Raw genomic sequence first — 57,381 nt, forward strand, 5'->3', positions numbered from 1 at the left:
GCGAAGCTGCCGCCCGAGGCGCGCGATCTGCCCGAGGTCAAGGCGGTCCAGAAGATGGTCGATTGCAAGGCGCTGAACGTCGTGCAGCTCATTCATCAACCGCCCGCCTGGCAAACCGGTGCGCGCGATTTCGAATTCTCGCGCTCGACGATGGAGGCCAATTGGGCGCTCGGCCGCGCCGCGGTCGAAGCGGCGATGAAGGACGGGCATCTTCTTGCCGAAAGCATCGCCGAAGGGCGATCGGACAGTTTCGCGGTGCAGGCCGACCTGCTGCGGCCCAAGGCCGGCTGACCGCCATCATTATCTCCCCCCGAAGAAAGGATTATTTATGCGACTGCAAGGCAAGACGGCTCTCGTCACTGGATCGACGTCGGGCATCGGCCTCGGCATTGCCAAGGCGCTCGCCGCCGAGGGCGCGAACATCATCATCAACGGCTTCGGCGAAGCGGCGGCGATCGAAGCCGAACGCGCGGCGCTGCAGGTGCTGAACAGCGGCAAGGCCGCCTATGATGGTGCCGACCTGACCAAGCCCGACGAGATCGAGGCGATGTTCAAGCGCGCCGACAAGGACATGGGCGGCGTCGACATCCTCGTGAACAATGCGGGCATGCAATATGTCGCGCCGGTCGAGGATTTCCCGGTCGAAAAATGGGACATGATCATCGCGCTCAACCTGACCGCGGCTTTCCACACGATCCGCCATGCGGTTCCGGGGATGCGCAAGAAGGGATGGGGGCGGATCATCGGGACCGCATCGGCGCACTCGCTCGTCGCCTCGCCGTTCAAATCGGCCTATGTCACCGCGAAACATGGTCTGGCTGGCCTGACCAAGACGGTTGCGCTGGAAGTTGCCGATGCGGGCATCACGGTCAATTGCATCAGCCCCGGCTATGTCTGGACGCCGCTCGTCGAAAACCAGATCCCCGATACGATGAAGGCGCGGCATATGACGCGCGAGCAGGTCATCAACGACGTGCTGCTCGCTGGTCAGCCGACCAAGCAGTTCGTGACGGTCGAGCAAGTGGCCGCGATCGCCGCCTTCCTGACCCGCGACGAGGCCGCGAACATCACTGGCGCCAATCTGAGCGTCGATGGCGGCTGGACCGCCGCCTGAGGGCGCTTGCGCGCGTCCCGCCCTTGAGCATTCGTCCGTCGCCTCCTAAGGGTTAACCAAAGCCGATCAGGAGAGACGGAGAATGCGGGGTCGCACTACGCTTGTTTCTACCCTGGCGCTGGGGTTGACCCTTGGCGCCTGCCAGACCGTGCCCGCCGTGCCGCCTTCGGCGGCCGACGCCCTTGCGTCCGCAGGAACGTGGCGCGCGACGGCGACCGATCAGGACAAGGAACGCATACGCAGCTGGTACAAGAGCTGGCAGGCGGCGCTGACCGATGCGCGCGCGAAAGGCTACGGCGCCGAAATCGAGCGCGAGGGCGTTTTGCTCGAGCCGATGGCGGCGCTGCCCAATCCGCACATTCCCGCCGGCGATTACCGGTGCCGGACGATCAAGCTCGGTACGCAGGGGCGCAGCACGCTCGCCTATATCGCTTATGACCGGTTCCGGTGCCGCATCGCCGACGAGCAGGGCATCGCGAGCTTCGTCAAGCTGACCGGATCGCAGCGTCCCGTGGGCCTGATCTTTCCCGACAGCCTGAACCGGCAGGTCTTTCTGGGCACGTTGCAGCTTGGCGACGAACGGCTGGCCATCGATTATGGTACCGACCGCATGCGCGATATGGCGGGGCTGCTCGAACGGATTGGCGACAATCGCTGGCGGCTGGTGCTGCCGGCGCCGGCCTATGAATCCTTGCTCGACGTGATCGAGCTGGTTCCCGCAAACTGACGGAAAAATTTGACGGACGAGATTGACGGACAAAGGGGGATTTATGCGGATTTTGTGGACGGGCGTTGCGGCACTGGCGCTGACGATGCCGGCGGCGGCGCAATCGCTGGGCGATCAGGTGCAGCAGCAGATGCCCTCGTTGATGGCGATCTACAAGGATCTGCACGCCAACCCCGAACTCAGCTTCATGGAGGTGCGCTCGGCCGGCATTCTCGCCACCGAAGCGCGCAAGCTCGGCTTCGATGTCACCGAAAAGGTTGGCGGAACCGGCGTCGTCGCCGTGATGAAGAACGGCCCCGGTCCGGTGGTGCTGGTGCGCGCGGACATGGACGGATTGCCGGTGACCGAACAGACGGGCCTGCCCGGTGCGTCAAAGGTTCGCGTGACCACCAAGGAAGGCGTCGAAACCGGCGTGATGCATGCGTGCGGCCACGATACGCACATGACGTCGTGGATCGGCACCGCGCGGCTGATGGCGGCGAACAAGGATAAATGGTCGGGAACGCTGGTGATGATCGGCCAACCCGCCGAGGAGCGCGGCGCGGGCGCGCGGATGATGCTCGAGGATGGGCTCTATACCCGCTTTCCGAAGCCGGAATATGCGCTCGCCTTCCACGACGCAGCGCAGTTTCCGGCCGGAGCGATCGGCTACACGCCGGGCTATGCGCTCGCCAATGTCGATAGCGTCGACATATTGGTAAAGGGCGTCGGCGGTCATGGCGCCTATCCGCAGGCAACCAAGGATCCGATCGTGCTGGCGAGCCGGATCGTCACCGCGCTGCAAACGCTCGTGTCGCGTGAAATCAGCCCGCTCGACAGCGCCGTCGTCACCGTCGGCAGTTTCCATGCCGGCGCGAAGCATAATATCATCCCCGACGAGGCGCGACTGCAGTTGACGGTTCGCAGCTATACCGACGAGGTGCGCAACCATCTGCTCGACGGCATTGCGCGCGTGGCCAAGGGCGAAGCGATCGCCGCAGGCCTCCCCGACGACAAATTGCCGGTGGTCAGCGTCGAAAAGGACGAATTCACGCCCTCGACCTTCAACACCCCCGATTTTACCGAGGATATGGCGGCGTTCCTGACGACGCGCTTTGGCGACAAGCGCGTCATCAAGATGCCGCCGGTCATGGGCGGCGAGGATTTCGGCCGCTTCTCACGCGATGACAAGGACATCAAGAGCCTGATCATCTGGGTCGGCGGCGTGCCGCAGGCCAAACTCGATGCGGCGAAGAAGGAAGGGCGGACCCTGCCCAGCCTTCACTCGCCCTTCTGGGCGCCCGACGCGCCCGCGGTCATCTCGACCGCGACCGAGGCGCTGACGTCGATGGCGATGAAGCTGATGCCGAAGGGGTGATCGGCGGATTGGGGCCGACGCGCTGACCTGATTCGGGCGGCTCGGTCGCAGGCATGATCGGCCTGGCCCTAGCGCCATTTCCCAAATAAATTGGGATGGACCTGTCGGTGGCGCTGTGGTGAGCAAAATCCATGTCTGCGAATGACCCGTTTCCCGGCTTGTCTGCGCGTCTTACCGACCGGGAAGTGGAGGTTTTGCGCCTGTTGGTCGCCGGGCATACCGTCAAGACCATCGCGGCGCGCCTGGGGCGTTCGGAAACCTCGATCAATGAGCGCCTGCGCTCCGCCCGCCGCAAGACGGGGGTCGGCAGCAGCCGCGAATTGGCGCGCCTTCTCGACCTCCAAGAAACTTGTGACGAAAATATCGATCTTCCGAAACCGCCCTCCGATGTGGAGCCGTTGGCGCACACCGCAACCATCGGGGTTCGCGGTTCGAAAGGATTGATCGCCATGCTCTTTGCAATATCCCTGGCCGCCGCCGGGTTGATGTTTGCGGCCGCCCCGTCCGATGACCAGCCGGGTTCATCGAACGCCGCCCATGATACGGCATCGCGTTCCTTGCCGCTGGTCGGAAGATGGTCGCTGGACGCATCGCAGTTGCCCGAAAAAGAACGGCCCCGGCGAGTGACGATCAGCTTCCGGCCGGCGCAGGACGGCAAGTGGACAACGCGCGTCGAAATCGTCGCGCCCGACGGCTCGGTCAAATATTCGGAATCGACCGCCGCGCTCGATGGCGTCGCCGTGCCGATCACCGGCAATATGGGGTTCATCGACACCGTCGCCCTGCGTCAGCCGGCACCGGACACATTGGTCATGACATTGGGAAAGGCAGGCACCCGGGTATCGACGCGGGTCTATACCGTCGCCAAGGATCTGAAATCGATGACCGAAACGATCGTCTGGTCGAGCGACAATAGCCAGAAGCTGGAAACCACGCATTTCAATCGCGTCGAGTGATCGACGCGTAGCGTCCCGTCGCCGGCAGGCGTTCTCCCAAATGTCCCCGGGAGGACTTGCAAGCGGCGGGGCGCTATCCTACATTTGAAAAGTGCGGGCCGGGCCCCTCTGGCGTCGGCGGGATATTTCCCGCCACGTGATGTCGGACCGCATCGGGTGACACCGATGCCTTGGCGGCCCATCCTCCCCCCTACCAAAGGGCCCGGCATCGGCGTCACCTGTTTTGAGCAATCTCAATCAGGAGGCGCCTTATGTCCATGAATACCCACATTTATCGATTGACCGTGCTGCACCGCAAGCTCGACGACGCCGTGCGTCGCGAGCGCGGACGGCGTGGCGGCGATCCGTTTCGCCTGTTGCGGCTGAAGAAGCTGAAGCTGGCGGTCAAGGATCGCCTTGCCATGCTCGCGCGGCGCCCGGCCTTCGGCCGCTAACCATCGATAATCCATGATATGGGCGCGTCGCTTGCGAGCGGCGCGTCCCTTCTTTTGGGACGGACGCATATGGAATTTCTGTTTTCCGACTGGCTCGGCACGCCGGTCTGGTTCTGGGCCGCCTTCATCGTCCTTGTCGTCGCGCTGACCGCATTCGACCTTGGCATCCTGCACAAGGAGAACAAGGAGATGGGGATCGGCGAGAGCCTGAAGCTCTCGGCGCTCTATATCGGCATCGCGCTGGCCTTCGGCGCCTGGATCTGGGCGGAGAAGGGCGGCGAGGCCGGCCTGCAATATTATACGGGCTTCTTCATCGAGAAGGCGCTGTCGATCGACAATATCTTCGTTATCTCGCTGATCTTCGCGACTTTTGCCATCCCCGCGCGCTATCAGTATCGCGCGCTGCTGTGGGGCATCGTCGCGGTGATCGTGCTGCGCGGGATCATGATCGCGGGCGGCGCGGCGCTGGTTACCGAATATGAATGGCTGCTCTATGTCTTCGCCGCCTTTCTGGTCTTCACCGGCGTCAAGATGCTGTTCGCGAGCGACAAGCCGATGGACGTTGCGGGCAATCCGGTCGTCCGCTGGCTGTCACGGCACATTCCGATCACGCCCGACCTGCACGGCGAAAAATTCTTCGTCCGCACGATCGACAAGAAGAGCGGCAAGCTCGCGCTCGCCGCGACGCCGTTGTTCCTGGCGCTGGTGGTCATCAATCTGGCCGACCTCGTTTTCGCGGTCGATAGTGTGCCGGCGATCTTCGCGATCACGACCGACACCTTCATCGTCTATACGTCGAACATCATGGCGATCCTCGGTCTTCGCGCGCTCTATTTCGCGCTCGCCGCGATGGTGCACCGTTTCCACTATCTGAAATATGCGCTGGCGCTGGTGCTCGTCTTCATCGGGTCGAAGATCTTCGTCGCCGACTTCCTGCTCGGCGGGGCCAAATTCCCGCCGCTGATCAGCCTGGGCGTCACGGTCGCGTTGATCGCCGGCGGCGTGCTCTGGTCGCTCGTTAAGACGAAGGACGGCGACGCATCGGCATCCACATAGGAAGCGTGCGGGCCGTCTTTACCTCCCGACAGGGTGGAGGCGGCCCGAACTGCAGCCTGCATGGGAACTCCAGCAGAAAATGCCGGAGCGGCCAGCGGACCGGATTAGATCGACAGGACGAGCGTGTCTTCGTCCTTCGGCGCCACGGGCTCAAAGGCCGGGAGCGGGTCGAAGCCTTCGTCGACCAGCTCGGTCTGCGCCAGTCCATCGAGCTTGAAATGGCCGAGCCGGCGCTCGTCGTCGGAACGCCAATTCTTGTCGAGGTTGAGCGCGCTGACGAACAGCGCGCCGTGGCGTTCGAACATCAGATGCGGCGCGAGGCGCATCACATTGCCATTGTAGCGCGCGGTCACGGTTCGCTTGCGCGCGATGGCTTCCATCAGTTTCAGTCGGGTATCGTTCATGGGGAGATGCCGTTTGTGGGGAGAGGGATTTTTCTATTTCCCCCATAATGCACGCAAATCGGCGGGCTACAAGGCCAATGGGGTAAGTCACCGTATCCAGACAAAAATGCCCGCCGGACATCGATCGACGTCCGGCGGGCAGGCTTTCCTCCCCAGGAAAGCTCGGAAGGCGCGGGGGGCAACGAAAACCCCCGCGCCAAACTGGGTCAGGCGGCGAACTGGTTCATCGTATTGTCCTTGCCCGCGGCCTTCAGAGCCGCTTCGCCGGCGAAATATTCCTTGTGGTCGTCGCCGATGTCGCTGCCCGACATGTTCTGATGCTTCACGCAGGCGATGCCCTGGCGGATTTCCTTGCGCTGGACGCCCTTGACGTAGCCGAGCATCGCTTCGTCGCCGAAATATTCCTTGGCGAGATTGTCGGTGCTGAGCGCCGCAGTGTGATAGGTCGGCAGCGTGATGAGGTGGTGGAAGATGCCCGCCCGCTTCGCCGCGTCGCGCTGGAAGGTGCGGATGCGGTTGTCGGCTTCGATCGACAGCTCCGTCTCGTCATAATCGGCGCTCATCAGCTTGGCGCGATCATAGGCGCTGACGTCCTTGCCTTCGGCCTGCCAGCTGTCGAACACCTGCTGGCGGAAGTTGAGCGTCCAGTTGAAGCTCGGCGAATTATTATAGGCGAGTTTCGCATTGGGGACGACTTCGCGGATGCGATCGACCATGCCGGCGATCTGTTCGATGTGCGGCTTTTCGGTTTCGATCCACAGCAGGTCGGCGCCGTTCTGAAGGCTGGCGATGCAGTCCATAACGCAGCGATCCTCGCCAGTTCCGGGGCGGAACTGATAAAGGTTCGAGGGCAGGCGCTTCGGGCGCATCAGCTTGCCGTCGCGGTTGATCAGGACGTCGCCGGGGTTGCCCGCGCCTTCGACCTCTTCGCAGTCGAGGAAGCTGTTATACCGGTCGCCAAGGTCGCCGGGTTCCTTCGAGAAGGCGATCTGCTTGGTCAGGCCCGCGCCGAGGCTGTCGGTGCGCGTCACGATGATCCCATCCTCGACGCCGAGTTCCATGAAGGCGTAGCGGCAGGCGCGGATCTTCGCGATAAAGTCTTCGTGCGGCACGGTGACCTTGCCGTCCTGGTGACCGCACTGCTTTTCGTCCGAAACCTGATTTTCGATCTGCAGCGCGCAGGCGCCGGCTTCGATCATCTTCTTGGCGAGCAGGTAGGTCGCCTCGGCATTGCCGAAGCCCGCGTCGATGTCGGCAATGATCGGCACGACATGCGTTTCATAATTGTCGATTGCGGCCTGAACCTGCTTGGCCTTGAGTTCGTCGCCCTCGGCGCGCGCGGCGTCGAGATCGCGGAACAGCATGCCGAGTTCGCGGGCGTCGGCCTGACGCAGGAAGGTGTAGATTTCCTCGATCAGCGCCGGGACGCTGGTCTTTTCGTGCATCGACTGGTCGGGCAGCGGACCGAATTCGCTGCGCAGCGCCGCAATCATCCAGCCCGACAGATAGATGTAGCGGCCCTTGGTGGTGCCGAAATGCTTCTTGACCGAGATCATCTTCTGCTGCGCGATGAAGCCGTGCCAGCAGCCGAGCGACTGGGTGTAGTTGGCGGGATCGGCGTCATAGGCGGCCATATCGGCGCGCATGATCCGCGCGGTGTAGCGGGCGATGTCGAGGCCGGTGCGGAACTTGTTCTGGGCGCGCATGCGCGCGACGCTCTCGCCGCTGATGCCGTCCCAGGTGCCATCATAGTCGCGGATGAGGCGGCCAGCCTGTGCCATGTCTTCCTGATAACCCATCGTCATATCCTTGTGAGAGGTGATGGGTGGATGGTGGCGAAAGTGCCGCCGAAAGTGAAAATCTTTGTCAATAATATTTGTGAAATATGGCCATCAGGTGTAAATCAGCATGTAAATCAGTAAAGAAAGTTACAATTATGGCGGAGCGGCGGGTGTTTGCAGGGCCGGCGGTGCGCAAGGTCCGGCGCGAAGCGGCGATGACGCAGGCGGCGATGGCCGAGGCGCTCGATATTTCGCCGAGCTATCTCAACCTGATCGAGCATGGTCAGCGGCCGTTGTCGGCGACGGTGATCGTGCGCCTGGCCGAGCGTTTCGGCTTCGATGCCGCAAAATTGGGCGCCGAGGACGTGCTCGGCGGGCTTGCAGGCCTGCGGCGGCGGCTTGCCGATCCGCGTTTCGCCGATCTCGGCATCGGCGCGCAGGAGGTCGATGAATGGCTGCAGACTGCGCCCACGACCGCCGCGGCCTTTGCACGGCTGTTCGACGCGGCGCCAGAGGGGCGCGCGGACGTGGAGGGCGATGCCCCCGAAGTGGCCGCGGTGCGCCGCGCCATCGAGAAATGGCGCAACCATTTCCCCGACCTCGACGCCCGCGCCGAGGAACTGGCCGATGAATTGCGCCTTGCGGGCGGTGACCTTTACGGCACGATTTCGGAGCGGCTGCGTACGCGCCACCAGCTCGGCATCCGCATCCTGCCCGCCGATGTCATGCCCGACCGGCTCCGCTGGCTCGACTGGCATGCGCGGCAATTGATGCTGAACGAACTGCTGCGCCCGGCAAGCCGGACCTTTCAGGCGGCGGCGACGCTGGCGCAGATCGAGGCGAAGGACGAGATCGATGCGCTGATTGCCGGCGCGGAATTTGCCGAAGCGGCAGCGGCGCGGCTGTTCGAGCGGCACCTGATCCAATATTTCGCGAGCGCGCTGATGATGCCCTATGGCCGCTTCCTGCGCGCCTGTGATGCGACGGGTTACGATCTGCTGTTGCTGCAGCGCCGCTTCGGGGCGAGCTTCGAGCAGGTGGCGCATCGGTTGACGACGCTGCAGCGCGTGGGTGCGCGCGGGCTGCCCTTCTTCATGCTGCGCATCGACCGCGCGGGGCAGGGGAGCAAGCGCTATGCCGGCGCGAGCCAGTCGCCGCTCGTCGACGGCGATGCGCGCTGTCCCTTGTGGGGCGTCCACGAAGCGTTCGCGCGCCCCGGCGAAGTGGTCGCCGATCTCGTCGAACTGGAAGACGGATCGCGCTGGTTCACGCAGAGCCGCAACGTGGCGGCGCCCGGCGCGACGGGGGGCGGGACGCCGGCGCGGTTCGCGGTGTGCGTCGGCGTCGATGCCAAGGTTGCGGCGCCGCTGATCGCCGCGCGCGGTCTGGACCTGATGCGCAGCGCCGCGACGCCGATCGGCCTTGGTTGTCGTCGCTGCACGCGGACCGGCTGCGTCCAGCGATCGGCGCCGCCGATCGGTCGCCCGCTGCGCTTTCGCGATGGCGAACGCGGCGTGAGCGCCTTCGATTTTGCGGGCGATTGAGTTTCCGTCCCAAAACGGGGCAGCGCATATACCCGCTTTTAAGAAAGTCTATGTAGCGCCGGAGGTTGGCATCGGGGGGATGCCAAGGACCTGTTGGGACCGCGCGTTATGTTGGTTCGGATAAAGCCCGAAGAGGCTCAGATCGGGATGTTCGTCCACGGCTTTGAAGGCTCGTGGTTCGATCACCCATTTTGGCGTCGGCATTTTCGCGTCGAAACGATGGAACAATTGCTGCGTATCCGCGCCTCCGCAATCGACGCGCTGATCATCGACAAGAGCCGCAGCGACATCGATGAAGCGACAGACGCGCCGTGGCCCGAGTCGGTCGCGGCGAAACTTCCTGCGCGTCCCCAGCCATCGCGCGCCGCGGCACGGCCGATCGCCTGGCCCGAGCCCATGGTGCCCCCGCCTCCGCCGCCGCGCGACGAACCGCGCCAGCGCAAGGGCTATGCCGCCGAATGTCGCCGCGCGCGCCGCGCCATCGAACGGTCGCGCGAAGCGGTCAGCGAAATGTTCGAGACGGCTCGGCTGGGCCGCGCGGTCGAGGCCCGGCGGATGGTGCCGCTCGCCAAATCGATCGGCGCGTCGATCGAACGCGATCCCAAGGCGCTGATCAATCTCGTCCGCCTGAAGGAAAAGGACCAATATACCTATCTCCATTCGGTGGCGGTGTGCGCGCTGATGATGAATTTCGCGCGGCATCTGGAACTCGATGAGCGCGTCGTGCAGGATCTGGGCGTCGCCGGACTGCTTCACGATGTCGGCAAGATTGCGATTTCGGACGACATTTTGACCAAGTCGGGGGCGCTGTCGGATCTTGAGCGCGATTCGGTGCGCGGGCATCCGGCGGCTGGCCACCAATTGCTCGCCAATTCGAAGGATGTTCCCGAGGCGGCGCTCGAAGTCTGCCTGCGGCACCATGAGAAGGTCGATGGCGCCGGCTATCCCGATGGCCTGTCGGGCGAGGCATTGTCGCTGTTCGCGCGGATGGGTGCCATCTGCGACGTCTATGACGCGGTGACGTCGGAGCGTCCCTACAAGGATCCGTGGACGCCGTGCGAGGCGCTGACCGAAATGCAGCAATGGCACGGGCATTTCGATAGCCGTCTGCTCGAACAATTCGCCGACAGCCTGGGCATTTATCCGGTCGGGACGCTGGTGCGGCTGTCGTGCGGCGAACTGGGCGTCGTGACGGGCAGCGCGGGCGACTATGCTGAGGATGTCATGGTGCGCATCTTCTTCGACTGCGAGACGCTGACCGAGATCGCGTTCCACGACCGCGCCATCGGGCCATCGGCAGATAATCCGCGTATTGTCGGACGCGACAGCCCGACCTTCTGGCGCTTCGCCGACTGGGACGCGATGCGCCAGCGGATATTGGCAGCGCAGGTCGATATCCTGCCCGCGGAGGAGAATGGCGCGCGCCTCGCGCCCTAACCGCGTGCCTTGGCCGCGGCACGGACGTCCTGCGAGCGGTCGAGCGGCATGACGAGAATGTCGTCGCCGTCGACGATGACCGCGACGCCTTCCATCCCGACGAGCGACACGCGCTTGCCGCCGGCACGGACAAGATTGCCGTGACTGTCGTGCAGGAACGCGTCGCCGCTGACCGCATTGCCGTCGGCATCCTTGCCGCCAGCCAGAGCGTGGACGGCCTGCCAACTTCCGAGATCCGACCAGCCCATCGCCACGGGAACGACGGCGACGCGGTCGTCCTTTTCCATCACCGCATAGTCGATCGAATCGGAGGGCGCGGCGGCAAAGGCGTCGGCGTCGGCATAGAGCGCGTCGCCGTCATATCGGCCCGCGGCGACGGCGCGGTCGGCGGCTTCGAAGATCGCGCGGCAATGGGTGAGCATCGCATCGCGCATGCGGCCAGCGCGAAACAGGAAAATGCCCGCGTTCCAGCTATAACCGCCTGCAGCCAGCATATGTTCGGCCTCGGCCAGGGGCGGCTTTTCCACGAAGCGGGCGACCGCGAAACCATCGTCGCCGAGCGCGGCGCCGCTGGCGATATAGCCGAAGCCGGTTTCGGGGCGGTCGGGGGCGATGCCGAAGGTGACGAGCCAGTCCTGCTGCGCCAGATGCGCGCCCTTGGCGATGGCGGCGTGGAAGGCGGAAACGTCGGCGATGATATGGTCGCTGGGCATGACGAGCAGCAAGCTGTCGGCGTCGGCGCGCGCCACCGCAAGCGCGATGGCGGCGGCGGTGTTGCGCGGCATCGGTTCGACGAGCAGCGCGGCCTCATGATCGCCCATCTGGTCGCGCACGGTCGCGACATGGCCTGTCCCGCACAGGATCACGGGCGGCGTGAAATGCGCCCCGGCTGGGGTGCGGGCGACGGTCTGCCGGAGCAGGCTTTCGGAGCCGGTCAGCGGCAGGAATTGCTTGGCGCGATCACCGCGCGATTCGGGCCAGAGACGGGTACCCGCGCCGCCGCACAGGATGATCGGTTGAATTTCGGTACTCATCCCCTGGCTCTATCCTCTGTCGGTCGCGCGGTCATCCCCGAATAGGGTCCGGCGCGAGTGTAAAATTAACCGACACTTCACGCCTCGACCTTAGGATGTCAGCCCGAAAGGGCCAGGCGCAACATGTTCCGTTTGTTCAAACATTATGTCCCGCACGCGGTCGTCTGGCTCGCGCTGCTGGAATTTGCGGCGCTGTTTGCGTCTGCCAATGCGGCGTGGGCGCTTTATGCGCATATCGCCGGCTTCGATGCCGGTGACTTCAGCGATCGCTGGTTGCCGCTCACCACCTTTGCCGTCGCCAATTCGCTCGCGATGATGGCGACCGGCATGTATGGCGCCGAAGCGCTGCGATCGATGAAATTCGCGACGGCGCGCCTGCTCGCCGCGGTGTCGCTGGGCGTCATTTTCCTTTCGGTGGTCGGCTTTCTTCTGCCGACCGCGACGCTGTGGCGCGTCAACAGCTTTTACGCGATGGGATTGGCGATCGCGGCGCTGTTTCTCATCCGGCTGGCACTGACGCAAAGTGCGGGCGCCGATGCGTTCAAGCGGCGCATCCTCGTGCTGGGCGCCGGCGCGCGCGCGGCGCGGCTGCGCGCGCTGGCCGAGGCGCCGGGAAGCGGCATCGACGTCGTCGGCTTCGTTGCGATGACCGGGAACGAGCGCACGATTGCCGAGGCGGTCCCACGCGAAGCGATCGCCAACCTGTCCGACCATGTCGTTGCGCTGCGCGCGGGCGAGGTCGTGCTCGCGATGGAGGAGCGGCGCAATGCGCTGCCGCTCGCCGATCTGCTGCGCGTCAAGACGACCGGCGTGCATGTCAACGACATCGCCAGCTTCATCGAACGCGAAACGGGCCGCGTCGATCTGGCGACGACAAACCCCAGCGTTCTGATCTTTTCCGACGGTTTTTCGGCGGGGCAACGCATCTCCAAGGTCGGCAAACGGCTGTTCGATATCGTTGCCAGCCTGATCGTGCTGGTGATCGGCCTGCCGCTCGCGCTGATCGCGGCGCTTGCCGTGAAACTCGATAGCAAGGGGCCGGTCCTCTATCGCCAGCCGCGCGTCGGTTTGTTCGGCGAACCTTATAATATCTTGAAGATCCGTTCGATGCGCACCGATGCCGAAGCGGCGGGCAAGGCGGTGTGGGCGGCGGAAAACGACCCCCGCATCACGCGCGTCGGCCACATCATCCGCAAGCTGCGCATCGACGAACTGCCGCAGCTCTGGTGCGTGCTGAAAGGCGAGATGAGCTTCGTTGGCCCGCGCCCCGAACGGCCGAGCTTCGTCGACGAACTCGAACGCCAGCTGCCCTATTATGCCGAACGCCATATGGTGAAGCCCGGCCTGACCGGCTGGGCGCAGATCAACTATCCCTATGGCGCGTCGGTCGAGGATGCGCGGGTGAAGCTGGAATATGATCTTTATTATGCAAAGAATTATTCGCCCTTCCTCGATCTTCTGATCCTGCTCCAGACGGTGCGCGTCGTGCTGTGGCCGGAGGGCGCGCGCTGACGATGACGCTTCTCGCCGGCCTTACGCATTTGTTCGCCGGGCTTGGAACCTTGGGCTTTTCGGGCGCCGCGATCTGGCTGCTCGTGCGGCCGCGCGCGCGCATGGCGGCCTTGCTCACCGCACCGCGCGCCACGATTGCGGCGGCGGCGGCGATGGCCGTGTGGTGCGGCGCCTTGTGGCTCGCGGGGCCGGACAGTGCGGCCGCGCTCGTCGTGCAACCGCTGCGCGATGCGGCGATCCTGCTATGGCTCGGCGCCAGTTTCTGGAGTGCGGCGGCGCCGATGGGGCGGCCGTTGCGGCTGGTTCAGCGACTGCTGCTGACCATCTGTTTCCTGATGTTCGGTATCGGCGCGCTGTCGATCTGGCAGGGCGGCGATGCGGCTGAATCCTGGGCGGCGCCGACGCTTGCGATTTCGGCGATGATCGTCGCGACGGGCGGGTTGATCGTCGTCGATGGCGGCGTGCGCCGCGCGAGCGCCGCGATCCGCACCCCGGTGCTGGCAATCGCCGGCGGCTTCGCGATGCTGTGGACCTATGAGCTCAATATCCAGTTCATCGGGGCGCTGACCGGCACCCGCGCGACGACGCTGATCGCGCTGCTTCCCGCGGTCGCGCTGTTGATCCTGCCGCTGTTCGTGCTCGCCGCGATGGACGTCGGGCGCGAGCGTATCCGCCTGTCGCGCAGCGTCGCGGCACGGGGGATGCTGCTGCTTGCGGCGGCCGCCTATCTGGTGCTGATCGGCGTCGTCGGGGCGGTCACGCGGCTGATCGGCGGCGATTATGGAGAGGCGGCGCAGGGGATCTTCCTGATCGCGGCGCTGGGTATCGGCGGGCTGCTGCTGCTGTCGGCGCCGACGCGTGCCTGGCTGTCGGTGATGATCTCCAAGCATTTCTTCGAGCACCGCTATGATTACCGCGCCGAATGGCTGCGCTTCACCGCGACGCTGGGCCAGTTCGGTGAACGCGCGGGCGATGGCGTGGAGGGGGGCGAGGATGGGGGCGATCTCCACCGCCGTGTCGCCAAGGCGCTCGCCGAACTGACCGGCAGTCCTGGCGCGCTGCTGCTGGTACCCGACGGGCAGGGCGGCTTTCGGGCCGCCGACCGGTGGCGCTGGACCGACGCGGGCGAGGGCGAGGGGCAGGGCGATGCGTCGCTGTCGCCGCGATCGGCCTATATGCTTCAGGAAACGCGGCACATCGTCGATCTCGACGCCGAACGCGCGGGCAAGCGGCAGGGGGCTGAGGATCTGGCGTTTCCCGACTGGCTGCTCTCCGACCCGCGGGCGTGGGTGGTGGTGCCCGTGCTGCATTTCCAGCGAATGATTGCGGTCGTGGTGCTCCACCGCCCGCCGGTGTCGCGCGCGCTCGACTGGGAGGATCTCGACGTGCTGCGCATCGCGGGCCAGCAGGCGGCGAGCTATCTGGCCGAAGCGCAGGGGCAGCAGGCGCTGTCGGAAGCCAAGCGCTTCGACGAATTCAACCGCCGCTTCGCCTTCATCATGCACGACATCAAGAATCTGGCGAGCCAATTGTCGCTGCTCGCGCGCAATGCCGAGCGCCATGCCGACAAGCCGGAGTTTCGTGCCGACATGATCGAGACGCTGCGCATTTCGGCGGGGCGCCTGTCCGATCTGCTCGAACGACTGTCGCCGCGCGGCCGCGGACCCGCGGGCGAGCGCGGACGCGTCCTGATCGAGCCGGTGCTAAACGACGTCGCAGCCGAAGTGCGCGCGCGCCGCGCGCTGTTCGTCGGGTGTCAGGCGGGGCTGACGGCGTGGGGCGATGCGGCGTCGATCCGGCAGATCGTCCAGCATCTCGTCACCAATGCCATCGACGCCTCGCCGTCCGATACGCCAGTGCAACTGATCGCAGTCGCCGAACAGGGCCGGGTGCGGATCGATGTCATCGACCAGGGCAGCGGCATGACGCGCGCCTTCATCCGCGACGAACTGTTCAAACCCTTTGTGTCGACCAAGGATGGCGGCTTCGGGCTGGGGGCGTTCGAGGCGATGGGGCTGGCGCAGGCGATGGGCGGGCGGATCGAGGTGACGAGCGAGCCGGGCAAGGGCAGCGATTTTTCGCTGTGGCTGCCGCTCGCCGACGGGCGCGACGCGGTGAATGACGATCAGGACGACAGGAAAGCAGTAAATCAATGAGCGACACCGGCGCGCCCCGCCCGAAACTGCTGGTCGTCGAGGACGATCCGGGGCTGCAGACGCAGCTCAAATGGGCCTATGAAGATTATGAGGTGCTGGTCGCGGGCGACCACGACAGCGCGATCGACCTGCTGCGCGCGGAAGAACCTTCGGTGGTCACGCTCGACCTCGGCCTTCCGCCCGATCCCGACGGAACGCGCGAGGGCTTCCGCATCCTGCAGGCGATCCTCGAGCTGAAGCCCGATACCAAGGTGATCGTCGTTTCGGGGCATGGCGAGCGCTCCAGCGCCCTTGCCGTTATCGCAAGCGGGGCTTGGGATTTTTATCAGAAACCGATCGACATCGACGAACTGGGCCTGATCGTCCGCCGCGCCTTTCACGTCCGCGCGCTCGAGGTCGAAAATGCGCGGCTTGCCGAGGCAGGGACGGGCGACAACCGCGTCCTCGGCGGCATGATTACCGGCGCCCCCGAAATGCAGAAGGTTGCGCGCACGATCGAGCGCGTCGCCAACCTCGACGTGTCGGTGATGCTACTCGGCGCCAGCGGCACGGGCAAGGAATTGCTCGCGCGCGGGCTGCACGAGGCGAGCGGGCGGCGGGACGGCGCTTTCGTCGCGATCAACTGCGCCGCCATCCCCGAAAATCTGCTCGAAAGCGAATTGTTCGGGCATGAAAAGGGCGCGTTCACCGGCGCGGTCAAGACCACCGAGGGCAAGATCGAGCTGGCGCACGGCGGCACGCTGTTCCTCGACGAAGTCGGCGACATTCCGCTCCCGCTGCAGGTGAAGCTGCTGCGTTTCCTGCAGGAACGCACGATCGAGCGCATCGGCGGCCGCAAGCCGATCGCGGTTGATACGCGCATCGTCTGTGCAACGCACCGCGACCTCGACGCGATGATCGCCCAAGGTGCCTTCCGCGATGACCTTTATTACCGGCTCGCCGAAATGGTGGTGAAGATCCCCGCGCTCGCCGAACGGCCGGGCGACGCGGTGCTGCTCGCACGGCATTTCCTGCATAAATATGCGCCCGAAATGAACCCGGCGGTGCGCGGCTTTGCACCCGATGCGTTGCAGGCGATCGATGCGGCCCGCTGGCCGGGCAATGTGCGCGAGCTGGAAAACCGGATCAAGCGCGCGGTCATCATGGCCGACGGCAAGCTGGTGACGAAGGACGATCTCGACATTGCGGGGCGCGGCGACGAGCCCGGGGAAAGCCACCTCAATCTGCGCAGCGCGCGCGAAGCCGCCGACCGCGTGGCGATCCGCCGCGCGATGACGCAAAGCGAGGGGAATATCTCGCTTGCCTCCAAATTGCTCGGGATCAGTCGCCCCACGCTTTACGACCTGCTCAAGCAATATCGGATTCAGGCCTGAATGGCATGGCGCGGGCCTTGGCTGGCCGTGCTGGTCGCGGCGTCGGCGCTCGCCGGCTGCGCCGCGCCGCAGCCGCCGGGTTCGCGCGCCGACCTGCAGGAGCGCCGCGCCGAACTGCAACGGGCGGTCGCTGACGATCCGCAATCGTTCGAACCGCGCATCCGGCTGATCCGCATATTGTTCCGGCTCGGCGACGGAGTGGCGGCCGAGGCCGCGGTCAAGGCGACGATCGATGCGGGCGGCAATCGCGCCGTGCTGCGCCCGCTGCTCGCGCGCGCCTATGCGATGCAGGGCGACGGCCGCCGCGCCTTCGAGGAACTCGACGGCGGTCCGATCGCACCCGAAATGATGGGCGAGGCGGCGTGGGTCGCGGGCAACGTCCATCTGGACAATGGCGACCTTGCGTCGGCGCGCGACGCCTATGACCGCGCGGTGCGCGAACTGCCCCGCGATTCAATGCTGTGGGTCGATGTCGCGCGCTTCCGCAATGCCAATGCCGATATCAAGGGCGCCCGCGATGCGGCCGACTATGCGATCGAACTCGATGGAACGAACAGCGCAGCGCTGGCACTCAAGGCCAATCTCGTCCGCACCGAGGAGGGGCTGCGCGCATCGCTGCGCTGGTACGACGCGGCGCTCGCCGCCGATCCCGACAATGCCGGGGCGCTGATCGATCAGGCCGCGACGCTCGGCGATATCGGCCGCTATCGCGACATGCTGGTCGCGTTGCGCCACGCCGCGACGCTGATCCCCGGCGATCCGCGGATCTATTATCTGCAGGCAGTGCTCGCGGCGCGCGCCGACGATTATCAGCTCGCGCGCAGCCTGCTCCAGCGCACACGCGGGCAGATGGACGACGAACCGGGCTTCATGCTGCTAAGCGCCATCGTTGAGCTGCAACTGGGCGGCGAGGCAGTCGGCGCGAGCTGGGCCGAGCGGCTGCTTGCCGAACAGCCCGACAATTTCACCGCGCGGCGCGTGCTGGCCGCGGCGAACTGGGCCGATGGCGACGACGACGGCGCGATGGCGGCGCTGCAACCGATCGTCGATCGCGGCGATGCCGATAGCTGGTCGCTGCTGCTTGCTGCACGCGTCGCTGCCGAAGAAGGCCGAGGCGGCGTATCTGCGGATTATCAGGCGCGCGCCGCCAGCCTGGCGCGCGGCGAGGCTGGACCCTTTGCGGTCGATAACGACTATGGCCTGGTCGCGATGGCGGCCGATGCCGCCCCGCTCGATCCGGCAAAGGCGATCCCGGCGATCGCGGCCGACATGGCAAGCGGCCAATATGCCCGGGCCATCGCGCGCGCGACGCGGCTGCGCGACGCCAATCGCGGCGTCGCCGACGCGCATATCCTGCTCGGCGACGCGGCGCTGGCGGGCGAGCGCTATGATCTTGCCATCGCCGCCTATCGTGCCGCGCGCGACCTCGACGCGGGGGAGCGCACGACGCTGCGGCTCGCCAACGCGCTCTATCGCTCGGGCGATCCGGCGGGATCGGGCGCGGCGATCCTCGCGCTGCGCAATCGCCAGCCATCGAGCCTCGCCGCCGAACGGCTGGCGGGGCATCTGGCGATGGACTTGCGGCATTGGCATCAGGCGATCGCCCATTTTGACCGGGTGCGGCAACGGATCGGCAACCGCGACGTAGTCATCCTGCGCGAACTGGCGCGCGCCTGGGCCGCAAAGGGCGACGACGCCCGCGCACTGCCGATGATCGCGCTCGCCTATCGCCTGCAGCCGCTGAACGCCGACATCATGCGGCTCTATGCCGATCTTCTCGAACGGCGGGGGAAGGATCAGGCGGCAGCCGACCTGCGCGACAAGGCCGATCAGATCGGGCGGTGATGCAGGGGAAGTTGGAGCGGGTAGCGGGAATCGAACCCGCCTAGCTAGCTTGGAAGGCTAGAGCATTACCACTATGCTATACCCGCTTCGCCAAGGTGCGCGCGATTGCCAGTTTGGGGCGGGGTCGTCAAGCGGAACGCGCAGCGGTGATTGAGAACATCGTGGCAACATGCTAGGAATCGGCGTGTGAGCGAGACCGGCGACAGTGAAGCGGACGGCGGCGAGGCGCCGGTTCGCAAAATCATCCATGTCGACATGGACGCCTTTTACGCCTCGGTCGAGCAGCGCGATGATCCGGCGCTGCGCGGCAAGCCCGTCGCGGTCGGCGGATCTCCGCGGCGCGGGGTGGTCGCCGCCGCATCCTATGAAGCGCGCAAATTCGGCGTCCGGTCGGCGATGCCGAGCATCACCGCGAAGCGCCAGTGTCCCGAGCTGATTTTCGTGCCGCCGCGGTTCGACGCCTATCGCGCGATATCGCATCAGATCCGCGCAATCTTTCACGACTACGCCGACGATGTCGAACCGTTGTCGCTCGACGAAGCCTATCTCGACGTGACGCGCGACAAGGCGGAACTGGGCAGCGCGACGGCGACCGCGCGGCTGATCCGGGAACGCATCCGCGCCGAAACCGGCCTGACCGCGTCGGCCGGCGTGTCGTACAACAAGTTCATCGCCAAGCTGGCATCGGATCAGAACAAGCCCGACGGGATGACGGTGATTCCGCCGGGGAAAGGCGCGACGTTCGTCCAGACGCTGTCGATCCGGCGGTTTCATGGCATCGGCCCCGTGTCCGCCGCGAAGATGGAGGGGCTCGGCATCTTTTCGGGCGCCGATCTGGCGGCGCAGGACCGCGCGTGGCTGGCGGCGCATTTCGGCAATAGCGCCGAATGGCTCTATAACCTGGCGCGCGGGGTGGACCATCGCCGCGTCCGGTCGAACCGGCCGCTCAAGTCCCTCGGCGGCGAGCGGACCTTCTTCAACGATCTGGTCAGCGACACCGAAATTCGCGAGGCGCTCGCCCATGTCTGCACCGTGGTATGGGACCGGGCGGCGAAGAAGCGCGCGCGCGGGCGGACGGTGACGCTGAAGCTGCGCTATGCCGACTTCCGCACGATCACGCGCGCAAAGTCGGTGGCAGCGCCGATCGCCGACGGGGCGGCGTTGCTCGCGGCGGGGGAGGCGATCCTTGCCCCCTTGCTGCCGGTCGAGCAGGGGATCCGGCTGCTCGGCGTGACGCTGAGCAAGTTCGAGGGCGAGGAAGAGGAGAGCGACGCGGCCGCTGCGCCCGCAGATTTGCTGAGCCTGCTCTGATGTAGGTCGCCCCAGCCTTCGCGGGGGCGGCGAGATTATTGGGCCGGTGCGAACACCCGTTCCTTGGTCGCGGTGAAGCGGATTGACGGGTTGCGCTGCGTCACATAGCCGACTTCCCACGCATCCTTGGCCATGAAGACCGGCGCGCCGTCACGGTCGGTGGCGGCGGCGCCGCGATTGTCGGCCTGGAACTGCTTAAGCGCGGCGGCGTCATCGCTGGCGATCCAGCGCGCGGTATCCCACGGGCTGGCCTCGAGCTTTGCCTCGACCTTATATTCGGCCTCGAGCCGACTGATCAGCACGTCGAGCTGGAGCTGGCCGACGACGCCCACGATCATGTTGGCCCCGATCTCCGGATAGAAGACCTGGATGATCCCTTCTTCGGCCATGTCGTCGAGCGCCTTGCGGAGCTGTTTGGTCTTGGTCGGATCGACGAGCGCGACGCGGCGTAGGATTTCGGGGGCGAAGTTCGGCAGGCCGGTGATCATCACGTCGCTGCGTTCGGAGAGGGTGTCGCCGACGCGCAGCGTTCCGTGGTTGGGGATGCCGATGATGTCGCCGGGCCAGGCTTCTTCGGCCATTTCGCGGTCCTGCGCGAGGAAAAGCATCGGGCGGCTGATCGCGATCGCCTTGCCGGTGCCGCCCTGCGTCAGTCGCATCCCGCGCTCGAACTTGCCCGAACACAGGCGCATGAAGGCGATGCGGTCGCGGTGCGCGGGGTTCATATTCGCCTGTACCTTGAAGACGAAGCCGGTGACGGCATCGTCGTCGGGGCGTACCGGCGCGGGTTCGGCAGGCTGCGGCTGCGGTCCCGGCGCATGCGCCGCGAGCCCGGCGAGCAGATCGACGACGCCGAATTCCTTGAGCGCGGAGCCGAAATAGACGGGGGTGAGGTCGCCGTTCCGATAGGCGTCAACGTCGAAGGACGCATAGCCCGCGGAGGCGAGCTCGATTTCTTCGTTGAACTGATCGAGCGCACGCGAATCGACCGCCGCCGCCAGCTTCGGATCGTCATGGCCGGTGAGCGCGATCCGTTCGCCCTCGAACGCCCGCGAGGCTTCCTTGCCGGGGACCGCGAGCGACGGTTCGACCAGATCATAGAGGCCCGAGAAGGTGCCGCCCATCCCGACCGGCCAGTTCATCGGACAGACGTCGAGCGCCAGCCGGTCGGCGACCTCGTCGAGCAGTTCGAAGGGCGACTGGCCTTCGCGGTCGACCTTGTTGATGAAGGTGATGATCGGCACCGAGCGCAGGCGGCACACCTCGAACAGCTTGAGCGTCTGCGGTTCGATCCCCTTGGCGGCGTCGATCACCATCACCGCGCTATCGACCGCGGTGAGCGTGCGATAGGTGTCCTCGCTGAAATCCTCGTGCCCCGGCGTGTCGAGCAGGTTGAAGACAAGGCCCTGATGTTCGAAGGTCATCACCGACGAGGTCACCGAAATGCCGCGCTGCTGTTCGATCTTCATCCAGTCGGAGCGGGCGCGCCGCGCCTGTCCGCGTGCCTTGACCTCGCCCGCCATATGGATGGCGCCGCCCGCAACGAGCAGCTTTTCGGTCAGCGTCGTCTTGCCCGCGTCGGGGTGCGAGATGATGGCGAAGGTGCGGCGGTCTGGGTGGTTCTGGGACATGGCGCCGGGCGCCTAGCAGGTGGCGGCGTCAGTGGAAAGGGCTGACGCAGCATCGTGTCTTCCCGCAGCGGCGGCGCAGCGGCCCCGCTCGTCGCGTTCGGGAATGACGATCAGGCGTCGGTGAGGTCGAGCAGCGTCCGCGCGTCGAGGCCGATGCGGCGCATCTGCTCGGCGACCGGCGGCCAGACGTTGGTCAGGAAATCTTCGCGCATCAGCGTGCGCAGGCGATCGGTTGCACCCTCGGCGACGAACATGCCGACCCCGCGCTTTACCGTGACCAGACCTTCGTCCTGAAAGGTCTGATAGGCTTTGGCGACGGTCAGCGGGTTGGCGCCTTCCTCGGCAGCGAGCGACCGGACCGACGGGAGCATGTCGCCGTCGCGAAAGGTGCCGTCGAGAATCGCATTGGCGATCACGTCACGAAGCCGTTGATAAACGGGTTTGGTCTGATCGAGCATGCCGCCTTAATGCCATAAGACAGCAGCACAGTCAATTGAAGAAAATTAGTTTCTGCTGATATTAGGCGACACTAAATGTCCCAGGCGCTGACGATTTCGTCATAATCTGGACGCGGGCGTTCCGACAGGTCGGCGCAGGGGGTGCCGATAAAGAAATAGCCGACGATCGCGTCGCCTTCGCGCAGCCCGAATGCGGCGCCGACGTTCGGGCTGAACGCCGCCCAGCCGGTGAGCCAGCTGCCGACATAGCCGTGGGCGTGCGCGGCGTGGAGCAGGTTCATGCCGACTGCTCCCGCCGACATCTGCTGTTCCCACAGCGGGATCTTGCTGCCCGCGACGGGCGCCGAGACGAGGAGCAGCAGCGTCGGCGCCTGATGCGCAAACTGGTCGAGCGCAGAGAGATCCATGCCGGCCGCGCCGGGATTTTCGGCAACCCATGCCTGCTTGAGCAGCGCGGCAAAGGCATCGCGCTGTTCGGGCGCGATCGTGATGATGCGCCAGGGGGCGAGCTTGCCATGATCGGGCGTGCGCAGCGCGAGTTCGATGATCGCGCGCAATTCGTCCGCGTCGGGCCCAGGGGCGACCATGTCGCGCGCCTTGCCCGAGCGGCGCGTGGCGAGGTGGCTTTTCAGCGAAGAGGTGTCGTTGAACATCGCGCGCCATGTGGCGTCTCGCCCGCATCCGCGCAACCCCGCCGCGTCGGGCGCTTTGGTTTCATGCGCAATTAGATTCTTCCCATACGCAATTTTCGCGCTAGGTTGCCCCATTCGCGCGGCAGAAGTCCGCGGCAAAACCATCCGGGAAAAGGGACGCATATAGATGAAAAATATGGCCTTATGGGACGAGGGGGACTGGATCGCGGTTATCGCGCTGGTCATCCTGGGGGTCTTTTTGAGCATCGGCGCTTTGGTCGCCGCCAGCAAGAAACCTGAATTCGCCGGCCATCCCAAGGGCCTCTACATGCTGTTCTTTGCCGAGATGTGGGAACGCTTCTCCTACTACGGCATGCGCGCGCTGCTGATCTTCTACCTGACGCAGCATTGGCTGTTTTCGGACGGCAAATCGAACCTGATCTACGGCGCCTATACCGCGCTCGTCTATATCACCCCCGTGCTCGGCGGATATCTTGCGGATCGCTATCTGGGGCAGCGCAAGGCGGTGCTGTTCGGCGGTGTGCTCCTCGCCTTCGGCCATTTGTTCATGGCCTTCGAGGGCGATCACGGCATCACCGATGCCGCGACGAAGCAGGCCGATCCCGCGATCAACATCTTCTGGCTCGCGCTCGCGCTCATCATCGTCGGCTCGGGTTTCCTCAAGGCCAATATCTCGGTGATGGTCGGCCAGCTCTATCGCCTGACCGACATGCGCCGCGATGCGGCCTACACCATCTTCTACATGGGGATTAACGTCGGCGCGGCGCTCGGCACGATCCTCGTCGGCTATCTCGGCCAGAAGATCGGCTGGGCCTATGGCTTCGGTCTTGCCGGCATCGGCATGGTCGCCGGCCTGATCGTCTTCGTGCTCGGCAAGAATGTCCTGCTCGGCGCCGGCGAGGCACCCGCACCGCTCGCGAAATCCAAGGAGTGGAGCATCTATGGCGTCGGCCTTGTCGCCGTCGGCGTGATGTGGGCGCTCGTCCAGTATCAGGACGTGATCCAGACGTTGCTCGTCATTTCGGGCCTCGGCCTGCTCGGCTGGGTGCTGTTCCAGGCCTTCAAGCTCGAGAAGGAACCGCGCGAACGCATTTTCGCCATTCTGTTCCTGATCGCGCTCAACCCGCTGTTCTGGGGTCTGTTCGAACAGGCCGGCGGCAGCTTCAACCTCTACACCGACCGCTATGTCGACAAGGGCGGCGTTCCCGCTTCGGTGTTCCAGTCGATCAACCCCATCTACATCATCCTCTTCGCGCCGGTCTTTGCGGCGCTGTGGCAGTGGCTGGGCAAGCGCGGGCTCGAACCCTCGGCGCCGGCGAAGTTCGCGCTGGCGCTCGCGCAGGTCGGGGCGGGCTTCCTCGTCTTCGTGTGGGGCGCGAGCAGCGTCGGACCCGAAGTCGCGACGCCCGTCCTGTTCGTCTTCCTGCTCTATCTTCTCCACACGACCGGCGAGCTGTGCCTGTCGCCGGTGGGGCTGAGCGCGATGAATCGCCTCGCGCCGTCGTTCATGGCCTCGCTCATCATGGGCGCCTGGTTCTACATGACCGCGGTCGGCAATTTCGTCGCGGGCAAGATCGGGGAAGCGACCGGCGGAGAAAGCGGCAACATGACCAAGGAGGCGACGCTCGCCATCTATCAGGAAATCGGCATCATCACGATCGGCGTCAGCGTCGTCGTGCTGGCGCTGTCGCCTATCGTGAAGAAGTGGATGCACCTCGACACGCTGCGCGACCGCGACGACAGCGTTGCCGGAGCTGGCGAACTTGCCGAACCGCAAGCGGCGGGGACGCATCCCGAACCGAAGGGGGCATAAGCACATGATCAGGGGCGTGAAGGGCAGTCTGCTGGCTGCCGTTTCGCTGGCGTTCGCGGGTTGCGCGGCGTCGGGCACCTCGGCGCAGTCGGCGGGCGACAAGCCCGCCGCGAGCGCCGAAAAGCCGGTGAAGTTCAACAAGGATCCCTATCCGTCGACCTATCACGCCTATGCAGGCCGCCCCACGGCGGTGCGCGGCGTGACGATCTTCGACGGCGAAGGCGGCCGCATCGACAATGGCGTCGCGCTGTTTGCCGACGGCAAGGTGGTGAGCATCGGCGGCCCTGATACGGCGACCCCCGCGGGTTATGACGTCGTCGACGGCAGTGGCAAATATCTCACCCCCGGCGTGATCGATATCCACAGCCACCTCGGCGTCTATCCGAGCCCGTCGGTCGATGCGCATTCGGACGGGAATGAGGCGACCAGCCCGACGACGCCCGAAGTCTGGGCCGAGCATAGCGTCTGGCCGCAGGATCCGGGCTTCAGCCGTGCGCTCGCCAATGGCGGGGTGACGAGCCTCCAGATTCTGCCGGGCAGCGCCAATCTGATCGGCGGCCGCTCGGTCGTGCTCAAAAATGTTCCGGCGCGCACGGTGCAGGGGATGAAATTCCCCGGTGCCCCCTATGGTATGAAGATGGCGTGCGGCGAGAATCCGAAGCGCGTCTATGGCAGCAAGGGGCGCATGCCCTCGACCCGCATGGGCAATTTCGCGGTCGATCGTGCGACCTGGGCCAAGGCCGCAGCCTATAAGAAGAAGCTCGACGAAGGAAAGCCGGTCGATCGCGATCTGGCGATGGAAACGCTCGCCGGCGTGCTGTCGGGCGAAATCCTGGTTCAGAACCATTGCTACCGCGCCGACGAAATGGCGCAGGTCATCGATATGAGCCACGAGTTCGGATATAAGGTGTCGGCGTTCCACCATGCGGTCGAAGCCTACAAGATCGCCGACGTGCTGGCGAAGGAAGGCATTTGTGCCGCCATCTGGGCCGACTGGTGGGGCTTCAAGATGGAAGCCTATGACTCGGTGCCCGAAAATATTGCGCTTGTTTACAAGGCGGGCGCCTGCACGATCGTCCATTCGGACGACGAAAACCAGATCCAGCGCCTGAACCAGGAAGCGGCGAAGGGACTTGCCGCCGGGCGGCGCATGGGGATGCAGATCAGCGACGAACAGGCGTGGACCTGGCTGTCGTACAATCCCGCCAAGGCGCTGGGCATCGCCGACAAGACCGGCAGTCTGAAGCCGGGCAAGATGGCCGACGTCGTGCTGTGGAACGGCAACCCGTTCAGCGTCTATACGCGGCCCGAAAAGGTCTGGATCGACGGCGCGCTGATGTTTGACGCGACCGATCCCAAGCGGCGACCGGTGAGCGATTTCGAGCTGGGGCAGCCCGGCGAGGGAGATGTGAAATGATGCGCGCGCTTCTGCTTTCCGCCGCCGCGCTGATCGCGGCCCCGGTCGCGGCACAGGATGTTGCGATCACCAACGCGCGGCTCGTCATCGGCGACGGCAGCGCCCCGATCGAGGGCGGCACAGTCGTCGTGCGCGGCGGCAAGATCGTCGCCGCCGGCGCGGGCGTTGCGGTCCCCGCAGGGATCGAGCGCGTTGACGCCGGCGGCCATTGGGTAACGCCCGGCATCGTCGCGGCGTTCAGCCGCGTCGGACTGGTCGAGGTCGATGCCGTGCAGGGCAGCAACGACCGCTCGGCGCGTCGTTCGCGCTTTTCGGCGGGTATCGACATCGCGCCCGCGCTCAACCCGATGGGCTCGCCCGTCGCGGTCAACCGCGCCGCCGGCGTCACCCGCGCGATCGTTGCGCCGGGCGACAGCAGCGGGCTGTTCGCGGGCCAAGGGGCGGTCGTCGATCTGGGCGACGACAATGACATGGTGACGCGCCCGCGCGCGCTGCAGTTCATCGAATTCGGCGAGGGCGGATCGTCGAACGCGGGGGGAAGCCGCGCGGCGACCTTCCTGATGTTCCGCGAACAATTGCTGGCGGCGCGCAGCTATGCCCGCAATCCCGCGACGCTTGCCGAATGGGGCAGCGACGCGCTGATCCAGCGCGCCGACGCCGACGCACTGGTCCGCGTGATCAACGGCACGACCCCGCTGTTCGTGCGCGTCGATCGCGCCGCCGACATATTGAACGTGCTGAAACTGAAGGGCGAATTTCCGGCGCTGAAGCTCGTGCTCGTCGGCGCGACCGAGGGCTGGCTCGTCGCCCGGGACATCGCTGCGGCGAAGGTGCCGGTGCTGGTCTCGCCGCTGAGCGACCTCCCCGCGAGCTTCGAACGGCTGGGCGCGACGCAATCGAATGCCGGGCGGCTCGAAGCCGCCGGCGTCGATGTTTCGGTTGGCGTGTTCGACGACGATGACGCGCACAAGATGGGTTATACCACGCAATATGCCGGCAACCTGGTTGCCCTGACGAAGCTGCCGGGCGCCAGCGGGCTGAGCTGGGATCAGGCGTTCGCCGCCATCACCAGCGCCCCTGCGCGGGCGGTCGGCATGGACGGCACGATCGGATCGCTGCGCGCCGGGCGCGTCGGCGACGTCGTGATCTGGGACAATGATCCGCTCGAACTCGGCAGCCGGCCGACCGCGGTGTGGATCGACGGCAAGCGCCAATCGCTCGTGACGCGACAAGACCGCTTGCGCGATCGCTATGCGACGCCGCAAGAAGGCGCATTGCCCAAGGCCTATGACCGGTAAGCGCCAGAGAGGCTGAGCGCGCCGCGAGATGAAGGAGGCGAGCCGATGAACCCCATGTCGCTGTTGATCGCAACCGCGGTGCTGTTTGTCGGCTCGCACCTCCTCCTGTCGCACCCGCTGCGCGACGGGCTGGCCAGCCGGCTCGGCGAGCGAGGGTTCCAAATCGTCTATTCGATCGTGGCCTTCGCCACGTTCATTCCGCTCGTTCAGGCGTGGCGCGCGATGCCGCCCGAACCGCCGCTGTGGATGGTCGACGATCCGCTATGGGCGCTCGCGACCTTGATCGTCCTCTTTGCGAGCATCCTGTTCATGGGGTCATTGATCGGCAATCCGGCGCTGCCGTCGCCGAAGGCGGCGTTCGCCGCCCAGGGGGCGCCGCGCGGGGTTTTCGCGATTACCCGTCATCCGATGATGTGGGGCTTTGCGCTGTGGGCGTTCGCCCACGCGCTCGTCATGCCGACGGGCGCGCAGTTGCTGCTGTCGGCGACGATCGCCTTCCTCGCGCTTGTCGGATCGGCGGGGCAGGATGCGAAGAAGGCGCGGTTGATGGGTGATGCGTGGCGCCACTGGGCGGCGCGGACGAGCTTCGTGCCGTTCGGGCGCCAGGTTGCGGGGGCGGCGCCGTGGGGCGATGCGATCCCGCGCGGCCATGCGCTGTTCGGCGGCATCCTGCTGTGGCTCGCGGCGACCTGGGGGCATGGCGCGCTCGGCTATATGGCGGCGGGCATCTGGCGCTGGATCGGCTGACCGTCATGAATGACGAAGCCCGGATCGCGGACATGGCGCTGCGCCTGCTCGGGCGCGCGTTCAACGAACTCGACGAACAGGAGCAGCGCGTCATCTGCGCCATCGCCGAACGCGCACCGACCAGCCGCAACGCGGGCGAGATCGACGATGAGGAAGCGAGCTTCGGTGACCGGCTGGCCGACCGGGTGGCGGCGGTCGGCGGTTCGTGGGGTTTCATCATCGCCTTCGGCGTCGTGCTCGTCGCGTGGATGCTGCTCAATTCGAGCGTCCTCGCGCGTGCGGGGCTCGTCTTCGATCCCTATCCCTATATCTTCCTCAACCTGATGCTCTCGATGCTCGCGGCGATCCAGGCGCCGGTGATCATGATGAGCCAGAACCGGCAGGCGGCGAAGGACCGGCTGTCGGCCCGGCTCGATTATGAAATCAACCTGCGCGCCGAACTGGAAATCATGCGCCTGCACGAAAAGATCGACCGCATGCGCATCGCCGACCTGGTCGAGAAGGTCGAAGACTTGAGCAAACGGCTCGATCGGAACGGGTAGGGGACGGTGGCTTTGGGGTGATGGGGTGGACGCCCCCCGGCGGCATCGATGTGCCATAGTGGAGGTGTTATCACACCACTAGAGGAGGCGTCCGTGTTGGAAGTTAGCATAATCGGATTGGATATCGCGAAGAATGTTTTTCATGCGCACGGCGCGGATGCGAGCGGGCGAGCACTGTTCAGCCGCAAGATCGGCCGAGGGAAGCTGCTGGAGTTCTTTGCTGGGCACCAGCGTTGTACGGTCGCGCTGGAAGCCTGTGGGGGCGCGCACCATTGGGGCCGAGAGCTGACACGGCTGGGATACAAGGTGAAGCTGATCCCGCCCGCGTATGTGAAGCCGTTCGTGAAGCGGAACAAGAATGATGCGGCGGATGCGGAGGCGATCTGCGAGGCCGCCCAGCGCCCGAGCATGCGGTTCGTGGCGATCAAGAGCGAAGAGCAGCAGGCGTCAGGCCTGGTGTTCCGGACCCGTGACCTGCTGGTGCGGCAGCGCACCCAGCTGATCAATGCCATCCGAGGTCATCTTACCGAATATGGCTGGGTAGCGCCCAAGGGTCCCTCGCACGTCGCGATGCTCGGCGATCTGCTTGAGGACGAGATGGCCTCGTCGCTACCCGAGGCAGCCAGGTCGATGTTCCGCACGATGCTCGACCTGCTGGAGGAGCTGAACGAGAAGATCGGCGATCTCGACAAGGAGATTGCGCGCCGGGCTCGTGAGGATGCCGTCGCGAGGCGGCTTATGACGATCCCTGGGGTTGGACCGATTACGGCCACCGCATTGGCGGCTCTGGCGCCTCCAGCAGAAAGCTTCACCAAGGGACGGGACTTTGCGGCGTGGCTAGGTCTGGCGCCAAGGCAGATGTCGACGGGCGGCAAGCAGAAGCTGGGCTCGATATCCAAAATGGGCGAGCGCACACTGCGGCGATTGCTCATCATCGGTTGCAGTGCGGTGGTCCTGCAGGCCAGCAAGCGAGGCGCGCCTCAAGGCTCCTGGCTCGAGCAGATGATGGCGAGGAAACCGCGTATGCTAGTCACGGTTGCCCTTGCCAACAAGACAGCGCGGATCATCTGGGCCGTGCTTGTAAAGGGAGAGGATTACAGAGCTCCGGTCGCAGCCGCGGCGTAAGCCAAGGCGGACCAGAGGTCGCCGGAAGGCGTAGTCGGTCGAAGGAGAGTATGGCACAACAGTCGGCGAGACGGGGCCGGAAGAACCAGGGCTTTCCACTGTGCCGCGAGCACGCTGTGGGTGATGTGGTTCCGGTCCGCGAACTCCCATACGGGCCCGCAGCCTCCGATGCTGCATTGCAAGGCCGGACAGATGGCCGCATCCGACTACGTGCACTACCTCCAAAAATCGCTTGCGTCTTTTGGGGCGTCCACAGATGGGAAGCGCCACCCTCCATTTTCGTCATCCCGGCGAAGGCCGGGATCTTTCTGGTGCGCTACCGCGATAGGGTGAGATCCCGGCTTTCGCCGGGATGACGGAGTGTGATCGAAATCCGTTTTTTCCCGTTCGTGTCGAGCGAAGTCGAGACACCCGTCGACACGGCGCCTAGTCCGAGGGGCATCTCGACTTCGCTCGATGCGAACGGGTTGGGGGAAGCATGAGTGTCCGCTTCAGGGTCGTTAGCGGACGTTGCTTCAGAACGTCGCCCCCGCGCAGGCGGGGGCCGCAATCGGCCTTTTTTGCGGCGCTGCGTAAACCGACAGCGGCCCCGCCTTCGCGGGGGGCGACGGGACTTGTTCCGGCCGAAACCCGAAACCCTACAGCCGCACCATCCGCATTCCCTGTTCGCCATAGCGCGGGCCGCTGGTGCCGCCCTTCGGCGCTGCTGCGTCGATCGCCGCAATATCGTCGGCGCTGAGGGTCAGGTCGGCGGCGGCCATGCTGTCTTCCATCGTGGCGCGGCGCTTGGTGCCGGGAATGGGGACGATGTCGTCGCCCTGCGCGAGCAGCCACGCGAGTCCGACCTGCGCCTTAGACACGCGGTGCCGGTCGGCGACTGCGCCGATCGCATCGACGATGCGCAGGTTGGCGGGCAGATTTTCCTCCGAATAGCGCGGGTCGTTGCGGCGCCAGTCATGCTCGGGCAGCTCGTCGCGGCTGCGCACCGCGCCCGCAAGGAACCCGCGGCCGAGCGGCGAATAGGGGACGAAGCCGATGCCGAACTCGCGGCAGACCGGCAGGATTTCATCCTCCACGTCGCGCTCCCAGATCGAATATTCGCTCTGCAAGGCGGTGATCGGTGCGGCCTTGGCGGCGCGGCGCAGCGTCTCGGGGCCGGCTTCGGATAGCGCGATGTGGCGCACCTTGCCTTCCTTGACCAGTTCCATCATCCCGCCGACGGTTTCCTCGATCGGTACCGAGGGGTCGACGCGGTGCTGGTAGAAGAGATCGATCGTGTCGATGCCAAGGCGCTGGAGCGAGCCTTCGCAGGCGCGCCGCGCGTTGTCGGGGCTGCCGTCCACGCCGACGATCTGCTTGCCGTCGAAGCGGAAGCCGAACTTGGTCGCGATGACAAGACCGTCGCGCTTGCCCTTGATGGCTTCGCCGAGCAGTTCTTCATTGGTGAACGGGCCATAGATTTGCGCGGTGTCGAAGAAGGTGACGCCCATGTCGATCGCGCGGTGGATCGTCCGCGTCGCCTCGTCCATGTCGGCGGCTTCGCCATAGAGGATATTGCCGCCCTTGATCATCGGCATACAGCCGACGCCGATCGCCGAGACTTCGAGGCCGTGGCCGAGCTTGCGATATTTCATGCTGCTTCTCCTTCTGCTTCGTCGCGAACGCCGTCGGCGGCATATTTGGTCGCGGCGACGTCGGCGATAACATTGCCCAATGTCCGGAATATGTCGGGAAAGGTCTCGACCGCGACGAGCAGCCCCAGCGGCGCGACGGGCACCCCCATCGATACGGCAATCGGCGCGATCGATGTGACATAGCTGATCGATCCGGGCAGGCTGACCGAACTCAGCGCCGCGGCCATCGCGACGGCAAGGCCGACCGCCATCGTCCACGGCGACAGCGTCAGGCCGAACAGCCAGGCAATATAGACGACCACCGCCAGGTTCATCGCCGGGCTGGTAAAGCGGAAGAGCGCCACCGCGAGCGGCAGGACGATATCGGCCTTTTTGGGATCGACGCCCAGATCCTCGGTCGCGCGGAGCATCGCGGGCAGGCTGGCGAGCGAGCTTTGCGTTGACAGCGCGACGGCGAGCGTGGGCACCATCGCCCGGACGAAACGCGCCGGCGCGACGCCGACGACCAGCCAGGCGAGCGCGAGGCCGAGGAGAATACAGCAGACGCCAACGCCGGAGACGATCAGCACATAGTGGAGAAGACCGCCGAACGCCGCGAGCCCGGCCTTGATTGCCAGCGCATAGCCGAGTGCGAACACCCCGATCGGGGCGAGCGCAAGCACCCAGCCGATGACGACGAGCATCGTGTCGCCCAATGCCTTGAACAGGCCCGACAGGCTGGCGCGCGCGTCGGGGGCGATGCGCGTCATCGCGAAGGCGAAGATGGTGGTGAAGACGATCAGCGGCAGGACAGTCGTCTCCGCCGCCGCGGCGATCGGGTTGGCGGGGATCAGGCCGAGGATGAAATCCGAAAAGGTCGGCGAGGGCGGCGCTTCGGTCGCGCCGCCGAGCCCGCCGCGCAGCGCCGCCGCGGCGCCCTGCGACAGCGGAAACAGGCGGAGCAACAGCGGCGTGACGAGCAGCGACATCAGGCCGGTGAGAAAAATCGATACCATGAAGATGCCGACCGACCGCGCCGCGAGCGTTCCCGCGCGCGCGGCGTCTGCGGTCGCAGTGATGCCGGTGATCAGCAGCGCGACGATTAGCGGGATGATCGGCATCGTCAGCGCCTTCAGCCACAACAGGCCGACGGTTTCGACATAGGGAAGCGACGCCGTGCCCGCTGTCGGGGCGGCCATGTCGAGCAGGATGCCGAGCAGCATGCCTGCAATCAGCGATGACAGGATGATCCATGCCGATTTCAAGTTCAAAACCTCCGGCCTGCTTGCCAAGCAAATATGGGTGACTTAGTGCCGTCCGGACTGCCGGGGTGGGCGAGCGTGAACCCCGAGGATTAGGAAGCGGAGACGGCATGCGCAAGTTTTTCGGAACCGACGGGATCCGGGGCCTGACCAACAAGGTGCCGATGACCGCCGAAGTGGCGATGCGCGTCGGCATGGCGGCGGGCGCGCATTTCCTGCGCGGCGGGCACAAACATCGCGTCGTGATCGGCAAGGATACGCGCTTGTCGGGCTATATGCTCGAAAATGCGCTGGTCGCGGGGTTCACCAGCGTCGGCATGGACGTGGTGCAGGTCGGCCCGATGCCGACGCCTGCAGTGGCGATGCTGACGCAGTCGATGCGCGCCGATCTGGGCGTGATGATCTCTGCCAGCCACAATCCCTTCCACGACAATGGCATCAAACTGTTCGGGCCCGATGGCTACAAGCTGTCCGATGCCGATGAAATGCAGATCGAGGCATTGCTCGAAGCGGCGCCGGCGCTTGCCGAACCCGCGCATATCGGCCGCGCCAAACGGATCGAGGACGCGCGCGGGCGCTATATTCACGCGGTAAAGCAGAGCCTGCCCGGCTCGGTGCGCCTCGACGGGCTGAAGCTGGTGCTCGATTGCGCCAATGGTGCCGCCTACAACAGCGCGCCGACCGTATTCTGGGAACTGGGCGCCGACGTGATCGCGATCGGCGTCGAACCCAACGGCACCAACATCAACGACCGCTGCGGATCGACCGCGCCGGCGCTGCTTCAGGAAACGGTGGTGGCGAGCGGCGCCGACATCGGGGTCGCGCTCGACGGCGACGCCGACCGGTTGATCGTCGTCGACGAAAAGGGCAACATCGTCGACGGCGACCAGATCATGGCGCTGATCGGGGCGAGCTGGGCGCGGCAGGGACGGCTCAAAGGCGGCGGCGTCGTCGCGACGGTGATGTCGAACCTTGGCCTCGAACGCTTTCTCGAGAGCGAGGGGCTGCGGCTCGAGCGGACCAAGGTCGGCGACCGTTATGTCCTCGAACGGATGAAGGCGGGCGGTTTCAACGTCGGCGGCGAACAATCGGGGCACATGATCCTGTCGGACCATGCGACGACGGGCGACGGGACGCTCGCCGCGCTTCAATTGCTTGCCGAACTCGTCCGCGCCGGACGACCGGCGAGCGAGTTGCTCCACCAATTCGACCCGGTCCCGCAGCTTTTGAAGAATGTGCGCTTCGCCGGCGGCAAACCGCTCGACGCGCCGACGGTGCAGGCGGCGATCGCCGAGGGTGAAACCATGCTCGACGGCCGCGGCCGCCTTGTCATCCGGGCCTCGGGCACCGAACCCGTCATCCGCGTCATGGCCGAAGGCGACGATGCGGGTGAGGTTGAACAGGTGGTCGACATGATCTGCGACGCGGTGCGCGCGGCGGCGGCGAATTGACAACCGAATAGTCTCATCCCGTTCGTGCTGAGCTTGTCGAAGCACCATTCTCTTCTCTATGAACCGAGCAGGAAGAACGGCCCCCCTTCGACAAGAGCAGGGCGAACGGCTTTTAAGGAATTTGTACATGCTTGAAATGCGACCCGATTGCGAACGCTGCGGCCGTGATTTGCCCGCGGACATTCACGGCGCCTTCATCTGCTCGTTCGAATGCACCTTTTGCGCGACCTGCGCCGACAAGCTCGACGAACGCTGCCCCAATTGCGGCGGCGACCTGCTCGACCGTCCGCTGCGCGAAGGCGCTGCGCTGGCGAAATTCCCCGCTTCGACGGAGCGAAAGTTCAAGCGTTGACCGCACGCGTTCTGATTATCGCCGGCTCCGATAGCGGCGGCGGTGCGGGCATTCAGGCGGATATCAAGACCGTCACCATGCTCGGCGGCCACGCGATGACCGCGATCACCGCGATCACCGCGCAGAATACGATGGGCGTGCAGGGCGTCCACGCGATCCCGGCCGAGATGGTGCTGATGCAGATCGACAGCGTCGTCGCCGACATCGGCGTCGACGCGGTGAAGATCGGCATGATCGGCAGCGCGGCAACCGCGGCGGCGGTCGCCGAACGGCTTCGCCGGCCCGACATGGCCGGGGCCGCGGTGGTGTTCGACCCGGTCATGGTCGCCACCAGCGGATCGGTGCTTGCCGACGCCGACACAATCCGCGCGTTCGAGGCGCTGCTGGACCGGGCGGCGGTGGCGACGCCCAATCTCGGCGAACTGGCGGCGCTCGGCGGCGAGGCGGCGGTGCTGGCGCATGGCTGCGCGCTGCTCGCCAAGGGCGGGCATGGCGAAGGCGACACCGTGGTCGACCGGCTGATCGAGGCCGATGCGGGCGAAGTGGCGCGCTGGGAAGCCCCGCGTATCGCGACGATGAACACCCACGGTACCGGCTGCACGCTTGCCAGCGCAATCGCGACCGGGCTGGCGCAGGGTATGCCGCTCGAGCCCGCGGTGGCGCGCGCGCGCGACTTCGTGCGGTTGGCGCTGATGGATGCGCCCGGATTGGGCGAGGGGCATGGTCCGATGGGGCAACAGGGGGTGCGGAACGACGGGCTGTTTACCGGCCCTGCACTCAACCAGATCACCCTGCCGGCGACCGATTATGCGGCTTCGGTGGCCTTCTACAAACAAATGGGGCTGACCCAGATCGTCGATAGCAACGCAAAGGGCTATGCCCGCTTCGAGGCTGCGAACGGCGTCACCCTCTCGATTCATGTCGGCGACGGCGACGCGGGCGGGACGACCACCTATCTGGAAAGCGGCGCGCTCGACGCCTGGGTCGCCTATCTCGCGCGGCGCGGGGCGCGCTTCGACCAGATGCCGCGCGACGAGGAATGGGGCTGGCGCGAGGCGCGGTTGACCGATCCCGCGGGCAATCGTCTGTGCCTCTATCAGGCGGGCGAATATCGGCGTTATCCGCCGTGGCGGATATGATCGTCGTCGGCGTCGACGAGGCGGGGCGCGGACCGCTCGCGGGTCCGGTGGTCGCGGCCGCGGTGATCCTGTGCGACGACGGGATCGACGGTCTCGACGACAGCAAGAAATTGAGCGCGAAGCGCCGTGCCGCGCTGGAGATCGAAATCAAGGCGCGTTGCCGCTGGGGCGTCGGCGAAGCGAGCGTGACCGAGATCGACAGCATCAACATTTTGCAGGCGACTTTCCTTGCGATGACGCGCGCGGTCGAGGCACTGGGGGTCGAGCCCGGCGAGGTGCTGGTCGACGGCAATCGCCTGCCCAGATGGCGCTGGCGCGCGCAGGCGATCGTCGACGGCGATGCGCTGCACCCTTGTATTTCGGCGGCGAGCATCATCGCCAAGGAGCATCGCGACCGCTTCATGGCCGACGCGGCGCGCCGCTTTCCCGGTTTTGGCTGGGAGACGAATATGGGCTATGGCACCGCGCAGCATCTGGCGGCGCTGCGGCAGTTGGGGCCGACGCCGCTCCACCGCGCGAGCTTTGCGCCGGTCGCACAGCTGACGCTGATCTGACGGACGGGAGAGGGCGATGAGCGGATTTACGGCAGAGCATGTATCCGCGCAGACCGGTCGCCGCTTCCTCGTCACCGGCGCCAATGCCGGCATCGGTTTCGAAGTTGCGCGCATCCTGGCGGCGCGCGGGGCGGCGGTGGTGCTTGCCTGCCGCGACGCAGCGCGCGCCGAGGCGGCAATGGCGCGCATCGCGGACGATGTTCCCGGCGCCGACCTGTCCTTCGTGCGGCTCGATCTCGCCGATCTCGATCAGGTTCGCGAGGCGGCGGCCGTGGTACGCGCCGGGCCGCGCATCGATGTCCTCGTCAACAATGCGGGCGTCATGATCCCGCCGCGGTCGCTGACCGCGCAGGGCTTCGAATTGCAGTTCGGGGTCAATCACCTCGGCACCTTTGCCTTTACCGGCTTGATACATGGTCATGTCGACGACCGGATCGTCGTCACCGCCAGCCTGGCGCACAAGAGCGGAACGATCGACTTCAGCGATCTCGATGCCCGGCGCGGCTATCATGGCTGGTCGCGCTATCAGGCGAGCAAGCTCGCCAATCTGTCCTATATGTTCGAGCTCGATCGCCGGCTGGGCGCGGCGAGGCGGGCGACGCAGGCGATCGGTGCGCATCCGGGTGTCGCGCTCACCGAGCTGACACGCCATCTGCCGTGGCCGCTGCGGTCGATGACGCCGCTGGCCACGCCCTTCTTCAACAGCGCGGCGCAGGGCGCCTGGCCGACCTTGCAGGCGGCAACCGGCGCCCATGTGCAGGGCGGCGACTATCTGGGACCGCAGGGGCTGGGCGAGATCAGCGGCGCGTCGGGACCCGCGCGCGCGACCAAGGCGGCGCGCGACCCGAAGCTGGGGCGCGAATTGTGGGAGCGTTCGGTCGACCTCACCGGGGTCGATCCGGGAATTTGAACACGAATGGCGCTTGGTTGGGCGCCAAATCGAAAAAAATCTGCCGCTGAGTCCTGACGGCCACACCACCAGTGGTTGAGTCCCCGAGTCGCGCGAGACTCCATATGTCGTGGCAGACTCCTTTCGTTCTCGGCGCGTTAACCATTTCGAGAGGCGGAATCCCTAGAATCCTGCGCTTGACGGCGGACTCCGCCGGACTCATCAGGGGCTTCTTTCGGACAAGGACAGGGGCGAAACATGGGTGTTATGGAACGGGTCAAGGCGCCGGCCGCAAAACAGCGGACGCCGAAAGCGGCCCCGCTCGATCTGCCACTGGACAGCATCCTGCAAGGCGACTGCATCGCCATGATGCGCAGCCTGCCGGCGGCATCGGTCGACATGATCTTCGCCGACCCGCCCTATAACCTCCAGCTCGGCGGGGATCTGCATCGTCCCGACGGCAGCCAGGTCGACGCCGTCGACGATGATTGGGACAAGTTCGACAGTCTCGCGGCCTATGACCGTTTCACCCATGCGTGGCTCAAGGAAGCGAAGCGCATCCTGAAACCCAATGGCAGCATCTGGGTGATCGGCAGCTATCACAACATCTTCCGCGTCGGCACCGCGCTTCAGGACAATGGCTATTGGATCCTGAACGATATCGTGTGGCGCAAGGCGAACCCGATGCCCAATTTCAAGGGCACGCGCTTCACCAATGCGCACGAGACGCTGATCTGGGCCTCGATGGGCGAAAAGTCGCGCTACACCTTCAATTATCGCGCGATGAAGACGCTCAACGACGAGCTTCAGATGCGCTCCGACTGGCTCATCCCGATCTGCGGCGGTCAGGAACGGCTCAAGAAGGGCGGCACGAAAGTACACCCGACCCAGAAGCCCGAGGCGCTGTTGTATCGCATCCTGCTCGCCTGCTCGAACCCCGGCGACGTGATCCTCGACCCGTTTTTCGGCACCGGAACCACCGGCGCGGTCGCGAAGCGCCTCGGCCGCCGCTTCATCGGCATCGAACGCGAGGACGGCTATATCGAAGCGGCAAAGGAGCGCATCGAAATGGCGCTGCCGCTCGACGAAAGCACGGTGCGGACGATGATGGCGCCTAAGGCCGCAACGCGCGTCGCCTTCGGCACGCTGGTCGAATGCGGCATGATTGCACCGGGAACGACGCTCACCGATACGAAGCGCCGCTGGAAGGCGGTGGTGCGTGTCGACGGCAGTCTGGAATGCGAGGGGCAACCCGCGGGGTCGATCCACAAGGTCGGCGCGGGCGTGCAGGGCACGCCGAGCTGCAACGGCTGGACATTCTGGCACGTCGATACGGGCAAGGAATTGCGCGTGATCGACACGGTGCGGCAGGACTGGTTGCTCGCGAACGAGGCATAAGCCTCGCCGCCCCCGCGAAGGCGGGGGCCGTGGGCTAGATCGCACTGCCGCGCCGCGGAAGGCCGACTACGGTTCCCGCCTCCGCGGGGGCGACGGGAAAGGGATTGCATGTTCGTTCCACTCACCAAGCCGGACTTCGGTACGACATGGGAGGATGCGCGTGTCTACCTCCGCCCGACCTGCTTCGTCGATCGGCCGCATGAACTTGACAAGCATTGCCTGCGGCTTGCCGACGCGATGATCTGGTTTGCGGCCTGGCATGTCAGCCTGCGCGATAATGACATGATCCGCTCGGCGGTGGTGCCGGTGGCCGAACTCGACGACTGGATTGCCGCGATGCCCAGCCGGCTCGCCGATGCAGCGCGCGCGCAGCGGGCCGCGACGGCACGACCGCGCGGCGCGCTGACGCTGGGCGCGCGGACAGTTCGGCTCGGCGAGCCGCAGATCATGGGCATCCTCAACGTCACGCCCGACAGTTTTTCCGACGGTGGCAAGACAATCGACGAGGCGGCGGCGATCGAGGCCGGTTTCGCCATGGCCTCGGCAGGGGCGGCGATCGTCGATGTCGGCGGGGAATCGACCCGGCCCGGCGCGCCGCTGGTCTGGGAAGGCGACGAGGTCAAGCGCGTGGAAAATGTCGTCGCGGCGCTCGCGCGCGGCGGAACCGCGGTGTCGATCGACACGCGCAAGGCGGCGGTCATGGAGGCGGCGCTCGCCGCCGGGGCGACGATCGTCAACGATATTTCGGCGCTGCGCTACGACGACCGCGCGACGGAGGTCGTGGCGCGCGCAGGCTGCGCCGTCGTGCTGATGCACGCGCCGTCGGCAAAGAGCGATCCGCACGAAGGCGGCACCTACGCGCATGTCCTGTTCGACGTTTACGACATGCTCGCCGAGCGTGTCGCGGACTGCATCGCGGCGGGCATCGACCCCGCAAAGATCATCGTCGATCCGGGCATCGGCTTCGGCAAGGGGGTCGCCGACAATCTGGCGCTGATCAATGGCCTTGCGCTCTTCCACACCCTCGGCTGCCCGCTGCTCTTCGGGGCGAGCCGCAAGCGCCTGATCGGGGCACTGGACAACGAAGCCCCTGCAGACCAGCGCCTTGGCGGCACAGTCGCGCTTCATTATCAGGCTGCGACGCAGGGCGCACAGTTGCTGCGGGTGCATGATGTGGCCGAAAACCGGCAGGCGCTGCGGGTGTGGCGCGGGCTGCGGGATGCGGCGCTGACCGCCTGAGTTCCTCCATCGGTCGCGGGAGAGGAAACCCTGCAGCACTGTCATGCGTCCCCTTCTTGAAGGCCCGCTCCGATTGCGGGCTCCGAAGGAGACTTCCATGCAGCTTCCCCATGGCACCCATGTCGCCGTCGCCGACGGCAACCGCTTCGTTCTGTTTCGCAACGATGGCGATGCAGACCTTATCAACCTTGTCGATGCGGCCAGCCCGGAGGTCGACGCCGGAAACCGTGGCGGCGCGAAGCCCGAACCCCGCGACCTTGACGAGCGTGGACACGCCGCGGGCGTCGCGGCGCTTCTTAACAAGCGCATCCTCGACAACGAAATCGAAAAGCTGCTCGTGATTGCCGATCCGCACACGCTCGGCGTGATGCGCGGGCACTATCACCGCGAACTTGCAAAGCGGCTGGTCGGCGAACTCGCCAAGACGCTGACCAATGCCGATACGGCGCAGATCGAGCAGGCGATCGGCGCGGCTTAGGCCGCGGTGTCGATCCCCAGATCGCTGAGCTTGCGATACAGCGTCGAGCGCCCGATCCCGAGCCGGCGGGCGACTTCGCTCATGCGGCCGCGGTAATGGCCGATGGCGAGGCGGATGACATCGGCTTCGATATCCTCGAGCGGACGAAGATTGCCGTCCGGGAGGTAGAGGGTGATGCCGATCGCCTCGCCGTTGATCGCGACATTGGCGTCTCCGCTCACGCTGCCACCGAGCGCAGCTTCGATCGCCTTGAAGTCGGCACTCGTCAGCACGTCGGTCTTGCTTTCGACCGCCGCGCGGAACAGCACGTCCTGCAACTGACGGACATTGCCCGGCCAGGCATAGGCGGCGAGCAGGCGTAGGGCATCGTCGGTGATGCCGATCGGCCCCATGCCGGGCAGGCCGCCGATGCGCGTGAGCAGATGGCGGGCGAGCGGCCCAACATCGCCGCGCCGTTCGGAAAGCGAGGGCAGGGTGAATTGCGCGGTCGACAGCGCGTAGAACAGGTCTTCGCGGAAGTGTCCTGCCTCGATCAGCTTGTCGAGCGGGCTGGCGCTGGTCGCGATGATGCGGACGTCGACGGTCTGGCGGATCGAGCCACCGATCATCTGCACTTCGCCGCTGTTCAGAAATTCGACGAGTTTTGCCTGCGTGTCGAGCGGGATACATTCGACATGGTCGATGATGATGCTGCCGCCGTCGGCCTGCACCAGCCGGCCGACCTGCCGGTCGAAGGCGCCGGGAAAGGCACCGCGTTCGTGGCCGAACAGTCCCGATCCGATAAGCCCCGGCGATACCGCCGAACAATCGACCATCACCAGCGGGCCGCGCGCACGCGGACTGGCGCTGTGGATCGCGCGGGCAAAGACTTCCTTGCCGGTGCCCGGCTTGCCGTTGATCATCACCGGTACGCGGGCGCGCGCGGCCTTGGCGGCGATCGCCAGCGCGCTACGGAAATTGGGCGACGAACCGATGATTTCTTCGAAGGCGAGCGGCGCGCGCAGCTTTTCGGTGAGCGGGCGCAATTCGCCCTGCGGGCCGGTCTGCGAGACGATGCGGTCGAGCGCGCCGAGCAGCCGGTCGGGCGCGATGGGCTTTTGCACGAAATCGCTCGCGCCAGCGCGCATCGCGGCAACCGCGACTTCGACGCCGTTGCGCATGGTGATGACGATAAGCGGCAGCGCCGGGCGCCAGCGGCGCAGTTCGGCGATGAATTCGGGGATCGGCACGCCCGGCGCGCCCTGATCGACGAGCACGGCGTCGAGCGCCATGCCTTCCTGGGTGCCGAGCTTCGCGAGCGCGGTGTCGGTGTCGGCGGCGACGATGCTGCGCCAGCCGCCCCGCGACACCAGCGCCGAAAGGAATCGCTGCTGCGCCGGTTCGCTGTCGACGATCATCACCATTCGCGTGTCGCGCGCGTTCGCCATCGCTTCCCTATTGCCCCTTTTGTCGGCACGCAGGGTGCCGGTGTCCGCGGTAGCCGCCATGTGTAACCGGGATGGGTAAAGGCCGGATTAAGGCCACCAGGCTTTTGCCCGCCGTGCGCCGCGGCGCAAAACGGGCTATTGAGCATCGGGGGGCGCATGGCTAAGACCGGCGCGATATCCGATTCTGGCGGGCGCCCGGCGCAGCGCCGGCGGGCAGGAAACAAGCGGATACAAGGCAAAGGGGAATGGCTATGGCGGAACAGGATATGAAAACGGCGAACCAGACCTATGAAGGCTTTCTGGGCCTTTTGAAGGTCGGCACGATCGCAACCGTGATCGTCGCCGTCGTCGTCGTCCTTCTGATCTCTTCCTAAGCGGCGCCGGTCATGCGCATCGCCGTGCTGAAAGACCTCGCCGCGGGCGAGACCCGTGTCGCTGCGACCCCGGAAACGGTGAAGAAATTCATCGGCCTGGGCGCTGAAGTCGCCGTCGAGAGCGGAGCAGGGGTTACGGCCTCGATCGCCGACGCCGATTACACCGCTGCGGGGGCGAGCCTGGGCAGCCGCGCCGATGTGCTGAAGGGTGCGAACATCATCCTCGGGATTCAGGGCCCCGATCCCAAGAGCCTGTCGGGCTTTGCCGACGGGGCGTGGCTGGCGGCGGGGCTCAACCCGTTCGGCGAGCGCGCCCGCGTTGACGACTATGCCAAGCTTGGCATCGAGGCGCTGGCGATGGAATTCATGCCGCGCATCACGCGCGCGCAGTCGATGGATATCCTGTCCAGCCAGGCAAATCTCGCGGGCTACAAGGCGGTGCTGATGGCGGCAAACGCCTATGGCCGCGCCTTTCCGATGATGATGACCGCCGCCGGCACCGTCAGCGCGGCCAAGGCGTTCATCATGGGCGTCGGCGTCGCCGGGCTCCAGGCGATCGCGACCGCGCGGCGCCTGGGGGCGCAGGTCAGCGCGACCGACGTGCGCTCCGCGACCAAGGAACAGATCCTCAGCCTCGGCGCCAAGCCGATCTTCGTCGAAAGCGTCGCGGGGATCGAGGGCGAAGGTGCGGGCGGCTATGCCACCGAAATGTCGGACGAATATCAGAAGGCGCAGGCCGAGCTGGTGTCGGGACATATCGCCAAGCAGGATATTGTCATCACCACCGCGCTGATCCCGGGGCGCCCCGCGCCGCGGCTGATTTCGGACGCGCAACTCGCGACGATGCGCACGGGCAGCGTGATCGTCGACATGGCGGCCGAAAGCGGCGGCAATGTCGAAGGCTCGGTGGCCGGCGAAACGAAGCAGATCCACGGTGTCACCGTGATCGGCGCAAAGAATATCGCCGCGCTGATGCCCGCCGACACGAGCGCGCTGTTCAGCCGCAACCTGTTCAATTTCCTGTCGGCCTTCTGGGACAAGGAAGCCGGCAAGCCCGTGCTCGACGAGGAAATCGGCAATGCCGTGCGGCTGACGCAGGGCGGCAAGGTCGTGAACGAGCGGCTGCTGGGGTAGGCGTTTCGCTGGACGCGTCCGGCTGACTTTCTTCTGAAACTTTCGCGCGCCAATGGCGTTGCGAATCGGGGTGCGGCGCGATGTGGCACGGGGCCGTTCGGGCCGTTTCAGCAAGGAGATCAGAGGTGACGAAATCCGGCTTGTTCGTGAGTGCCATGGTAGCGGCGTTGGCGCTCGGCGGCTGCAACAAGGCTCCCGAGCCGCCCAAGGCCGATACCGAAAGCGGCGCGATGAACGATGTCGTAACCGCGAGCGCCAATCCGCAGGTCGGCGGTGCCGCGATGGCGCCTGACAAGGCGATCCTCGCCAATGCCGCTGCCTCGCCGATACTGAGCCAGTTGACCGCGGCGGTGAATCAGGCTGGGCTGGCCGATACGCTCTCGGGGCCGGGGCCTTTCACGCTGTTTGCGCCCAATGACGCCGCCTTTGCGCAGGTTCCCGCGGTCACGCGCGACGGCTGGGCGCGTCCGGCGCAGACGGTGGTGCTTGCCGGCGTGCTCAAATATCATGTCGTGCCGGGCAAGCTGACCGCCGCCGATCTCGCCGCGAAGATCGATGCGGGCGGCGGCAAGGCGGTGCTCAAGACGCTCGACGGGCAGGATCTGACCGCGACCAAATCGGGCGAGGCGATCATCCTGACGAGTGCGAGCGGCAACAAGGCCGCGGTAACGCAGGCGGACGTTGGACAGGCGAACGGTATCGTCCATGTCATCGACGCGGTGCTGCTGCCAAAGATGTAAATTGTCCTGACGCGTAATTATATTTCACAAAGCGCCCGCGATTTCCGGCCTGGAGATGCGCGGGCGTGACTTTTTGACAGCTTTGGAGTCGACAGGCCTTCGCTCCCACGGCAAGAGGTGCCGACGCGGAATCAGCAGGGGAGCGCGCCGTGGATTTCATTTCCATCTTTTCGATTTTCGTCCTGGCCTGTTTCGTCGGCTATTTCGTCGTCTGGTCGGTGACGCCGGCGCTGCACACGCCGCTGATGAGCGTGACCAACGCGATTTCGTCGGTCATCATCGTCGGCGCGCTGATCGCCAGCGCGGCGGCGGGCTCGGCAAGCTCGAAATGGCTCGGCCTTGCCGCGGTCGTGATGGCGAGCATCAATATTTTCGGCGGCTTTGCGGTCACCGGGCGCATGCTCGCAATGTACAAGAAAAAAGAGCGTTAAGGCGCTGCGAACCAAGGATTTGACGGGCCATGGACGGATGGCCCGACGGGGGAATTAGCATGCACGAAGTAGCACCGATCAATCCCTGGGTGGCGCTGGCCTATCTCGCCTCGGGCATCCTGTTCATCCTCGCGCTGCGCGGCCTGTCGAGCCCGGCATCGTCACGGCGCGGCAACCGTTTCGGAATGATCGGCATGACGATTGCGGTCGTCACGACGCTGATCACCCATGTGCCGTTCGATAATCTCGCTTCGGCGCCGGGTATTCCGGCCCACGATACGTCTATGATCGACTTCGTCGCACTGGGTGAAATTCTGGCGGCGATCGCGATCGGGGCCATCATCGGCATCGTCATGGCGCGCCGGATCGCGATGACCGCGATGCCGCAGCTTGTCGCGGCCTTTCACAGCCTCGTCGGGCTTGCCGCAGTCGCGGTGGCCGCGGCCGCCTACCTCAATCCCGGCGCCTTTCATATCGCCGACGAAATGGGTCAGATTTTCGCGGTCAGCCGGATCGAAATGGGGCTCGGCATCGCCATCGGCGCGATCACCTTTTCGGGCTCGGTCATCGCCTTTCTGAAGCTCAACGGCAATATGTCGGGCGCCCCGATCATGCTGCCCGCGCGGCACGTCATCAACCTCGGCACGCTCGCCGGGATCATCGGCCTTGTCGCCTATTTCCTGACCGACCAGTCGCCGTGGGTTTTCTGGACGATCACCGCATTGAGCTTCCTGATCGGTTTCCTGCTGATCATCCCGATCGGCGGCGCCGACATGCCGGTCGTCGTGTCGATGCTGAACAGCTATTCGGGCTGGGCCGCGGCGGCGATGGGCTTCACGCTCGGCAACACCGCGATGATCATCACCGGCGCGCTCGTCGGTTCGTCGGGCGCGATCCTTTCGTACATCATGTGCCGCGCGATGAACCGCAGCTTCATCAGCGTCATCGCCGGCGGTTTCGGCGCCGACGATTCGGGCGGCGGTGCGGGTGGTTCGAAGGAACAGCGCCCGTGGAAGCCTGGCAGCGCCGAAGACGCGGCCTTCCTGATGAGCCAGGCGGAAAATGTCATCATCGTTCCCGGCTACGGCATGGCAGTGGCGCAGGCGCAGCACGCGCTGCGCGAAATGTCGGACATGCTCAAGAAAGAGGGCGTGAACGTCAAATATGCGATCCATCCGGTCGCGGGCCGCATGCCCGGCCATATGAACGTGCTGCTCGCCGAAGCGAATGTTCCCTATGACGAAGTGTTCGAGCTTGAGGACATCAATGGCGAATTCGCGCAATGCGACGTCGCCTTCGTGATCGGCGCCAACGACGTGACCAACCCGGCGGCCAAGACCGACAAGTCGTCGCCGATCTATGGCATGCCGGTGCTCGACGTCGAAAAGGCGAAGACCGTGCTGTTCGTGAAGCGGTCGATGGGCGGCGTCGGCTATGCCGGCGTCGATAACGACGTCTTCTACATGGACCAGACGATGATGCTGCTCGGCGACGCCAAGAAGATGGCCGACGACATCGTCAAGGCGCTGAGCGGCAGCGGGCACTAGGGTCGAACGCGGCAAGCCGGCGCGCGACGGTGCCGATCGTCGCGATGCCATAGCCGTCGGGATCGGGCGCGGCCGCGCGAAAGCGGTTCGCGACATCGTCGAGATCGGCGAGCAGGCGGCCCAGATAGATGTGCGCATCCTCCTCGCCGGGGCGCGGATCGAGCGCGATGGCCTTCATCGCGCCGATCGCCTGCAGTTCGTCCAGCCCGACGTTGCGCCCGGTGCGGCTGTCGATCCAATAGCCGTCGCCAAGGTGCCGGGCCGCTTCGGCTTCCTGCTCGGCGAGCTGCGCCAGAAAATAGTGCCGGATCGCGTCCATCGCGCCGGTCTGCCGCGTGCGGCGGGCCGCGTCAAAGAAAAGCAGGTGCGATGCCGCGGCGCGCCCGCCGCCTCCAGCCCTGCGGGGCATTGACCCGAATCGTCATCCCGGCGAAGGCCGGGATATCAACCTCGCGTCGGAAATGGACGGCGAGACCCCGGCCTTCGCCGGGGTGACGATGAAGGGATAGACGTCACCCATGCGCAAAATCGGTTTGATCGGAGGAATGAGCTGGGCATCGACCGAGCTTTATTATCGGCACCTCAACAAGGGGCTGCAAAAGCGGGTCGGCACCGGCTGTTCGGCGCCGATCCTGATGGAAAGCCTGAATTATTGCGATCTGTCGCGGCTCTCGACACCCGAGCAATGGGATCATGCGAAGGAGGTGCTGATCGCATCGGCGCGGCGGCTCGAGGCGGCGGGGGCGACGGCGCTGATGATCGCGGCCAATTCGATGCACAAGGTGGCGGACGACGTCGCCGCGGCGATTTCGATCCCGCTGCTCCATATCGTCGACGAAACGGGCGAAAAGATGCGCGCCGACGGCGTGAAGGCGGCGGCAGTGGTCGGCACCCGCAACGTCATGACCGAACCCTGGTTCCGCCAGCGGCTCGTGCGCCACGGCCTGACGCTCGCCCCCTATGACGCGAGCCGCGCCGAGGAGATCGACCGCATCATCTATGACGAGCTGATGCAGGGCAAGGTGACCGAGGATTCGCGCCGGACGATGCGCACCTTCATCACCGACATCGCCAAGCAGGATATTCAGGCGATTGTTCTGGCCTGCACCGAACTGGTGATGCTTGTCGATCCCGACGCAAACCTGCTGCCGGTGTACGATACGGCGCGCATCCATGTCGCCGCAGGTATCGACTGGATATTGGGCGACGCGCCCTGATCGCGGGGCGCGCGCGCCGTTACGCGGCGACGCCGTCCGCCACTTTCATCCACTCGGCCAGCGCCGCGCCCGCGCGCTGCGTATAGGCGAGCTTGCGGTCCTTCTTGCGGACATCCTCCGCAACCGGCGGGAACAGCCCGAAATTGACGTTCATCGGCTGATAGGATGCGGCGTCGGCGCCGCCGGTGATATGGCCGAGCAGCGCACCGAGCGCCGTTTCGGGCGGCGGCGGCGGTAGCGAACGACCGCCGAGCTCGGCGATCGCAAAGCGCGCGGCGACAAGGCCGATCGCGGCGCTTTCGACATAGCCTTCGCAGCCGGTAATCTGGCCTGCAAAGCGGATATGCGGCGCCGACTTCAGGCGGAGCTGGCCGTCGAGCAGTTCGGGCGAACGGATGAAGCTGTTGCGGTGAAGACCGCCCAGCCGCGCGAACTCGGCCTTTTCGAGCCCCGGAATGGTGCGGAACAGCTCGACCTGCGCGCCATGCTTCAGCTTGGTCTGAAAGCCGACCATATTCCACAAGGTGCCGAGCGCATTGTCCTGGCGGAGCTGGACGACGGCATAGGGCCAGCGCCCGGTGCGCGGATTGTCCAGCCCGACGCCCTTCATCGGTCCGAAGCGTAGCGTTTCGATGCCGCGTTCGGCCATCACCTCAATGGGCATACAGCCCTCGAAATAGGGCGTGTCCTTTTCCCAGTCCTTGAATTCAGTCTTGTCGCCGTCGATCAGCCCCTGGACGAAGGCATAATATTGATCCTTGTCCATCGGGCAGTTGATATAATCCTTGCCGTCGCCGATCGGCCCGACCTTGTCCCAGCGGCTCGCCATCCAGGCGATGTCCATGTCGATACTGTCGCGGTAAACGATGGGCGCGATCGCGTCGAAAAAGGCAAGCGCGTCCTTCCCCGTTGCGACGCCGATGCTCTCCGCGAGGCTGGCGGCGGTGAGCGGTCCCGTCGCGACGATCGTCAGGCCCTCGGTCGGCAGCGTGTCGATGCGTTCGCGCACGATCGTGACATTGGGATGCTCGGCAAGCGCTTTGGTGACGCCGCCCGAAAAGAGATCGCGGTCGACCGCGAGCGCCGATCCGGCGGGAACTTTTGTGGCATCGGCTTCGCGCATGATGATCGAGCCCAGGCTGCGCATCTCGCGGTGGAGCAGGCCGACGGCGTTGCTGTCGCCGTCATCGCTGCGAAAGCTGTTGGAACACACCATTTCGGCGAGCGTGTCGCCCTGATGCGCCGGGGTCATGTCGCCGCCCCCGCGCATTTCGGACAGGCGCACGCGATAGCCCGCTTCGGCAAGCTGCCATGCCGCCTCCGATCCTGCGAGGCCGCCGCCGATGATATGAATGTCGTGAGCCACTATACGCTATCCGTTGACTTGTACCCGATCCGCCGCGCAGTAGGCGCCTTGTGAGGAAGATGCAAAGGGGTGGGCGATGAGCGATGAACGGGGGTGGGATCGCGCGCGGTGGATTTGGTGGCTCGCGCTGGTCGGCGGTGTCAGCTTTTTTGTCGCGGTTCATCAGCATTGGCACGGCCCCGCGATCTGGGCGTGGAAGACGAGCGGGGTTGCGCTGCTCGCCTTGTGGGCCGCCGCGAATGCGCGCGGCACCGACGGCCGCCTGATCGCGCTGGCGCTCGGTTTCGGGGCGCTCGGCGACTATCTGCTCGACGCCAGGGGGTTGATCGTCGGCGCGCTGGCCTTTGCCGCGGGGCATGTCACGGCGATCATCCTATATTGGCGGAACCGGCGCCCGGCACTGTCGGCCCCGCAGCGCTGGCTCGGCTGGCTGACCGTTCCAGCGGCGCTCGTCATCGCCTGGGGGCTGACGCGCGGTGCGCCCGACGGCGCGGCGGCCGTCGGCTATACCGCGCTCGTCGCCGCGATGGCGGCTTCGGCGTGGACGAGCCGTTTTCCGCGCTATCGCACCGGGATCGGCGCGATGCTGTTCCTCGCGAGCGACCTGTTCATCTTTGCCGGGGAGGGCGGTGCGCTTTCGAAGGACGTCACCCTGTGGCTCGTCTGGCCGCTCTACTTTGCGGGACAGGCGCTGATCGCCTGGGGCGCCGTATGGACGCTGGTCAAGGAATAGACGCGGTCACGAGGGCGGCGCCCCATCGCCGATAAGCAGCGCCTCGATATCCGACACCGGACGGTCGGTCATTTCCTTGACATGCTCACCCACGAGGCGGCGCTGCACTTCCTTGTGCCACAGCGGTCGCAACTCGCCCATCGTGCGCGCGGGCGCGACGATGACGAGATCGTCGAATTCGCCCGCGAGCGCCATCGCGTTGACCTTTTCGCTAAGATCGCGCGCAAAGCGATCTTCCTCCTGCTGGTGGAAATCCGTTTCGTGCATCGTGTCCTGAAACGCCCCAGTAGCCGGAGCGCGGCCCGAGCGGCCCGCGGCGTCGGTCTTGATGTCGCTGTCCTTACGATCCTCGCGTTCGCGATGCGATGCGGTGCGCAGGTCGATCTGATGCTCATCGCCGCGATTGCGCAAAAATAATGCCTTGCGACCGTCTGCGACGAGGACGAGCGTGTCGTGGGGAATAGTCATACCATGGCTCCCTTCTCGGAAAAGCCGACGCATGGGGCTGCGGCGAAGTTTCGCCAATCGGGGATATTCCCTAGGCGCGCGAACGGTGCGCGCCGGGCTCATCGCCGTCCCACGCTGCGATCGTGGTGCGGTGGAGCAGGCGGTCGTGACCGTCATAGCCGCCGGTCGCACGGTGGAGTACCGAGCGATTGTCCCACATCAGCAGCATTCCCGCGTCCCATTTGTGGCTGTAGCGAAATTCCTCGCGCCCCTGCCAGTGCAGCAGTTCGACGATCAGCGGCAGTGCTTCGGCGTCGTCCATATCCTCGATCCCGATGATATAGCCCGCGCAGCCGAACAGGCCCTCGCGGCCCGTTTCGGGGTGCCTGCGGATGATCGGGTGCGCCTGCGTCGCCATCGCCGCTTCGCCGGGGCGGATGTCCATGCTGCGGCCCTTGTCGTTCGCGCCATACATGCCGGAGGGGGCGTAGCCGCCGCGCGCGCTGTGGATCGCGCGGCGCCCCTCGATCCGGGCGCGCAGCGCGTCCGGCATCGCGGCGAGCGCCGCATGCTGGTTCGCGAATTCGGTGTTGCCGCCAATCGGCGGGATGGTGATGCCGTAAAGACAGGTTCCGGCTGGCGGCCTTGCCTGAAAGCTCCAATCGCTGTGCCAGTTTTCGGCGAACAGCGGCGCGGTTTCGTCGGCGCGGCGCTTGACCGCGATGACGTGCCGTCGCCCCGGAACCGGCGCGATGAAGGGATCGTCGCCGAAGCCACCGAAATATTGGGTGAACCGCTCCAGATCGTCGTCACCCAGCGACTGGCCGGGAAAGGCGAGGACATGATGGTCGAGCCACGCCGCGCGGATGTCGGCCACGACGCCGGCCGAAAGCGGCTGCGTCAGGTCGGTGCCGGTGATCGCGGCGCCGCACGCCTGGCCGCTGGGGGTGATCGTGAAAGCCATGGCGCGATGCTGCGCCGTTCGCCCGCCGCCGTCAATCGGTGTGCGAAACCGGTGCGCCATCGATCAGCGCGACGGCGCGGATCCAGCCGGCGCTCGCGCGCTCGATCTTCACCGGGAAACAGGAAAGCGTCCAGCCGGTCGGGGGCAGGGCGGCAAGGCCCGTCAGCTTCTCGATCTGGTAATAGGGCCGGATCCGCCCTGCCTTATGGCCTTCCCAGATGATCGACGGATCGCGCGTTTCGGCCCACCGTTTCGCGGTGTGGCTGAACGGTGCGTCCCAACTCCACGCGTCGGTGCCGACGACCTTCACGCCGCGCTCGGTGAGATACAGCGTCGCCTCGGCACCCATGCCGCAGCCCTGATCGGTGAAATTGTCGGTGCCATAGATCGCGCCCGACTGGACGAGCACGATGTCGAACGGCTGAAGGGTGTGGCCGATCCGCGCCAACTCGGCCTCCACTTCGGCCGCGCTGACGACATGACCGGCGGGACGATCCGAAAAGTCGAGTTTGACGCCGGGCCGGAAAAAGAGGTCGAGCGGCGCCTCGTCGATGCTGGGCGCAGGCGTGGCGCCCGCATCGGTCGTCGAATGGAAATGCCACGGCGCGTCCATATGCGTGCCGTTGTGCGTGCTCAAAGTCAGGCTTTCGACCGCCCAGCCTTCGCCATCGGGAAGGTCCTCCTTCGCGAGTCCCGGAAAGAACATCGCAATCTGCTCCCACGTCGTCTCGTGGGTCATGTAGCTGATTTGCGGGCGCATCACCGGCGGGTCGGAGACGACGTCGTTGGTGATCGGGATCGAAAGGTCGATGAACTGCATGGCCCGCAATCTGCCACCAATAGGCCGCGGCGCCAAGCGAAGGCTTGCGCGCCGTCGGGCGCCCGCTAGAAACGGGGGCAAGCCCGAACCGGGGCAGGGGAGAGTATATGACCGACGCAGCCGCCGTCGCCGATCATGGTGCGGTCTATGAGCCGACCGCGAAGGATATTCGCATGGTCATCGCCGCATCATCGGCGGGCACCATCTTCGAATGGTATGATTTCTTCATCTACGGCACGCTCGCGGCGATCATCGGCAAGGCCTTTTTTCCCAGCGACAACGCCACGCTGGAGGTGCTGCTGGTGTGGGCCGGCTTTGCCGTCGGCTTCGGCTTCCGGCCGCTCGGTGCGGTGCTGTTCGGCTTTCTTGGCGACCGGCTGGGGCGCAAATACACCTTCCTCGTCACCGTCACCCTGATGGGGATCGCCACCGCCGGGGTCGGCATGATCCCCTCGGCCGCAACGATCGGCATCGCGGCGCCGATCATCGTCATTCTGCTGCGCATATTGCAGGGATTGGCGCTCGGCGGGGAATATGGCGGCGCGGCGGTCTATGTCGCCGAACATTCGCCGCCCGAACGGCGCGGTTTCTATACCAGCTTCATCCAGGCGAGCGTCGTCGGGGGTTTCGTGCTCAGCCTGATCGTCGTGCTATCGTGCAAGGCGGCGATGCCCGCCGATGTCTGGGAAAGCTGGGGCTGGCGCGTGCCATTCCTGCTGTCGCTGCTGCTGCTCGCGATTTCGCTGTGGATGCGGCTCAAACTCTCCGAAAGCCCGGTGTTCCAGGCGATGAAGGAAGAGGGGGAGATCGCCAAGAATCCGCTGAAGGAAAGCTTCACCTATCCCGGCAACCCCAAGCGCATCTTCGTTGCGCTGTTCGGGATTGCGGCGGGGCTGACCGTCATCTGGTACACTGCGATGTTCTCCGGCCTCGCTTTCCTGAAAGGCCCGATGAAGGTCGACGATACCGCGGCCGAGGTCATCGTTGGCTTAGCCGCCGCGCTCGGTATGGGATTTTTCATCTGGGCGGGCAAATTGTCGGACCGGATCGGGCGCAAGAAGCCGATCGTCTGGGGCTATGCGGTGACGCTGTTCGTGCTTTTCCCGCTCTTCTGGATGATGGGCTCAGTTGCCAATCCTGCGCTCAAGGAGGCGGCGGCAATGGCGCCAGTCGCCGTGACCGGCAGCCAATGTTCCTACAATCCCTTCGAACAGAAGCAGCAGACGACGGCTTGCGGCCGCACGATTGCCGAACTCACCAAGCTGGGCGTGCCCTATAAGGTGCAGCCGTCGGGAAGCGGCTTCGACAGCGTGAAAATCCATATCGGCGGCCGCGAGGTCGCCAGCGAAGATCCGGCGCTGCTGCGGCCAGCGCTCGAGGCGATGGGCTATGGCTTCGACAAGCAGGTACCGGGGGTCGGCAGCCTCGCGGTGATCCTGCTCGCGCTGCTCGGCCTCAGCGCGCTGTCGGGCTTTACCTATGGCCCCGTCGCCGCCCTGCTCGCCGAGATGTTCCCGCCGCACGTGCGCTATTCCTCGCTGTCGATCCCCTATCATATCGGCACCGGCTATTTCGGGGGCTTCCTCCCGTTCATCGCCAGCCTGATCGCCGCGGTGACGGGCAATGCCTATGCGGGCCTGTGGTACACATGGGGCGTCGTGCTCGTCGCTTTCCTGGTCGCCGCCTTCATGCTCAAGGAGCCCGTGCCCGGCGAATGGGACAAGCGCGCCGCCGACGCCTGAACGGCCATTGGCGGCGGGTTCGTTCCCGGCTAGGGCGAAGCGATGATCGACATTGCTTCGCCGCTCCGACTCCGTCTCGATTCCGCCGCGCTCGTCCATAACTGGCGCTGGCTGGCCGAACGCAGCGGCCCGGCGGCGTGCGGCGCGGCGGTGAAGGCCGATGGCTATGGCCTCGGCGCCGGCGCCATCGTGCGCCATCTTGCGGCGGCGGGATGCCGGCATTTCTTCGTCGCGACCTGGGCCGAAGCGGCGGCGCTGATGCCCTTGCCTGCGGGCGTGTCGCTATCGGTGCTGCACGGCGTTGGCGCGACCGACATGGTCGCCGCGCGCACGCTGCCCGCGCGTCCTGTGCTGGCGAGCGTCGAACAGGTGATGCGCTGGCGCGCGGCAGGCGAAGGCCGTCCGTGCGACGTGATGATCGACACCGGGATGAACCGGCTCGGCCTGCGTGTCGAAGAGGCGCTGGGCGGGGCGCTCGACGGGCTCGGCATCGTCAATCTGCTCAGCCATCTCGCTTCGGCGGACGAGGGCAGCGCGCAAAATGCGCGGCAGCTTGCGGCCTTCCGCGCGGTGCGCAGCCAGATTCCGGCGCAGCGTTATAGCCTTGCGAACAGCGCCGGCATTTGCCTCGGCCTCGACTATGCCTTCGACCTGACGCGTCCCGGTCTTGCGCTCTATGGCGGCTTACCGCGCGGCGAAGCGGCCGGGCACATCCGGCAGGTCGCCTATCCCGAAGCGCGCGTGCTGCAGGTGCGGACTGTCCCGGTGGGCGAAACGGTGGGCTATGGCGCCACCTGGACCGCCCCGCGGCCCACGCGGGTGGCGGTGGCGAACCTCGGCTATGCCGACGGCTATTTGCGCTGTCACGCCGGAACCGGCGGCGCGACATGGGAGGGTAGCGCCCTGCCACTGATCGGCCGCGTCTCGATGGATCTCACCGCCTTCGACGCAAGCGCCGCCGAAGGCATAGGCGAGGGCGACTGGCTGGCGCTGGACTATGACCTGCCGGCAACCGCCGCCGCGAGCGGACTGTCGCAATATGAACTGCTGACGGGGCTGGGCGCGCGGTTTGCGCCAGCTTAGGGGCATCCGTCAACGCTCGGAAGCATGCCCGGTGCTTATCTAAAAAAGGCTCCCCGGTGTAGCCGGGGAGCCTCATTGTTTACGGAGAAGGCGATCAGAACTTTACCGTCGCGCCTGCCCGCACATAGCGTCCGAGAAGCCCGCGGAAGTAGGTAATCGTACCGCCGCTCGCTGGATAAGGGTACGGCGGCTGCTTGTCGAACACGTTATCGACGTTCACCTGAAATTCGAAACGCTCATCCACATTGAAGTTGACGCCCATATTTACGAAGATCACGCTCGGAATGTTGTTGAGGCCATCCGGATAATAATCATCCGGTACCTGCGTATCGATCTTCGCCTTGCCGATGTATGACAGCTGTGTGAACAGGTTGAACGCCGGCTCCGAATAATTGATGGTCAGAACACCTTTGTGCTTCGAATAGCCGATGCTGCCGTCCGTACGCGACTTGGCCGAATTGGCGTCGGCGCGGGTACTCAACTCGTCAAGATATTGATACGACAGGTTGATCCCGATTTGACCGTCCGACGAGATCGCAGGGACTGGGAGGCGATAATCGATAGCTGCCAGATAGCCTTTGTAGCGAAGCTGCGCGGAATTGAAGTAGCCCGTCTCGATAAAGGTTATCTGGCCGTCGTTCTGCGATCCATCGCCAACGAACGGATTACGAGTGACGCGGTCGCAGAACTCATTGCTCGGAAAATCGGCCGAATCGTAGCAATTTGCAACGACTTGGTCACCCGACAACTCGCTGATCACGTCCTTGAGCTTGATATCGACATAGTCAACGCTTGCACGAAAACGCGGGATGAAGGAGGGTTCGAGAACGACGCCGACAGTCCAGCTGTTCGCTTTCTCGTTGTTGAGCGACGGATTGCCGGCAATCGCTTGCTTGAACGATCGGCTGCTCGACAACGAGCTGAAGTCGCCCGGCAGGCCTAGCGCAGCGCAATTTGCTGCGCGGGTCGCCGGATCCGGGCCGTTGTTCACATTGGCTTCGTCGCACGGATCATCAGCAAAACCGAAGAAATCACTCGACGGATTAAAGGCCTCGGTGATTGCGGGCGCGCGGATCGACCGCGTGAAGTTGCCGCGGATCGTGAAATCCTCGATCGGCTTTACGCGACCGCCAAGCGTCCACGTGAAATCACCGCCCGCGATCGAGTGATCGACCCAGCGGCCTGCCGCTTGAACTTCAAGCAGGTTAATAAAAGTTCCGGTCGAAGGGCTGATCAACTCGGCACGGATTTCACCGGAAACTTCGTCGGTATTGAATTTACCGATAACGGGCTGGATCGGAACCGAACGGCCGTAGCTTGCATAGGTGCCATCGCTCTGAAGCTCGCCACGGAAATAGGCTCCTGGATCGAAATTCTGTGACTCCTCGCGATGTTCATAGCCAACGGCGATTGAGAAATCGCCCCCCGGCAACCTGAACAGCGGACCCGAAAGAGAGGCGCTGAACACCTTCTGCTTGTTCAGCGAAACCGGTCGCGCGATCGCCGACACATAGTCCAGCGCTTCCTGAGAAATACGTCCCGTGCCGAACAGATTCAACGGAGCGCAGGTGCTGCTGACCGTTTGGATAGTCGCATTGGTATAGCCCGGACGGCAGACGATGTTGCCGCTACCATCAAGGACGGCATCGACAGCGTTTTCGAAATTCTGCTGCACGAGCTCTCGTGAATAGCCGGAGGTCTTCGACCGGCCGTAATTGCCAACAACTTCCCAGTTCCAAGTGCCTGCAAGCGCGTCGAACGATCCGTCGAAGCCAGCGACGAAGCGCATGACTTCGACCTCGCCGGTGGAGTTGCCGGTGGCTAAATCAGTATTTGCACGGCCGAGATAGAAATAATTCTGCGTCACACCCAGGAAATTTTGATCAGAGAACGGGTTGTTATCGATCGAGTTCTGGATTGCCGCGCGGGCTGCATCCGAAAGGAACGGGTTGTTGATGCTAACGATGATGTTGCCGTCGGGGGTGCCCGCCGCATCGAACAGTGCCGAGTTGTAGACGGGTTGATCGCGCAGGTTGCGACCCTTGCTATTCGAATACCACGCCTCACCGAAAAAGCGGACCGAATCGGACAACTGATACTTCGTCGTAGCGATACCGCTATAACGACGCGTTTCTGACAAGAGGTTCGAGGTGGGAACGAGGCTGAAGCCGTTGCCGCCCGCAAAGTCGATGCCAAACGAGCCCGGGCGACCGGCGTATGTACCGAAGTTGATCGGGATCAAGTTCCCGTTTTCGTCGAAGCGAAGCTGGTCGCCTGCACCGTTCGAAACAGCACCGTTAAAACCGGCGGGCAGGCCGAACAACGGACCCTGATAATCGGGGAAATTGAAATCAAGGCCATAGTCAGCAAGACCGACAATGGGCGTACCCGATTCCGAAATGGATGGAAGTCGACGATCGGCGTAAAGCTGCTGTGAGAAGCCCCGGCTGGGATCGCTGGCGTTGCGGAAGAAAAGGCCACTTGCAAAAAGCGGGCGGTCAACGCCGGTCAGGCCTTCACCCTTGTTGTATTCCCCCGAAAGCGTGATGTTGCCGCGACCATCGGCAAAATTATATCCGGCAAGTGCGCGGAAGCGATAGTTGGCCGCGTCGCCACGCGTGGTCAAACCGTATTGGCCGTCGATTTCGAGGCCTTGGTAATCTTGCTTTAGGATAACGTTGATCGTGCCAGAGATGGCATCCGAACCATAAATTGGCGCGCCTCCGACGGCGATCGTTTCAACCCGCTCGATCAATTTGGTCGGGATTACGTTAAGGTCGACTTGGCTACCGGCGCCGGTCGGACCGAAAATGGAAGCGGTGTTCGAACCGACGAAACGACGACCATTGACGAGCGTCAGGGTGCGTTGCGATCCGAGCCCCAGGAAGTTTACAAAGCTTTGGCCTTGGCCGAATCCGGACTGGCCGCCGACAGGCGATGAGCCTGGAACACCGAAGGAGGGTTGTTCGTTGAGCGCTTGGCCCAGCGTTTCGAATCCGCGAGCCTCGATATCCGCAGACGAAACGACAACCGACGGTTCTACGGTGTCGAAATTAGCGCGCGCAATGCGCGAACCAGTAACGATGATCGCGCCGCCGTCATTGGCTGGCGTCGACGCCTCATCCTTGTCGCAGACTCCGTTATCGTCGGTGTCAGCGCAATTGGTGGACGTTTCCTGTGCGAAAGTGGGCTGGCTTGCAGAAATGGCCACTGCAAAGGCAGCGACACCCATAAGCAGGTGCGACTTATTCATAGA

The 57,381-nt window shown here is 65.2% G+C and carries 52 protein-coding genes and 1 tRNA gene (1 of these 53 only partly in view); 37 read left to right on the plus strand and 16 right to left on the minus strand.

The features are described from left to right. The 7 genes from AOA14_RS14470 to AOA14_RS14495 form a co-directional block, all read left to right on the plus strand. Positions 1–291, plus strand: partial view of a patatin-like phospholipase family protein gene (locus tag AOA14_RS14470; RefSeq protein ID WP_062766861.1) — the 3' portion only. Its footprint begins 855 nt before the window's first position; only the last 291 of its 1,146 coding nucleotides appear in the window; its start codon lies off the left edge, out of view; its stop codon occupies positions 289–291. Between the two features lie 37 nt (positions 292–328). Beyond that, positions 329–1,114, plus strand: coding sequence for a 3-hydroxybutyrate dehydrogenase (locus tag AOA14_RS14475; protein WP_062902303.1), 786 nt, complete (start codon positions 329–331; stop codon positions 1,112–1,114). Between the two features lie 82 nt (positions 1,115–1,196). Further along, entirely contained in the window at positions 1,197–1,841 is a 645-nt protein-coding gene (locus AOA14_RS14480) for a DUF4893 domain-containing protein (protein WP_062902304.1), read from the plus strand. 43 nt (positions 1,842–1,884) lie between these two features. After that, positions 1,885–3,198 (plus strand): amidohydrolase, encoded by a 1,314-nt coding sequence (locus tag AOA14_RS14485; RefSeq protein ID WP_062902305.1) that lies wholly within the window; start codon positions 1,885–1,887, stop codon positions 3,196–3,198. A 185-nt stretch (positions 3,199–3,383) separates the two neighbouring features. Further along, a complete protein-coding gene (locus AOA14_RS14490; RefSeq protein WP_409372297.1) occupies positions 3,384–4,154 on the plus strand; it encodes a helix-turn-helix domain-containing protein in 771 nt (256 codons plus the stop codon). Positions 4,155–4,405: 251 nt separating this feature from the next. Continuing rightward, positions 4,406–4,588: a DUF465 domain-containing protein gene (locus tag AOA14_RS19380; protein ID WP_234180278.1), complete on the plus strand. Its 183-nt coding sequence runs from the start codon at positions 4,406–4,408 to the stop codon at positions 4,586–4,588. A gap of 69 nt (positions 4,589–4,657) precedes the next feature. Next, positions 4,658–5,644, plus strand: a complete 987-nt coding sequence (locus AOA14_RS14495) for a TerC family protein (RefSeq protein WP_062903190.1) — start codon at positions 4,658–4,660, stop codon at positions 5,642–5,644. A gap of 104 nt (positions 5,645–5,748) precedes the next feature. Here AOA14_RS14495 and AOA14_RS14500 read toward each other — a convergent pair whose 3' ends face one another. After that, positions 5,749–6,048, minus strand: coding sequence for a WYL domain-containing protein (locus AOA14_RS14500; RefSeq protein ID WP_003044268.1), 300 nt, complete (start codon positions 6,046–6,048; stop codon positions 5,749–5,751). Between the two features lie 206 nt (positions 6,049–6,254). Beyond that, a complete protein-coding gene (locus tag AOA14_RS14505; RefSeq protein WP_062902306.1) occupies positions 6,255–7,847 on the minus strand; it encodes an isocitrate lyase in 1,593 nt (530 codons plus the stop codon). A 137-nt stretch (positions 7,848–7,984) separates the two neighbouring features. On the opposite strand from AOA14_RS14505, the gene AOA14_RS14510 reads away from it, so the two are divergent. Next, the gene (locus tag AOA14_RS14510) at positions 7,985–9,373 is read left to right on the plus strand and encodes a helix-turn-helix domain-containing protein (protein ID WP_062902307.1); all 1,389 of its coding nucleotides are present in this window, start codon (positions 7,985–7,987) and stop codon (positions 9,371–9,373) included. 108 nt (positions 9,374–9,481) lie between these two features. Continuing rightward, positions 9,482–10,810 (plus strand): HD-GYP domain-containing protein, encoded by a 1,329-nt coding sequence (locus AOA14_RS14515; protein ID WP_082819944.1) that lies wholly within the window; start codon positions 9,482–9,484, stop codon positions 10,808–10,810. On the opposite strand, the gene AOA14_RS14520 is transcribed toward AOA14_RS14515, so the two are convergent. After that, positions 10,807–11,844 carry a mannose-1-phosphate guanylyltransferase gene (locus AOA14_RS14520; protein ID WP_062902309.1) on the minus strand — a complete coding sequence of 346 codons (1,038 nt, stop codon included), beginning with the start codon at positions 11,842–11,844 and terminating at the stop codon, positions 10,807–10,809. The genes AOA14_RS14515 and AOA14_RS14520 overlap by 4 nt on opposite strands. 123 nt (positions 11,845–11,967) lie before the next feature. Between AOA14_RS14520 and AOA14_RS14525 the strand changes: the two genes are divergently transcribed. From AOA14_RS14525 to AOA14_RS14540, 4 genes are read left to right on the plus strand one after another with little or no spacing between them, the layout of a single operon-like run. Further along, complete coding sequence (locus AOA14_RS14525) at positions 11,968–13,356, plus strand: TIGR03013 family XrtA/PEP-CTERM system glycosyltransferase (RefSeq protein ID WP_062902310.1); 1,389 nt, start codon at positions 11,968–11,970, stop codon at positions 13,354–13,356. A 2-nt stretch (positions 13,357–13,358) separates the two neighbouring features. After that, positions 13,359–15,512, plus strand: a complete 2,154-nt coding sequence (gene prsK, locus AOA14_RS14530) for an XrtA/PEP-CTERM system histidine kinase PrsK (protein ID WP_062903191.1) — start codon at positions 13,359–13,361, stop codon at positions 15,510–15,512. Further along, entirely contained in the window at positions 15,509–16,885 is a 1,377-nt protein-coding gene (gene prsR, locus AOA14_RS14535; protein ID WP_062902311.1) for a PEP-CTERM-box response regulator transcription factor, read from the plus strand. The genes prsK and prsR overlap by 4 nt, the downstream gene beginning before the upstream one ends. Further along, positions 16,886–18,730, plus strand: coding sequence for a tetratricopeptide repeat protein (locus AOA14_RS14540; RefSeq protein ID WP_062902312.1), 1,845 nt, complete (start codon positions 16,886–16,888; stop codon positions 18,728–18,730). 12 nt (positions 18,731–18,742) lie between these two features. Here AOA14_RS14540 and AOA14_RS14545 read toward each other — a convergent pair. Further along, positions 18,743–18,816 (minus strand) — tRNA-Gly (locus AOA14_RS14545). A gap of 100 nt (positions 18,817–18,916) precedes the next feature. Between AOA14_RS14545 and dinB the strand changes: the two genes are divergently transcribed. Then, on the plus strand, positions 18,917–20,041 hold the full coding sequence (dinB, locus tag AOA14_RS14550) for a DNA polymerase IV (RefSeq protein ID WP_062902313.1): 1,125 nt from the start codon (positions 18,917–18,919) through the stop codon (positions 20,039–20,041). Positions 20,042–20,076: 35 nt separating this feature from the next. Here dinB and AOA14_RS14555 read toward each other — a convergent pair whose 3' ends face one another. The 3 genes from AOA14_RS14555 to AOA14_RS14565 all read right to left on the minus strand — a co-directional run bounded on the left by AOA14_RS14555 (position 20,077) and on the right by AOA14_RS14565 (position 22,783). After that, positions 20,077–21,672, minus strand: a complete 1,596-nt coding sequence (locus AOA14_RS14555; protein ID WP_062764671.1) for a peptide chain release factor 3 — start codon at positions 21,670–21,672, stop codon at positions 20,077–20,079. A gap of 110 nt (positions 21,673–21,782) precedes the next feature. Next, on the minus strand, positions 21,783–22,130 hold the full coding sequence (locus AOA14_RS14560) for a GntR family transcriptional regulator (RefSeq protein ID WP_003043532.1): 348 nt from the start codon (positions 22,128–22,130) through the stop codon (positions 21,783–21,785). 71 nt (positions 22,131–22,201) lie between these two features. After that, on the minus strand, positions 22,202–22,783 hold the full coding sequence (locus AOA14_RS14565) for a nitroreductase family protein (protein ID WP_062902314.1): 582 nt from the start codon (positions 22,781–22,783) through the stop codon (positions 22,202–22,204). Positions 22,784–22,949: 166 nt separating this feature from the next. Between AOA14_RS14565 and AOA14_RS14570 the strand changes: the two genes are divergently transcribed. The 6 genes from AOA14_RS14570 (at position 22,950) to AOA14_RS14595 (ending at position 29,725) form a co-directional block, all read left to right on the plus strand. After that, positions 22,950–24,596 (plus strand): peptide MFS transporter, encoded by a 1,647-nt coding sequence (locus AOA14_RS14570; protein WP_062902315.1) that lies wholly within the window; start codon positions 22,950–22,952, stop codon positions 24,594–24,596. A 4-nt stretch (positions 24,597–24,600) separates the two neighbouring features. Continuing rightward, positions 24,601–26,013, plus strand: a complete 1,413-nt coding sequence (locus AOA14_RS14575) for an amidohydrolase (RefSeq protein ID WP_202988275.1) — start codon at positions 24,601–24,603, stop codon at positions 26,011–26,013. Beyond that, positions 26,010–27,311: an amidohydrolase family protein gene (locus AOA14_RS14580; RefSeq protein ID WP_003043520.1), complete on the plus strand. Its 1,302-nt coding sequence runs from the start codon at positions 26,010–26,012 to the stop codon at positions 27,309–27,311. The genes AOA14_RS14575 and AOA14_RS14580 overlap by 4 nt, the downstream gene beginning before the upstream one ends. A gap of 45 nt (positions 27,312–27,356) precedes the next feature. After that, positions 27,357–28,058 carry an NnrU family protein gene (locus tag AOA14_RS14585; protein WP_062902316.1) on the plus strand — a complete coding sequence of 234 codons (702 nt, stop codon included), beginning with the start codon at positions 27,357–27,359 and terminating at the stop codon, positions 28,056–28,058. 5 nt (positions 28,059–28,063) lie between these two features. Next, the gene (locus AOA14_RS14590; RefSeq protein ID WP_062902317.1) at positions 28,064–28,600 is read left to right on the plus strand and encodes a DUF1003 domain-containing protein; all 537 of its coding nucleotides are present in this window, start codon (positions 28,064–28,066) and stop codon (positions 28,598–28,600) included. 93 nt (positions 28,601–28,693) lie between these two features. Then, the gene (locus AOA14_RS14595; RefSeq protein WP_062901951.1) at positions 28,694–29,725 is read left to right on the plus strand and encodes an IS110 family RNA-guided transposase; all 1,032 of its coding nucleotides are present in this window, start codon (positions 28,694–28,696) and stop codon (positions 29,723–29,725) included. Between the two features lie 638 nt (positions 29,726–30,363). Here AOA14_RS14595 and AOA14_RS14600 read toward each other — a convergent pair. Then, positions 30,364–31,359 carry an aldo/keto reductase gene (locus tag AOA14_RS14600; protein WP_062902318.1) on the minus strand — a complete coding sequence of 332 codons (996 nt, stop codon included), beginning with the start codon at positions 31,357–31,359 and terminating at the stop codon, positions 30,364–30,366. Further along, positions 31,356–32,603: a dicarboxylate/amino acid:cation symporter gene (locus AOA14_RS14605; protein WP_082819946.1), complete on the minus strand. Its 1,248-nt coding sequence runs from the start codon at positions 32,601–32,603 to the stop codon at positions 31,356–31,358. Before AOA14_RS14605 ends, AOA14_RS14600 begins: the two co-directional genes overlap by 4 nt. Positions 32,604–32,710: 107 nt before the next feature. Here AOA14_RS14605 and glmM point away from each other — a divergent pair, with 107 nt between their 5' ends. The 8 genes from glmM to AOA14_RS14645 all read left to right on the plus strand — a co-directional run bounded on the left by glmM (position 32,711) and on the right by AOA14_RS14645 (position 40,100). Further along, positions 32,711–34,051: a phosphoglucosamine mutase gene (gene glmM, locus AOA14_RS14610; protein WP_062902319.1), complete on the plus strand. Its 1,341-nt coding sequence runs from the start codon at positions 32,711–32,713 to the stop codon at positions 34,049–34,051. A 127-nt stretch (positions 34,052–34,178) separates the two neighbouring features. Next, on the plus strand, positions 34,179–34,403 hold the full coding sequence (locus tag AOA14_RS14615; protein WP_003051183.1) for a DUF1272 domain-containing protein: 225 nt from the start codon (positions 34,179–34,181) through the stop codon (positions 34,401–34,403). Then, positions 34,400–35,542 (plus strand): bifunctional hydroxymethylpyrimidine kinase/phosphomethylpyrimidine kinase, encoded by a 1,143-nt coding sequence (gene thiD / locus AOA14_RS14620; RefSeq protein ID WP_062902320.1) that lies wholly within the window; start codon positions 34,400–34,402, stop codon positions 35,540–35,542. Before AOA14_RS14615 ends, thiD begins: the two co-directional genes overlap by 4 nt. Further along, positions 35,539–36,096, plus strand: coding sequence for a ribonuclease HII (locus AOA14_RS14625; RefSeq protein WP_058811756.1), 558 nt, complete (start codon positions 35,539–35,541; stop codon positions 36,094–36,096). The genes thiD and AOA14_RS14625 overlap by 4 nt, the downstream gene beginning before the upstream one ends. A gap of 16 nt (positions 36,097–36,112) precedes the next feature. Beyond that, complete coding sequence (locus AOA14_RS14630) at positions 36,113–37,006, plus strand: oxidoreductase (RefSeq protein WP_062902322.1); 894 nt, start codon at positions 36,113–36,115, stop codon at positions 37,004–37,006. Between the two features lie 237 nt (positions 37,007–37,243). After that, positions 37,244–38,383 carry a site-specific DNA-methyltransferase gene (locus AOA14_RS14635; RefSeq protein WP_062902323.1) on the plus strand — a complete coding sequence of 380 codons (1,140 nt, stop codon included), beginning with the start codon at positions 37,244–37,246 and terminating at the stop codon, positions 38,381–38,383. 108 nt (positions 38,384–38,491) lie between these two features. Then, complete coding sequence (folP, locus tag AOA14_RS14640; RefSeq protein WP_062902324.1) at positions 38,492–39,622, plus strand: dihydropteroate synthase; 1,131 nt, start codon at positions 38,492–38,494, stop codon at positions 39,620–39,622. 97 nt (positions 39,623–39,719) lie between these two features. Then, positions 39,720–40,100: a baeRF12 domain-containing protein gene (locus AOA14_RS14645; protein ID WP_062902325.1), complete on the plus strand. Its 381-nt coding sequence runs from the start codon at positions 39,720–39,722 to the stop codon at positions 40,098–40,100. Here the strand turns inward: AOA14_RS14645 and AOA14_RS14650 are convergent. Continuing rightward, entirely contained in the window at positions 40,097–41,527 is a 1,431-nt protein-coding gene (locus AOA14_RS14650) for a sigma-54-dependent transcriptional regulator (protein WP_062902326.1), read from the minus strand. The genes AOA14_RS14645 and AOA14_RS14650 overlap by 4 nt on opposite strands. A 251-nt stretch (positions 41,528–41,778) precedes the next feature. On the opposite strand from AOA14_RS14650, the gene AOA14_RS14655 reads away from it, so the two are divergent. The 5 genes from AOA14_RS14655 to AOA14_RS14675 all read left to right on the plus strand — a co-directional run bounded on the left by AOA14_RS14655 (position 41,779) and on the right by AOA14_RS14675 (position 45,753). Then, complete coding sequence (locus tag AOA14_RS14655; protein ID WP_003051210.1) at positions 41,779–41,901, plus strand: aa3-type cytochrome c oxidase subunit IV; 123 nt, start codon at positions 41,779–41,781, stop codon at positions 41,899–41,901. Between the two features lie 12 nt (positions 41,902–41,913). Next, the gene (locus AOA14_RS14660) at positions 41,914–43,035 is read left to right on the plus strand and encodes an NAD(P) transhydrogenase subunit alpha (RefSeq protein ID WP_062902327.1); all 1,122 of its coding nucleotides are present in this window, start codon (positions 41,914–41,916) and stop codon (positions 43,033–43,035) included. Positions 43,036–43,160: 125 nt separating this feature from the next. Then, a complete protein-coding gene (locus tag AOA14_RS14665) occupies positions 43,161–43,775 on the plus strand; it encodes a fasciclin domain-containing protein (RefSeq protein ID WP_062902328.1) in 615 nt (204 codons plus the stop codon). Between the two features lie 149 nt (positions 43,776–43,924). Beyond that, positions 43,925–44,206, plus strand: a complete 282-nt coding sequence (locus AOA14_RS14670) for a proton-translocating transhydrogenase family protein (RefSeq protein WP_003051219.1) — start codon at positions 43,925–43,927, stop codon at positions 44,204–44,206. 59 nt (positions 44,207–44,265) lie between these two features. After that, positions 44,266–45,753, plus strand: coding sequence for an NAD(P)(+) transhydrogenase (Re/Si-specific) subunit beta (locus tag AOA14_RS14675; protein WP_062902329.1), 1,488 nt, complete (start codon positions 44,266–44,268; stop codon positions 45,751–45,753). On the opposite strand, the gene AOA14_RS14680 is transcribed toward AOA14_RS14675, so the two are convergent. Continuing rightward, complete coding sequence (locus AOA14_RS14680) at positions 45,725–46,162, minus strand: hypothetical protein (protein ID WP_062902330.1); 438 nt, start codon at positions 46,160–46,162, stop codon at positions 45,725–45,727. The genes AOA14_RS14675 and AOA14_RS14680 overlap by 29 nt on opposite strands. Positions 46,163–46,271: 109 nt before the next feature. Here AOA14_RS14680 and AOA14_RS14685 point away from each other — a divergent pair, with 109 nt between their 5' ends. Continuing rightward, a complete protein-coding gene (locus tag AOA14_RS14685; protein ID WP_062902331.1) occupies positions 46,272–46,970 on the plus strand; it encodes an aspartate/glutamate racemase family protein in 699 nt (232 codons plus the stop codon). Between the two features lie 19 nt (positions 46,971–46,989). Here the strand turns inward: AOA14_RS14685 and trmFO are convergent, their stop codons facing one another. Continuing rightward, complete coding sequence (trmFO, locus tag AOA14_RS14690; RefSeq protein ID WP_202988490.1) at positions 46,990–48,339, minus strand: methylenetetrahydrofolate--tRNA-(uracil(54)-C(5))-methyltransferase (FADH(2)-oxidizing) TrmFO; 1,350 nt, start codon at positions 48,337–48,339, stop codon at positions 46,990–46,992. Positions 48,340–48,412: 73 nt separating this feature from the next. Between trmFO and AOA14_RS14695 the strand changes: the two genes are divergently transcribed. After that, positions 48,413–49,069: a lysoplasmalogenase family protein gene (locus AOA14_RS14695; RefSeq protein WP_062902333.1), complete on the plus strand. Its 657-nt coding sequence runs from the start codon at positions 48,413–48,415 to the stop codon at positions 49,067–49,069. Between the two features lie 6 nt (positions 49,070–49,075). Here AOA14_RS14695 and AOA14_RS14700 read toward each other — a convergent pair whose 3' ends face one another. The 3 genes from AOA14_RS14700 to AOA14_RS14710 all read right to left on the minus strand — a co-directional run bounded on the left by AOA14_RS14700 (position 49,076) and on the right by AOA14_RS14710 (position 51,300). Further along, on the minus strand, positions 49,076–49,537 hold the full coding sequence (locus AOA14_RS14700; protein ID WP_062902334.1) for a host attachment family protein: 462 nt from the start codon (positions 49,535–49,537) through the stop codon (positions 49,076–49,078). Positions 49,538–49,607: 70 nt separating this feature from the next. Further along, a complete protein-coding gene (locus AOA14_RS14705) occupies positions 49,608–50,480 on the minus strand; it encodes a TauD/TfdA dioxygenase family protein (protein WP_062902335.1) in 873 nt (290 codons plus the stop codon). A gap of 31 nt (positions 50,481–50,511) precedes the next feature. Next, positions 50,512–51,300, minus strand: a complete 789-nt coding sequence (locus AOA14_RS14710) for a cyclase family protein (RefSeq protein ID WP_062902336.1) — start codon at positions 51,298–51,300, stop codon at positions 50,512–50,514. Between the two features lie 107 nt (positions 51,301–51,407). Here AOA14_RS14710 and AOA14_RS14715 point away from each other — a divergent pair, with 107 nt between their 5' ends. Beyond that, positions 51,408–53,042, plus strand: coding sequence for an MFS transporter (locus AOA14_RS14715; protein WP_062902337.1), 1,635 nt, complete (start codon positions 51,408–51,410; stop codon positions 53,040–53,042). Between the two features lie 42 nt (positions 53,043–53,084). Further along, entirely contained in the window at positions 53,085–54,125 is a 1,041-nt protein-coding gene (gene alr / locus AOA14_RS14720) for an alanine racemase (RefSeq protein WP_062902338.1), read from the plus strand. 94 nt (positions 54,126–54,219) lie between these two features. Here the strand turns inward: alr and AOA14_RS14725 are convergent, their stop codons facing one another. Further along, complete coding sequence (locus tag AOA14_RS14725) at positions 54,220–57,378, minus strand: TonB-dependent receptor domain-containing protein (RefSeq protein ID WP_062902339.1); 3,159 nt, start codon at positions 57,376–57,378, stop codon at positions 54,220–54,222. Positions 57,379–57,381: the final 3 nt, after the last annotated feature.

Source organism: Sphingopyxis terrae subsp. terrae NBRC 15098 (assembly GCF_001610975.1).
Classification (GTDB): domain Bacteria; phylum Pseudomonadota; class Alphaproteobacteria; order Sphingomonadales; family Sphingomonadaceae; genus Sphingopyxis; species Sphingopyxis terrae_A.

Coding starts and splice junctions, on each gene's coding strand:
- AOA14_RS14475 (WP_062902303.1), top strand. CDS start 329: ATGCGACTGCAAGGCAAGACGGCTCTCGTCACTGGATCGACGTCGGGC.
- AOA14_RS14480 (WP_062902304.1), top strand. CDS start 1,197: ATGCGGGGTCGCACTACGCTTGTTTCTACCCTGGCGCTGGGGTTGACC.
- AOA14_RS14485 (WP_062902305.1), top strand. CDS start 1,885: ATGCGGATTTTGTGGACGGGCGTTGCGGCACTGGCGCTGACGATGCCG.
- AOA14_RS19380 (WP_234180278.1), top strand. CDS start 4,406: ATGTCCATGAATACCCACATTTATCGATTGACCGTGCTGCACCGCAAG.
- AOA14_RS14495 (WP_062903190.1), top strand. CDS start 4,658: ATGGAATTTCTGTTTTCCGACTGGCTCGGCACGCCGGTCTGGTTCTGG.
- AOA14_RS14500 (WP_003044268.1), bottom strand. CDS start 6,048: ATGAACGATACCCGACTGAAACTGATGGAAGCCATCGCGCGCAAGCGA.
- AOA14_RS14505 (WP_062902306.1), bottom strand. CDS start 7,847: ATGGGTTATCAGGAAGACATGGCACAGGCTGGCCGCCTCATCCGCGAC.
- AOA14_RS14510 (WP_062902307.1), top strand. CDS start 7,985: ATGGCGGAGCGGCGGGTGTTTGCAGGGCCGGCGGTGCGCAAGGTCCGG.
- AOA14_RS14515 (WP_082819944.1), top strand. CDS start 9,482: ATGTTGGTTCGGATAAAGCCCGAAGAGGCTCAGATCGGGATGTTCGTC.
- AOA14_RS14520 (WP_062902309.1), bottom strand. CDS start 11,844: ATGAGTACCGAAATTCAACCGATCATCCTGTGCGGCGGCGCGGGTACC.
- AOA14_RS14525 (WP_062902310.1), top strand. CDS start 11,968: ATGTTCCGTTTGTTCAAACATTATGTCCCGCACGCGGTCGTCTGGCTC.
- prsK (WP_062903191.1), top strand. CDS start 13,359: ATGACGCTTCTCGCCGGCCTTACGCATTTGTTCGCCGGGCTTGGAACC.
- prsR (WP_062902311.1), top strand. CDS start 15,509: ATGAGCGACACCGGCGCGCCCCGCCCGAAACTGCTGGTCGTCGAGGAC.
- AOA14_RS14540 (WP_062902312.1), top strand. CDS start 16,886: ATGGCATGGCGCGGGCCTTGGCTGGCCGTGCTGGTCGCGGCGTCGGCG.
- AOA14_RS14555 (WP_062764671.1), bottom strand. CDS start 21,672: ATGTCCCAGAACCACCCAGACCGCCGCACCTTCGCCATCATCTCGCAC.
- AOA14_RS14560 (WP_003043532.1), bottom strand. CDS start 22,130: ATGCTCGATCAGACCAAACCCGTTTATCAACGGCTTCGTGACGTGATC.
- AOA14_RS14565 (WP_062902314.1), bottom strand. CDS start 22,783: ATGTTCAACGACACCTCTTCGCTGAAAAGCCACCTCGCCACGCGCCGC.
- AOA14_RS14570 (WP_062902315.1), top strand. CDS start 22,950: ATGAAAAATATGGCCTTATGGGACGAGGGGGACTGGATCGCGGTTATC.
- AOA14_RS14575 (WP_202988275.1), top strand. CDS start 24,601: ATGATCAGGGGCGTGAAGGGCAGTCTGCTGGCTGCCGTTTCGCTGGCG.
- AOA14_RS14580 (WP_003043520.1), top strand. CDS start 26,010: ATGATGCGCGCGCTTCTGCTTTCCGCCGCCGCGCTGATCGCGGCCCCG.
- AOA14_RS14585 (WP_062902316.1), top strand. CDS start 27,357: ATGAACCCCATGTCGCTGTTGATCGCAACCGCGGTGCTGTTTGTCGGC.
- AOA14_RS14590 (WP_062902317.1), top strand. CDS start 28,064: ATGAATGACGAAGCCCGGATCGCGGACATGGCGCTGCGCCTGCTCGGG.
- AOA14_RS14600 (WP_062902318.1), bottom strand. CDS start 31,359: ATGAAATATCGCAAGCTCGGCCACGGCCTCGAAGTCTCGGCGATCGGC.
- glmM (WP_062902319.1), top strand. CDS start 32,711: ATGCGCAAGTTTTTCGGAACCGACGGGATCCGGGGCCTGACCAACAAG.
- AOA14_RS14615 (WP_003051183.1), top strand. CDS start 34,179: ATGCTTGAAATGCGACCCGATTGCGAACGCTGCGGCCGTGATTTGCCC.
- AOA14_RS14625 (WP_058811756.1), top strand. CDS start 35,539: ATGATCGTCGTCGGCGTCGACGAGGCGGGGCGCGGACCGCTCGCGGGT.
- AOA14_RS14630 (WP_062902322.1), top strand. CDS start 36,113: ATGAGCGGATTTACGGCAGAGCATGTATCCGCGCAGACCGGTCGCCGC.
- AOA14_RS14635 (WP_062902323.1), top strand. CDS start 37,244: ATGGGTGTTATGGAACGGGTCAAGGCGCCGGCCGCAAAACAGCGGACG.
- folP (WP_062902324.1), top strand. CDS start 38,492: ATGTTCGTTCCACTCACCAAGCCGGACTTCGGTACGACATGGGAGGAT.
- AOA14_RS14645 (WP_062902325.1), top strand. CDS start 39,720: ATGCAGCTTCCCCATGGCACCCATGTCGCCGTCGCCGACGGCAACCGC.
- AOA14_RS14650 (WP_062902326.1), bottom strand. CDS start 41,527: ATGGCGAACGCGCGCGACACGCGAATGGTGATGATCGTCGACAGCGAA.
- AOA14_RS14655 (WP_003051210.1), top strand. CDS start 41,779: ATGGCGGAACAGGATATGAAAACGGCGAACCAGACCTATGAAGGCTTT.
- AOA14_RS14660 (WP_062902327.1), top strand. CDS start 41,914: ATGCGCATCGCCGTGCTGAAAGACCTCGCCGCGGGCGAGACCCGTGTC.
- AOA14_RS14675 (WP_062902329.1), top strand. CDS start 44,266: ATGCACGAAGTAGCACCGATCAATCCCTGGGTGGCGCTGGCCTATCTC.
- AOA14_RS14680 (WP_062902330.1), bottom strand. CDS start 46,162: ATGCCCCGCAGGGCTGGAGGCGGCGGGCGCGCCGCGGCATCGCACCTG.
- AOA14_RS14685 (WP_062902331.1), top strand. CDS start 46,272: ATGCGCAAAATCGGTTTGATCGGAGGAATGAGCTGGGCATCGACCGAG.
- AOA14_RS14695 (WP_062902333.1), top strand. CDS start 48,413: ATGAGCGATGAACGGGGGTGGGATCGCGCGCGGTGGATTTGGTGGCTC.
- AOA14_RS14700 (WP_062902334.1), bottom strand. CDS start 49,537: ATGACTATTCCCCACGACACGCTCGTCCTCGTCGCAGACGGTCGCAAG.
- AOA14_RS14705 (WP_062902335.1), bottom strand. CDS start 50,480: ATGGCTTTCACGATCACCCCCAGCGGCCAGGCGTGCGGCGCCGCGATC.
- AOA14_RS14710 (WP_062902336.1), bottom strand. CDS start 51,300: ATGCAGTTCATCGACCTTTCGATCCCGATCACCAACGACGTCGTCTCC.
- AOA14_RS14715 (WP_062902337.1), top strand. CDS start 51,408: ATGACCGACGCAGCCGCCGTCGCCGATCATGGTGCGGTCTATGAGCCG.
- alr (WP_062902338.1), top strand. CDS start 53,085: ATGATCGACATTGCTTCGCCGCTCCGACTCCGTCTCGATTCCGCCGCG.
- AOA14_RS14725 (WP_062902339.1), bottom strand. CDS start 57,378: ATGAATAAGTCGCACCTGCTTATGGGTGTCGCTGCCTTTGCAGTGGCC.